Source organism: Lacihabitans sp. CCS-44 (assembly GCF_024343735.1).
In the GTDB taxonomy this organism is placed as follows: Bacteria; Bacteroidota; Bacteroidia; order Cytophagales; family Spirosomataceae; genus Leadbetterella.
Genome location: NZ_RJUE01000055.1, coordinates 1 through 57,671, shown reverse-complemented (window position 1 = coordinate 57,671; position 57,671 = coordinate 1). Strand labels below are relative to the sequence as shown.

At 38.9% G+C, this 57,671-nt stretch carries 57 protein-coding genes (1 of these 57 running past the window's edge); 34 read left to right on the top strand and 23 right to left on the bottom strand.

The window, feature by feature from the left end:
• A protein-coding gene (locus EGI26_RS10445; RefSeq protein WP_255078139.1) for an amidophosphoribosyltransferase crosses the window boundary here: on the bottom strand, positions 1-285 show its 5' portion. Its footprint begins 1,608 nt before the window's first position; the window shows 285 of its 1,893 coding nt (coding positions 1-285); the start codon lies at positions 283-285; the stop codon falls past the left edge of the window.
• Positions 286-461: 176 nt separating this feature from the next.
• Here EGI26_RS10445 and EGI26_RS10440 point away from each other — a divergent pair, with 176 nt between their 5' ends.
• From EGI26_RS10440 to EGI26_RS10430, 3 genes are all read left to right on the top strand, one after another.
• Positions 462-878 (top strand): hypothetical protein, encoded by a 417-nt coding sequence (locus tag EGI26_RS10440; RefSeq protein ID WP_255078137.1) that lies wholly within the window; start codon positions 462-464, stop codon positions 876-878.
• An 18-nt stretch (positions 879-896) separates the two neighbouring features.
• On the top strand, positions 897-1,373 hold the full coding sequence (locus tag EGI26_RS10435) for a group 1 truncated hemoglobin (protein ID WP_255078135.1): 477 nt from the start codon (positions 897-899) through the stop codon (positions 1,371-1,373).
• Between the two features lie 295 nt (positions 1,374-1,668).
• A complete protein-coding gene (locus EGI26_RS10430; RefSeq protein WP_255078134.1) occupies positions 1,669-3,465 on the top strand; it encodes a hypothetical protein in 1,797 nt (598 codons plus the stop codon).
• A 182-nt stretch (positions 3,466-3,647) separates the two neighbouring features.
• Here the strand turns inward: EGI26_RS10430 and EGI26_RS10425 are convergent, their stop codons facing one another.
• The 18 genes from EGI26_RS10425 to ric form a co-directional block, all read right to left on the bottom strand.
• Positions 3,648-4,565: a sugar ABC transporter substrate-binding protein gene (locus tag EGI26_RS10425; protein ID WP_255078133.1), complete on the bottom strand. Its 918-nt coding sequence runs from the start codon at positions 4,563-4,565 to the stop codon at positions 3,648-3,650.
• 144 nt (positions 4,566-4,709) lie between these two features.
• On the bottom strand, positions 4,710-5,651 hold the full coding sequence (locus tag EGI26_RS10420) for an ABC transporter permease (RefSeq protein WP_255078131.1): 942 nt from the start codon (positions 5,649-5,651) through the stop codon (positions 4,710-4,712).
• On the bottom strand, positions 5,638-7,131 hold the full coding sequence (locus tag EGI26_RS10415) for a sugar ABC transporter ATP-binding protein (protein WP_255078130.1): 1,494 nt from the start codon (positions 7,129-7,131) through the stop codon (positions 5,638-5,640). Before EGI26_RS10415 ends, EGI26_RS10420 begins: the two co-directional genes overlap by 14 nt.
• Before the next feature lie 4 nt (positions 7,132-7,135).
• The gene (locus EGI26_RS10410) at positions 7,136-7,561 is read right to left on the bottom strand and encodes a PIN domain-containing protein (RefSeq protein WP_255078129.1); all 426 of its coding nucleotides are present in this window, start codon (positions 7,559-7,561) and stop codon (positions 7,136-7,138) included.
• Positions 7,551-7,787 (bottom strand): DUF6364 family protein, encoded by a 237-nt coding sequence (locus EGI26_RS10405; RefSeq protein WP_255078128.1) that lies wholly within the window; start codon positions 7,785-7,787, stop codon positions 7,551-7,553. The genes EGI26_RS10410 and EGI26_RS10405 overlap by 11 nt, the downstream gene beginning before the upstream one ends.
• A gap of 195 nt (positions 7,788-7,982) precedes the next feature.
• A complete protein-coding gene (locus EGI26_RS10400; protein WP_255078127.1) occupies positions 7,983-9,143 on the bottom strand; it encodes a Gfo/Idh/MocA family protein in 1,161 nt (386 codons plus the stop codon).
• 79 nt (positions 9,144-9,222) lie between these two features.
• Positions 9,223-10,251 carry a TIM barrel protein gene (locus tag EGI26_RS10395; RefSeq protein WP_303626737.1) on the bottom strand — a complete coding sequence of 343 codons (1,029 nt, stop codon included), beginning with the start codon at positions 10,249-10,251 and terminating at the stop codon, positions 9,223-9,225.
• A gap of 150 nt (positions 10,252-10,401) precedes the next feature.
• The gene (locus EGI26_RS10390; protein WP_255078124.1) at positions 10,402-11,595 is read right to left on the bottom strand and encodes a hypothetical protein; all 1,194 of its coding nucleotides are present in this window, start codon (positions 11,593-11,595) and stop codon (positions 10,402-10,404) included.
• Between the two features lie 312 nt (positions 11,596-11,907).
• Entirely contained in the window at positions 11,908-12,939 is a 1,032-nt protein-coding gene (locus EGI26_RS10385) for an aldose 1-epimerase family protein (protein WP_255078122.1), read from the bottom strand.
• A gap of 37 nt (positions 12,940-12,976) precedes the next feature.
• The gene (locus EGI26_RS10380) at positions 12,977-13,786 is read right to left on the bottom strand and encodes an alpha/beta fold hydrolase (protein WP_255078120.1); all 810 of its coding nucleotides are present in this window, start codon (positions 13,784-13,786) and stop codon (positions 12,977-12,979) included.
• A 1-nt stretch (position 13,787) separates the two neighbouring features.
• Entirely contained in the window at positions 13,788-14,615 is an 828-nt protein-coding gene (locus tag EGI26_RS10375) for a sugar phosphate isomerase/epimerase (protein ID WP_255078119.1), read from the bottom strand.
• 75 nt (positions 14,616-14,690) lie between these two features.
• Positions 14,691-15,542, bottom strand: a complete 852-nt coding sequence (locus EGI26_RS10370) for a sugar phosphate isomerase/epimerase (protein WP_255078118.1) — start codon at positions 15,540-15,542, stop codon at positions 14,691-14,693.
• A gap of 60 nt (positions 15,543-15,602) precedes the next feature.
• Positions 15,603-16,361, bottom strand: coding sequence for a DUF1080 domain-containing protein (locus tag EGI26_RS10365; protein ID WP_255078117.1), 759 nt, complete (start codon positions 16,359-16,361; stop codon positions 15,603-15,605).
• 56 nt (positions 16,362-16,417) lie between these two features.
• On the bottom strand, positions 16,418-19,108 hold the full coding sequence (locus EGI26_RS10360) for a c-type cytochrome (RefSeq protein WP_255078115.1): 2,691 nt from the start codon (positions 19,106-19,108) through the stop codon (positions 16,418-16,420).
• Positions 19,109-19,209: 101 nt separating this feature from the next.
• A complete protein-coding gene (locus tag EGI26_RS10355; protein WP_255078114.1) occupies positions 19,210-20,718 on the bottom strand; it encodes a RagB/SusD family nutrient uptake outer membrane protein in 1,509 nt (502 codons plus the stop codon).
• Positions 20,719-20,724: 6 nt separating this feature from the next.
• Positions 20,725-23,787 carry a TonB-dependent receptor gene (locus EGI26_RS10350; protein WP_255078297.1) on the bottom strand — a complete coding sequence of 1,021 codons (3,063 nt, stop codon included), beginning with the start codon at positions 23,785-23,787 and terminating at the stop codon, positions 20,725-20,727.
• Between the two features lie 332 nt (positions 23,788-24,119).
• Entirely contained in the window at positions 24,120-24,575 is a 456-nt protein-coding gene (locus EGI26_RS10345; RefSeq protein ID WP_255078113.1) for an Rrf2 family transcriptional regulator, read from the bottom strand.
• A gap of 2 nt (positions 24,576-24,577) precedes the next feature.
• Positions 24,578-25,315, bottom strand: a complete 738-nt coding sequence (gene ric, locus EGI26_RS10340; RefSeq protein ID WP_255078111.1) for an iron-sulfur cluster repair di-iron protein — start codon at positions 25,313-25,315, stop codon at positions 24,578-24,580.
• Positions 25,316-25,480: 165 nt separating this feature from the next.
• Between ric and EGI26_RS10335 the strand changes: the two genes are divergently transcribed.
• The 30 genes from EGI26_RS10335 (at position 25,481) to EGI26_RS10190 (ending at position 54,044) form a co-directional block, all read left to right on the top strand.
• A complete protein-coding gene (locus EGI26_RS10335; protein ID WP_255078110.1) occupies positions 25,481-25,936 on the top strand; it encodes a c-type cytochrome in 456 nt (151 codons plus the stop codon).
• A gap of 22 nt (positions 25,937-25,958) precedes the next feature.
• Complete coding sequence (nosZ, locus tag EGI26_RS10330) at positions 25,959-27,962, top strand: Sec-dependent nitrous-oxide reductase (RefSeq protein ID WP_255078109.1); 2,004 nt, start codon at positions 25,959-25,961, stop codon at positions 27,960-27,962.
• 57 nt (positions 27,963-28,019) lie between these two features.
• Complete coding sequence (locus tag EGI26_RS10325; RefSeq protein ID WP_255078107.1) at positions 28,020-28,592, top strand: hypothetical protein; 573 nt, start codon at positions 28,020-28,022, stop codon at positions 28,590-28,592.
• A gap of 7 nt (positions 28,593-28,599) precedes the next feature.
• A complete protein-coding gene (locus tag EGI26_RS10320) occupies positions 28,600-29,049 on the top strand; it encodes a nitrous oxide reductase accessory protein NosL (protein ID WP_255078106.1) in 450 nt (149 codons plus the stop codon).
• Positions 29,046-30,290 carry a nitrous oxide reductase family maturation protein NosD gene (nosD, locus tag EGI26_RS10315; RefSeq protein WP_255078105.1) on the top strand — a complete coding sequence of 415 codons (1,245 nt, stop codon included), beginning with the start codon at positions 29,046-29,048 and terminating at the stop codon, positions 30,288-30,290. Before EGI26_RS10320 ends, nosD begins: the two co-directional genes overlap by 4 nt.
• Entirely contained in the window at positions 30,291-31,025 is a 735-nt protein-coding gene (locus tag EGI26_RS10310) for an ABC transporter ATP-binding protein (protein WP_310587954.1), read from the top strand. It begins immediately after the preceding gene.
• On the top strand, positions 31,022-31,789 hold the full coding sequence (locus EGI26_RS10305) for an ABC transporter permease subunit (protein WP_255078104.1): 768 nt from the start codon (positions 31,022-31,024) through the stop codon (positions 31,787-31,789). The genes EGI26_RS10310 and EGI26_RS10305 overlap by 4 nt, the downstream gene beginning before the upstream one ends.
• Before the next feature lie 24 nt (positions 31,790-31,813).
• Positions 31,814-32,353: a fasciclin domain-containing protein gene (locus tag EGI26_RS10300; RefSeq protein ID WP_255078103.1), complete on the top strand. Its 540-nt coding sequence runs from the start codon at positions 31,814-31,816 to the stop codon at positions 32,351-32,353.
• 120 nt (positions 32,354-32,473) lie between these two features.
• Positions 32,474-32,866 (top strand): hypothetical protein, encoded by a 393-nt coding sequence (locus EGI26_RS10295; RefSeq protein WP_255078102.1) that lies wholly within the window; start codon positions 32,474-32,476, stop codon positions 32,864-32,866.
• 141 nt (positions 32,867-33,007) lie between these two features.
• Positions 33,008-33,793: an MbnP family protein gene (locus tag EGI26_RS10290; protein WP_255078101.1), complete on the top strand. Its 786-nt coding sequence runs from the start codon at positions 33,008-33,010 to the stop codon at positions 33,791-33,793.
• Positions 33,794-33,799: 6 nt separating this feature from the next.
• Positions 33,800-34,846, top strand: coding sequence for a cytochrome-c peroxidase (locus EGI26_RS10285; protein ID WP_255078100.1), 1,047 nt, complete (start codon positions 33,800-33,802; stop codon positions 34,844-34,846).
• Positions 34,847-34,867: 21 nt separating this feature from the next.
• Positions 34,868-35,110, top strand: a complete 243-nt coding sequence (locus tag EGI26_RS10280; RefSeq protein WP_255078098.1) for a YHS domain-containing protein — start codon at positions 34,868-34,870, stop codon at positions 35,108-35,110.
• On the top strand, positions 35,107-36,198 hold the full coding sequence (locus EGI26_RS10275; protein ID WP_255078096.1) for a PepSY domain-containing protein: 1,092 nt from the start codon (positions 35,107-35,109) through the stop codon (positions 36,196-36,198). Before EGI26_RS10280 ends, EGI26_RS10275 begins: the two co-directional genes overlap by 4 nt.
• The gene (locus EGI26_RS10270; RefSeq protein WP_255078094.1) at positions 36,195-37,097 is read left to right on the top strand and encodes a transporter; all 903 of its coding nucleotides are present in this window, start codon (positions 36,195-36,197) and stop codon (positions 37,095-37,097) included. Before EGI26_RS10275 ends, EGI26_RS10270 begins: the two co-directional genes overlap by 4 nt.
• Before the next feature lie 221 nt (positions 37,098-37,318).
• Positions 37,319-38,014, top strand: coding sequence for a response regulator transcription factor (locus EGI26_RS10265; protein WP_255078093.1), 696 nt, complete (start codon positions 37,319-37,321; stop codon positions 38,012-38,014).
• A 132-nt stretch (positions 38,015-38,146) separates the two neighbouring features.
• Complete coding sequence (locus EGI26_RS10260) at positions 38,147-39,508, top strand: ATP-binding protein (protein WP_255078092.1); 1,362 nt, start codon at positions 38,147-38,149, stop codon at positions 39,506-39,508.
• A gap of 243 nt (positions 39,509-39,751) precedes the next feature.
• Entirely contained in the window at positions 39,752-40,255 is a 504-nt protein-coding gene (locus EGI26_RS10255) for a hypothetical protein (protein WP_255078091.1), read from the top strand.
• Positions 40,256-40,311: 56 nt separating this feature from the next.
• Positions 40,312-40,767: a hypothetical protein gene (locus tag EGI26_RS10250; RefSeq protein ID WP_255078090.1), complete on the top strand. Its 456-nt coding sequence runs from the start codon at positions 40,312-40,314 to the stop codon at positions 40,765-40,767.
• A 52-nt stretch (positions 40,768-40,819) separates the two neighbouring features.
• On the top strand, positions 40,820-41,626 hold the full coding sequence (locus EGI26_RS10245; RefSeq protein WP_255078089.1) for a YoaK family protein: 807 nt from the start codon (positions 40,820-40,822) through the stop codon (positions 41,624-41,626).
• A 271-nt stretch (positions 41,627-41,897) separates the two neighbouring features.
• Positions 41,898-42,272 (top strand): DoxX family protein, encoded by a 375-nt coding sequence (locus EGI26_RS10240; RefSeq protein ID WP_255078088.1) that lies wholly within the window; start codon positions 41,898-41,900, stop codon positions 42,270-42,272.
• Between the two features lie 213 nt (positions 42,273-42,485).
• Positions 42,486-43,022, top strand: coding sequence for a hypothetical protein (locus tag EGI26_RS10235; RefSeq protein WP_255078087.1), 537 nt, complete (start codon positions 42,486-42,488; stop codon positions 43,020-43,022).
• 112 nt (positions 43,023-43,134) lie between these two features.
• Positions 43,135-44,496 (top strand): Gfo/Idh/MocA family protein, encoded by a 1,362-nt coding sequence (locus EGI26_RS10230; RefSeq protein WP_255078086.1) that lies wholly within the window; start codon positions 43,135-43,137, stop codon positions 44,494-44,496.
• 79 nt (positions 44,497-44,575) lie between these two features.
• On the top strand, positions 44,576-45,985 hold the full coding sequence (locus EGI26_RS10225) for a Gfo/Idh/MocA family protein (protein ID WP_255078084.1): 1,410 nt from the start codon (positions 44,576-44,578) through the stop codon (positions 45,983-45,985).
• Positions 45,986-46,433: 448 nt separating this feature from the next.
• Positions 46,434-47,654 (top strand): DEAD/DEAH box helicase, encoded by a 1,221-nt coding sequence (locus EGI26_RS10220; protein WP_255078081.1) that lies wholly within the window; start codon positions 46,434-46,436, stop codon positions 47,652-47,654.
• Between the two features lie 81 nt (positions 47,655-47,735).
• Positions 47,736-48,368, top strand: coding sequence for a DinB family protein (locus EGI26_RS10215; protein ID WP_255078080.1), 633 nt, complete (start codon positions 47,736-47,738; stop codon positions 48,366-48,368).
• Positions 48,369-48,376: 8 nt separating this feature from the next.
• The gene (locus tag EGI26_RS10210) at positions 48,377-49,546 is read left to right on the top strand and encodes an aminotransferase class V-fold PLP-dependent enzyme (RefSeq protein ID WP_255078078.1); all 1,170 of its coding nucleotides are present in this window, start codon (positions 48,377-48,379) and stop codon (positions 49,544-49,546) included.
• A gap of 45 nt (positions 49,547-49,591) precedes the next feature.
• A complete protein-coding gene (locus EGI26_RS10205) occupies positions 49,592-49,969 on the top strand; it encodes a hypothetical protein (protein WP_255078077.1) in 378 nt (125 codons plus the stop codon).
• A gap of 3 nt (positions 49,970-49,972) precedes the next feature.
• Positions 49,973-50,182, top strand: a complete 210-nt coding sequence (locus EGI26_RS10200; protein WP_255078076.1) for a PLDc N-terminal domain-containing protein — start codon at positions 49,973-49,975, stop codon at positions 50,180-50,182.
• 105 nt (positions 50,183-50,287) lie between these two features.
• On the top strand, positions 50,288-51,328 hold the full coding sequence (locus EGI26_RS10195; protein ID WP_255078075.1) for a PA0069 family radical SAM protein: 1,041 nt from the start codon (positions 50,288-50,290) through the stop codon (positions 51,326-51,328).
• Positions 51,329-51,494: 166 nt separating this feature from the next.
• Positions 51,495-54,044, top strand: coding sequence for a phosphoenolpyruvate carboxylase (locus tag EGI26_RS10190; protein WP_255078074.1), 2,550 nt, complete (start codon positions 51,495-51,497; stop codon positions 54,042-54,044).
• Positions 54,045-54,215: 171 nt separating this feature from the next.
• On the opposite strand, the gene EGI26_RS10185 is transcribed toward EGI26_RS10190, so the two are convergent.
• Both EGI26_RS10185 and EGI26_RS10180 read right to left on the bottom strand, forming a co-directional pair.
• Entirely contained in the window at positions 54,216-54,359 is a 144-nt protein-coding gene (locus EGI26_RS10185; RefSeq protein ID WP_255078073.1) for a hypothetical protein, read from the bottom strand.
• Between the two features lie 139 nt (positions 54,360-54,498).
• Positions 54,499-54,996, bottom strand: coding sequence for a dihydrofolate reductase (locus tag EGI26_RS10180; protein ID WP_255078072.1), 498 nt, complete (start codon positions 54,994-54,996; stop codon positions 54,499-54,501).
• Positions 54,997-55,143: 147 nt separating this feature from the next.
• Here EGI26_RS10180 and EGI26_RS10175 point away from each other — a divergent pair, with 147 nt between their 5' ends.
• Positions 55,144-55,848 carry an SDR family oxidoreductase gene (locus EGI26_RS10175; RefSeq protein WP_255078071.1) on the top strand — a complete coding sequence of 235 codons (705 nt, stop codon included), beginning with the start codon at positions 55,144-55,146 and terminating at the stop codon, positions 55,846-55,848.
• A gap of 124 nt (positions 55,849-55,972) precedes the next feature.
• On the opposite strand, the gene EGI26_RS10170 is transcribed toward EGI26_RS10175, so the two are convergent.
• Together EGI26_RS10170 and EGI26_RS10165 are read right to left on the bottom strand one after the other, a co-directional pair.
• A complete protein-coding gene (locus tag EGI26_RS10170) occupies positions 55,973-56,971 on the bottom strand; it encodes a hypothetical protein (protein ID WP_255078070.1) in 999 nt (332 codons plus the stop codon).
• A gap of 123 nt (positions 56,972-57,094) precedes the next feature.
• Positions 57,095-57,671, bottom strand: a 577-nt coding sequence (locus EGI26_RS10165) for a transposase (protein ID WP_255078069.1), incomplete at its 5' end; no start/stop codon positions are given.

Genomic DNA, 57,671 nt, shown 5'->3' with positions numbered 1-57,671 from the left:
CTTCTGTACTTCAAGATATTTTTCGTTGATTTTCTTGAAAATATCCACTACTGGACGGTTCTCAACGGAGCGGTAGCGGCTGATGTAGCGGCTACCTGGGGGAACTTCGATTTTAACATTGGCCACACCAGCACCGTCTTGTCCACGGTTGGTCTGTTTTTCCATCAAAACATACAGCCTATTGACTGCATAAAGAGGTGTGCCATATTTCTCGATGTAATATTCGAGGGGTTTTCGGAGCCGAATGAGGGCAATGCCGCATTCATGTTTGATAGCGTCGCTCATAATATTTTTGGAGGTGTGCAAACCTAAAATTTTGCACATTTTTTTTAGACTGCAAAGGTCAAAATATTTACTATCAGGTGCAAGATAAAACTCAAAATATTTAATTCTAAAAATTTCAAAAAAAACAATCCAAAAGTTCTACTAATCCGTAACTAACCTAAATTCTTAGCAAAAAAATGAAAAAAGGAATCAAAATTACTATTTATGGACTTGCAAGCTTATTTGTTGCATTTGTAGTTTATGCCAACTCCCAACCGAAGCCACTGCATGCATACGCCAAAGACTCTCAACTGAGTGTCTATCAGCTTAAAAAGCCGGCCACTGAACAAGATTTGCAGAAAATCAATGACGAATTGGAGCAAGTACAAGGGATTTCGGCTGTGGCTGGCAATACCGAAAGTCAAATGTTAAGTGTTGTTTTTCATCCTAATGAAATAACCGAAACTGATGTAAAAAAGTGGCTATCAGAAAAAAGCATTTCATTCGAAAAAGCAGATTTTACTACTGTTGGACCTCCTGCAGCAGAATGTCCGGTACCGCATGAGTACATCATGGGATTTCAAAAAATTAAATACGCATTAAATTTTCGTTAAACATAAAACAAAACAATTATGAAATTGGTAAAAATTTCGGTAATAGCCTTGGTGCTAGGTATGATGATGTCCTCTTGCAAAGAGGAAGAGGAGATGGTGGCTACCCCAACACTTTACGAGCGTCTGGGCGGTGTGAATGCCATTTCAGCAGTAGTAGATGAATTTATTGGTCGTGTAGCTGCGAATCCAGACATGGTTCGCACATTTCAGCCATTGTTGACAGAAGTTGGACAAAAAGGAGCTGCTTCTCCAAAGTTAATTGCTTTGAGACAAAACCTGATAGACCAAATAGGTGAGGCCTCGGGTGGCCCTCAAAAATACATGGGCAAAGACATGGTGACGGCACACAAAGGCATGAACATTACCGACGTAGAGTTTAATTCTCTGGCAGGAAACTTATCAGGAGCCTTAGACAAATTCAGTGTACCAGCAACCGAAAAAAACGAACTTCTAACTGTAATTGGAAGCCTAAAGCCGACTATAGTAGGAAAGTAATTTAGATGGGAAATAGTTGATTGAACACCTTTGAGCTTTGCTTGAAGGTGTTTTTTTATACTTTAGCATCTCCACACCAAAGAAGTTTCTTATAATAATCCATAACCTATCATAAGTCATTTTTTAGGAGAAAGACGCTCTTTAATTTTGCTAACATATTCTCAAAGGATAGTTTTAATAAAAACCACCTGCGAAAAATTGTTGATTGTTAACCAAAAAAAAGAATTCCTTTTCAGTTGATATGTCATGGATTCGCAAGTCTTTGCGTCTGGGCATATTCTTAAAAACTACAATTATGACAGCACATTCATTTCATGTACCTGTTATGGGTTTAGGCTATACTGTCGAAACCCCTGCCAAAATAGCTCATTATGGCATTTCTTCTGTTATTTCTATTGTTGAAGACAACCTCATTGAAAAAATGAGAAAGATGTATTATGAAAGAGAGCAAATCCCGTATCAAGAAATCACGATTAAAGACGACGACTATAGAGCCAAAAGAATTACTTCCTATTTACACGTAATCAAACGAGTGGTTGATGCCAATTTTGAGCGTTTAAAAAGTCAAGATTTTGAGGACGGAACTGAGCTAAAGCAATACTTTGAGTTATTACCTGACAATGCCGACTTGAAAAAGTTATATTCTGAGATGCTGGATGCTAGCGACTCTGAAAAACCAAGACTTGAGTCCGAATTAAAAGCCAAAATGGTTAAAGGTTCCATAGATGTTAATATCATGACTAAGCTCGACAAGTTTAATTATGATAAAAATGGAGAGCAGCTGGCACCAGAATTTTGCGACGCCATGGCTGCATTGCGAGGTTTTGCACTTTCTGATTTAAATTCAGGAATAGTGTTTTCGGCAGGAATGAACCCTCGCTTGTTTAGCTATTGTACTTCATTTCCAGATTTTTTCCCGGACGAAAATAGCCATTTCAAGAAACAAATTATCTTGAAAGTGAGTGACTACCGCTCAGCTTTGATCCAAGGTAAATTTTTAGCAAAAAAAGGCCTTTGGGTTTCAGAATTTAGGATAGAATCTGGCTTGAATTGTGGTGGACACGCTTTTGCCTCTGTTGGAACATTATTGGGCCCAATCATGGAAGAATTTAAAGACAAAAAACAAGAACTGATAGCCGAACTAAAGCAAATTTGCGAAAAAACTTGGACAGAAATGGGATTGAAAAATATCAACCCTACCCTAAAAATTACGGTTCAAGGTGGTGTAGGAACTGCTAACGAGCATAATTTCCTTTTGGAACATTACGAAGTTGATAGTGTGGGCTGGGGTAGTCCTTTTCTGATGGTTCCTGATGTAGTGAGTATTGATAATGAATCCCTTAGTCTATTGATAAATGCTAAAAAAGACGATTATTATTTGAGCGACGCTTCGCCTTTAGGCGTACCATTTAACAATGTAAAAAATACATCTTCGGAATTGTTGATACAAACACGAATGGACAAAAATCGTCCTGGGTCTCCATGTTACAAGAAGTTTTTGCAGTTTGATACCGAGTTTACGAAAATTCCGATTTGTACCGCTTCTAGGGAATATCAAAACTTGAAAGAGTTGCAAATGAAGCAACCAGAAACGCCCGAATCAGTCATAAAAAAAGGGAAAGAAACACTGAAAGTAAAAGAATGCCTGTGTGAAGGTTTGGCGGCATCGGCTTTGATGGCCAACGGTATTCAGCCTGACCGCAAGCTTACGGCTGTTTCGATATGTCCAGGGCCAAATTTGGCTTATTTCTCAGGCATATTTTCGATGAAAAGCATGATTGGGCATATTTATGGAAGAGAAAATCTTTTGAATAGTTTAGAACGCCCTCACATGTTTGTAAATGAGCTAGAATTGAATGTAAAATACCTTAAAAATCAAATAAAGAAGTTTACTACCGAAACCATAGAGCAACAAAATAAGTATATAGAGACTTTTAAAAACAATCTTTTTGAAGGCATAAATTATTATAAAGAATTGGCTGAAAACATGAAGACCGAAACGGTGACTTTCATAGCAAAAATGCAAGAGGACTTGGCTGAAATTGAAAATGAGTTACTAAGAATTAGTGTCGGTGAGCCTGTTTTAGCCTAAAATATTCTAATTCCCATATACCTCGAAGCCTCTTTTCTTTATTGGAAAGAGGTTTTCTTACACACACGGATTAACACAGATTGGACACGGGTATTTTTTTATACTCCTTTTCACGGATTAGCCACCAAAACCAATACGATCCGTGTCAAATCAAAAAATCCGTGTTCCGTAACACAAAAACATCACTTCAAATACTTCCCAACATTTTCCCTTGTCACCAGTTCGAAAGGAATCAAAACTTCTTTTTCGAAAGGTTGTTTCTTAGCAATTTTAACGGCGGTTTCTATTGCTCCAGCTCCTTGTTGGTTTGCATTTTGAAAAACTGTGGCATTTAATTCACCTTTTTGAACAGAAGCCAAGGCATCCTTGATGGCATCTACACTAATTACCAACACTTTATCTTTCAATCCCACAGCTTGCAAGGCTTTCACCGCTCCTAAGCCCATCTCGTCGTTGTGAGCGAAAACTGCGTTTATTTTGTCGCCATAAGACTGAATCCAGTTTTGCATCAAATCCATACTTTTGGCTCTGTCCCACTCCCCAGTTTGTTGTGCAAGCAGCTTGATATCTGGAAATTGCTTCAACACTTCCTTGGCTCCTTCTTCTCTTTGAAGTTGTGCCGCTTGGCCCATCAAACCGTGAATCATCACCATATTTCCTTTTCCACCTAATTTTTCGGCAATATATTTCATCGCTATTCTCGCAGATTCCACATCGTTTGAACCCACAAAAGCAGTTGGAGTGGCACTTGTGGCCGAATTTACATTGATAATTGGAATTTTGGCGGCCAAAGCCTTGGTCACTGCGGGCGAACTTGCTTCAAACTCTATGGGATTCATGATGATCACGTCTACTTTTTGGGCAATAAAACTCTCTACTTGCTCAATTTGCTTCAATGGAGAGCGTTCGGCATCTACAATTATCAATTCCGCTCCCAATTCATCAGCTTTCTTTTGCATCTCATCTGCAATGTTCACGATGAATTCATTTTGCATACTGAGCATTGTTGCCCCTATTTTAATCTTTTTTTCGTCTGAATTTTTTGAGGAATTGCAGGAGAATACCAAAATAGCAATTAGGAGAACGAGTATTTTTTTCATGAAATATTAAGGTTGAAATTGATTCAAATATAGTGGTTTTTGGAACACAAATAGTATGGATGAGACACAGATATCTGTCTTTTGGTGTTTCGTTCAAAATTATCCATCGGTGTCTAATCCACATAATCCGTGTTCCATCCAACGCTAAGAGGCCATTTTCTTCTGATTCCAGCTATCCAAAAGCACGGCACCAATAATAATTGCTCCCATTATAACTTGCTGATAATAAGAACTTACATTCAGCAAATCGAGACCATTGTTTATCACACCAATTAACAATGCACCTATCAAAGTTCCAGCGATCGTGCCAGTACCACCAGAGGTACTAGTACCACCAATAATGGCCGCAGCAATGGCATCCAACTCAAAGCCTGCACCAGCATTGGGTTGACCTGTAGTTATTCTAGAAGTCAGTAATATTCCTGCCAAACCAGCCAAAGTGCCGCAAAGTGCATAAACGGCCATTTTGATTTTATTGACATTAATGCCTGATGCCCAAGCTGCTTGCTCGTTCCCGCCGATGGCATAAACGTACCTGCCAAAAACTGTATTTTTTAATAATAAATAGCTAATTATAAACACTATAAACAAGACTATTATTGGAAACGGAATGCCAAAAACATCTCCACCACCGATAAAATTAAAAGCGTCAGAGAGATTAGAAATGGGGCGACCTTTGCTTAAAATTAAAGCTAACCCTCGGCCAATGGTCATTATGCCTAAAGTGACAATGAAAGGAGCAATTTTACTTTTTGTGACAATGAACCCGTTAAGAAGTCCAAAAGCTAGGCCAGCCAAAAGCCCTCCCAAAATGGGAACAATCAAAGGTAAATCAGGCTGAGAAGCCAATAAAGCAGCTACTACACCAGCTACCGCCACGATGGAACCTACTGACAAATCAATACCGCCGGTGATGATTACAAACGTAACGCCAAAGGCCAAAAGAGCGTTGATCGATACCTGAGTAATGATGATGGTCCAATTGGAAATCGTCAAAAACTGCGAACTCGCATAACTCAAAAAGCCACAAATAATCAAGAATGCTAAGAAAATCCCGTATTGACGGATGGTATTAATGAACTGCATATTGCATAATTTTTTCTTGTGAAGCCTCTGATTTAGGCAAAATGGCCATTTGTTTTCCTTTGGAAAGGACCAAGATTCGATCACTCAAACCTAATATTTCGGGCATTTCTGATGAAATCAAAATAATGGCTAAACCTTTGGTTTTTAGGGTATTAATTAATTTATATATTTCAAATTTAGCTCCAACATCTATTCCTCGCGTAGGTTCATCTAAAATGATAACTTTGGGATTCGACATCAAAACCTTTCCAATTACCACTTTTTGTTGATTTCCACCACTCAAGCTATTCACTTTTTGCCCTAAACCAATAGCCTTAACTTTCAAATCTTCGAAAATAGCCTGTGTACTTTTAGTTTCAGAAGCTATATCTACAAAACCCATTTTCGAAAATCCTAAAAGAGAAGAAAGAGAAAAATTCTCCCGAATATTCATTTGGGGAATAAATCCTAGGGCTTTTCTGTCTTCACTCACGAAGCCTATTCCGAGTTTGATTGCATCTGAAGGGGAATTTATTTGGATTTCAGAACCATCTAATTCGATGGTTCCTGAATCAAATTTATCCAGCCCAGCAATTGCTCTTGCAACCTCTGACCTCCCCGCACCTACCAATCCAGCCAAACCTAAAACTTCACCAGCTTTTACCTCAAAATTAATTTCCGAAAATACACCCTTTTTTGAAAGATTTTTAACAGAAATCAGCGTCTTTCCTACTTCAGTTTTTGCCTCAGGAAAAATCTCTGAAATTTCACGACCTACCATAAGCGATATCAAGGTATTGTTGTCCAAGTCAGAGGCCTTATTAGTGGCAATTAATTTACCATCCCTTAAAACAGTAATGGTGTCTGAAATTTTAAATATTTCATCCATTTTGTGTGAAATATAAATTATCGCAACACCCTGGCTTTTAAGATTTTCTATAATTTCGAAAAGCGTTTTTACTTCTGTATCTGATAATGCAGACGTAGGTTCGTCCATTATAATCACCTTGGCATTGTTGCTGATGGCCTTGGCGATTTCCACCATTTGTCGGTCAGCAATACTGAGGTTTTTAATCTTAATTTTTGGTGAAATATCAACTTTTAAACTGGCAAGAATTTCCTTTGACTTCGCATTAATTTCTGATTCATTTAGCCACGAAAACCGCCGACTTTCTTTTCCTAAAAAAATATTTTGAGCTACACTTAAACCTGGCACCATCAATATTTCCTGATGAATCATCGCAATTCCTTTTTCCAAAATATCATGTACTGAAAGTCCAGAAATATTCTCGTTTTCTAGTAAAACCTCACCTTCATCAGCCTGCAACAAACCCACCAAAATCTTCATCAAAGTAGATTTCCCAGCACCATTTTCGCCCATAAGGGTGTGTACTTTCCCTTTTTCAATTTCCAAAGTGACCCCATCAAGCACTTTTGTGCCCGAGAAGGATTTGGAGATGTTATTTAGGGTCAGAATTCTATTTTGGAACACAGATGACACGGATTTACTTTGATTTAATATTCAAAAATTGTTCTGCCCGAACCAATTGAATTCCTTTTAACGTACTATTCAACAGTTTTTTATCATTTGTAATGAAAAAATCTACCTTATTTTCTAATGCTAATTGAAATAATAAAGCATCTTCAAAGTCTTCAAATTCAAGACTTAATGCTCTATCCAGTATCATATTGCTACATGGTAAAATTTGAATTTTTCTAGATATTTCTCTAAAAAACTCAGTTCTAAAATCTTTTGAAAGTAATTTTTGTAAAATATAATCCGTCGTGGCAACAACACTTTCAGAAAAAAAAGCCATTACTTCTCCATTATCGATTAGATTGAAAAGCAAAACGGCTTCTTTGTGACATTCTCTTTGATTATCAAGAAGATCCAAAATAATATTGGTATCTAGAAATATCCTAGTAGCCATATTTGCTCTTCAAATAATCTTCTTTCATTTTTTCCTCGTCCAATATTTTACCCGAAAGAATACCAGCGAATTTTTTACTTATATTTGATTCGGTTGAACCAGTCTCAATTTCTTCTCTTAACAAGTTTTCGACCAATTTTGACACCGAAGTTTGCTTTTTTGCCGCATAAACCTTGATTTTAGAAACTAAAGTTTCGTCAATTGTCAAATTTAATTTTACTGTCATTTCAAAATATTTTTTCAAATATACGTATATTTTTAAAAAATACGTATGAAATTAGTTTTCGTTCCATAACTGGCTCTTAATAACCACATAGTTCACATAGACCTTGACAATCTTAAAAAACACATAGGTACATAGAAAAGCAAACTATGTACCTATGTGGCAATTCCCTATGTTCTCTATGGGTTTCAAAAAAACCTACCACACATACTTCCCATCCACATGCGTGTCTTTCCAGCTTTTGGTTTTGGCAGAATCTATCACCGCCGAACAAACTTTCTGTGTTTGAAGAGCCTCTTCAAAGGTTGGAGAGCATTTTGAGTCGTCTTCCAAGCTTTTCAAGAAATCGGCCACTTGGTGCACAAAACTATGCTCCCAGCCTATTCCGCAACCCGGAATCCACCAATTCTTGATATATGGGTGGTCGCCATCTGTAATATGTATCGAACGCCAGCCTCTAAGATTGCTCTCGTCGCGGTGGTCGAAATATTCCAGACGGTTCATATCGTGCAAATCCCATTTTATGGAAGCATCCGCACCATTTACCTCAAAAGTGTACAAAGCCTTGTGTCCACGGGCATAGCGTGTTGACTCAAAAAGTCCCAAGGAGCCGTTTTCAAAATGACAATGAAACAGACAAGCATCGTCAATTCCAACGGGCTCTACTTTACCGGTTAGCTGGTGCATCCTTTGTTTTACAAAGGTTTCGGTCATAGCCGAAACGTCTGTTATCGCTCCATTTAGCCACATGGCCGTATCTATACAGTGGGCCAAAAGATCGCCTGTAACACCAGAACCTGCGGCATCGGCATCCATTCGCCAAAGTCCTTCTCCGCCTTGCGGCAAGTCTTCGTTGATAGTCCAATCTTGCAAGAAATTGGCTCTATAATGGTAAATCTTACCCAATTTACCTGATTCTATGATGTTTTTGGCTAAAGTAACCGCCGGAATTCTACGATAATTATACCAAACCGTCGTCTTCACATTTGCTTTCTGAATGGCTTCCACCATTTGTAAGCCTTCTTCCAAAGTACGAGCCAAAGGTTTTTCGCACAAAATCATCTTACCTGCTGCTGCACAAGCCATTGCAATCTCAAAATGCGAATCGTTTGGTGTACAGATATCCACAGCATCAATGTCCTCGCGAGCCACAAGGGCTTTCCAGTCGGTTTCGTACGATTCAAAATTCCATTGAGCAGCAAATGCCTTCACTTTTTCTTCGTTTCTCGAACAAACTGCCGCCAATTTTGGCTCATATTGCAGTGCTGGAAAAAAATTATGTATTCTGTTATAACCATTGGCGTGGGTTCTTCCCATCAAACCTGTGCCTACTAAACCTATTCTTAGTTGTTTTTTCATTTTTGCTTATCTTTTTACCACAGAGTCGCACTGAGTTTCTCTCAGAGTTTCTCAGAGTTTTTATTACAAAATTTAAATTTTACTCTACCCAGCCGTGTTGTTTTCTAACTTGTATCATGGCCGCAAGTATGTCATTCCAAGTCTGCTGCTTCGTCATAACCTCATTGGCAAACATACAACCATCCCAACAGATGTGTTTGAAAGCTTTGGTCAAAGCTCCCGATTCGTCTCTTAACCATAAACCTGCATCATGAGCAATATCTAGTTTTCCATTCGGGTCGGTAGCCAAACAGTGGCGACCGGTTTTATCATGTGAGCCAGTTCCGTGAACTGTTCCATCGTTTTGGGCCACATGGAAATCTATTGTCCAAGGGCGAAGAGCTGCTGTTAATTTCTTAAGACCTTCCAAGAAAGTCTCTCTATCGCCCCACTGAAAATCAGCAGGTAAAACTCTGTCTTCTGGGGCATTGTAGCCCAATAAATACAGCGTAGTATGAGACATATCTGCCTGAAAACCAAGTAGCCCTGGCCTATCCACCATTTCCATGGTTTCAATCACTTTTTTCCAAGAGTGCATTCCTCCCCAACAGATTTCGCCTTCGGCAGCCAAACGCTCGCCATAATCAGCGGCTACGTCGCAAGCTTCTCGCCAGGTTTGGGCAATCAATTTTGTGTTTCCAGCAGGGTCTTTCGCCCAAGCTTCTGGACTTGAGGCTGAGTCAATCCTAACGATACCATTTGGTCTGATGCCCATATTTCTGAGTTTCTGACCTATTTCGCAAGATTTTTTCACCATTTCTACGAAAGTCTTGCGTTCGTCGGCAGTTCCCATAGCTGGCCCACCCCAAATCGGAGCCACTAAACTTCCGATTTCCAAACCATATTTTGAAACCTTGTCAGCCAATCTTTTTACGCCGTCATCTGAAGTATCAAGGTCATAATGCGGGTCAAAAAGACCTAAATCAACCCCATCGAATTTCACACCATCCACTTCGGCAGCGGCAGTCATTTCGAGCATGGTATCTAGGGCTATCGCAGGCTCCGAGTCTGGGCCTTTTCCAACTATGCCCGGCCAAGTGGCATTGTGGAGTTTAGGATAATTATTCATAGTAATTGTAGCCCCCTAGCCCCCAAAGGGGGAATACTATTGAGCGTTTTATTTATGGTTGTTAAAATTATTTATACTTCAAATTCGAACATATATTACGAGTCTAAAGGCTGAGTTTTAAGTCATCCATATCATTCCCCCCATCGGGGGTTAGGGGGCCAAGTCAGGGTTTTTCGGCCCAAAATGCTTCAGAATCACAATCGGGTCAGTATTCGAAGGATTAGAAATCACAACACCTTCTTTAGCAGCTTTTTCCGTGATAAAAAACTCATCGTTGGTCAACTGTCCATAGCGAATCAAAGCCGGAGTTTCGATGTCCCAAACACCCATTTTGCCATGCCCTTGCATAACGATACAACCATAAGCCGCCGAATCTTTAATGGTTACGGTTTGTCCTGGCAATACAGTTAATTCTTTAGCACTAAAATCTTCGGATTTATAGCAAATCCAATTTTCTCTATATCCTTCGGCTTCCATTTCACTTACTGCTTTTACAGGTTTCGGAAGCATGAAAAACTTTTCAATAATATTCGGATCTGTATTTAAATCCCAATCAATTACGCTTACTAATTCATCATAGTCACCTTTTCTATCTTCTGGTGTACCTTTCCAAAGCAATTCTTCTGGCACAATGACCTCGTTTACAAGACTTTGGTACATGGCAAAAATATCGGAGGCTTTTTGAGGCTCATACGTACACAAGCTGCCTGGTGCATGTAAAACTCCCGGCGGCACAAACCAACCCGTACCCGGCTCAAGACGTTGAGCTGCGGAATAATTGGTGATTTTGTTATCGCCTTTGGTAAAATTCATCAAACATTCCTTTATCTGCTCTTTGGTCGTTCCAGGAGTTATTCCAAAAAACGTGTATGGGAAATCACCACCGTGGTTGTTCAATTGTGGTGGGAAATAATAGGCTTCTGGTTTACCATTTTGACCTACCAATGCGGCTTTTTCGTCATTATGGTGAATGTGGTGCGGCAATGGCCCCATATTGTCAAAAAACTTGGAGTACATCGGCCAAGCTTTGTATTCGTTCCAAAGTCTTTCTCCGATGATTTCGGCACCTACTTCGTCAATAGCATCTTTCAGTGATATTTTTTCGTCATTGTGCACAATCATGCTCAGGCCTTCATTCTCACCCGTAAGAGGACCGTTTTCGGCAGGAGTGGTGGAAGAAAGCCAGCGTTCATCTATACCTCCTCTAACCCCTCCAAGCACATAATAATCGTCGGGATGGAGTTTGATTCTTCGGCCAGGTACACAGAATGAACGCGGTACCCAAGTCGGGGCTAATCTCAATATTCCTTGGCCTTGTTCTAGAGCTTCTTTTATACTACTCATGGTTGAATTTTTTTGTTTAAATATATAATTTTTTAAGATTGAATGTTTTCTTTTTAAGAATTTTTTCTTGGTTTTGGATTTAATTACAGTTCGTGCCCTCGCCGGGCAGGCAATACTTTTTGCGAGTCGTCGCACCGTTCGAAAAAAGTATTCAAAAAAACACTCACAAAATAATGATCCTCTTTAAAAATTTGAATTAGAATTCTACCTATAATTTAACCTTTGTACATTCAAATTTTTAAAACGGCTCGGTCCGACGTCTCGGTATTGTGATTTAGAGGAAGCATTTGATTTATTTACATTTAATAGATATCATTTATTTCCTTGATTTATCATTTTCAAAGACACTTCGAATTTCCGTGATTCTTTTGGTTTCAGGAAAATGAGTTCTTGGTTTTCTCTGGCTTGTTTTTGGCCTATGGGCCAATTAGTGCCTGGTTCTAAACCCGTTACATATTCACCTTCACCGAAATGCTGCCAGTTACTAAGCGTTGGCAATTGAGCTTTGTCAAATTCCATTTCGATTCCAAAGTTTAGCTCTGGATTGAATAAACCACATTTACATTTACCATTTTCATCCGCTTTAGGCGTTATCAAGGCCACTTCCTCACCACCTCCCTTATGACTTTCCAGTGGTACCGGACAAGTTTTGAAGTCGTTTCCTTCTTTGAATATTTTAGGGTAATCCCCACCAAATCTTGGTTTCCATTCTCCTTTCCAAAGGATTTTTGTACCTTCTTGCACCAATGGATATCCAAAATTGAAATGATACAAAAGCATCAAAGGCGTTTCGGTATTCCCACGATTGATAACTTCGTCTTCAATTTTAATTTTAGCAGAACCCAAATGGCATGAAATTTTTCTCCTTAATTCTAGATTGGGACCGAATATTTTGGATTCTTTGACGATTCCCGTGATACTCATTTCCATTTGTCCTCTAGCCAAATCAGGCTGAATGATAGATTCGATTTCTGCAGGTAAATTGCTTATATTTCCATGAATTCCTCTTTCACCAAACTCATCAGATTCTGGTCCGCCCACATGTTGAAGGCCGCAAGTCGTCAATAAACCGCCACCGAAAGTTCGTAACCAATTCAGTCCAATATCAGACAAAGTTTGTGGTGCTGGAATACCTCCATGACTCAGCCAGGTGAGGCAATGTTGGTTGTAGAAAGCTTCCCCAATATCCATCCCACGATCAAAATTAACTTTGAATCGCAAGCCTGAACCCGTGTTTATCCAAGCGATACGATTTCCTTTTCCTATTCCATTGTCGAGAATGGAAGTTTCTATACCGCCAATTTGGTGGTGATTGTTGATATATTTGTCGCTATTTTGGAACACAGATGACGCTGATTAAACTGATTTACACAGATATTTTTTAATTATTTAATAACCAATCACTTACCCTTATATTAAAATCTTCTAAGTTTTCGAAATGGAAAATATGGCCTGCTTTTTCATATAAAAAAAGTTCGGCATTTGGAATGGCATTGGTAACTTCATCGGCCATCCAAACTGGTGTGAAAATGTCTTCTTTACCGCCAATTACCAATGTCTTTTGAGTAATTTTATGCAAATCAGCCAGAGCATTGTGGTTAATACACGCATGAGCTTGTCCGACCAAGCCATGTAAAGGCTGCGGATTGGGGTCAAGGTGTGCATTTTTTCTTCCCTCTGCCAAATCTGCCGCTACTTTTTCATCATCCCAAGATGCTTTTGAATAGATCAATAGCTGAATATATCTTGTAAATTCTTCAGGATTTAGATGTGCTTTGCAGGCCATGATATGCTGAAAAATCCCTTTGGCAGCATTATCACACCTCGCCCATGGGCACATCAGGACTATTGAATCCACTTTTTCAGGATGGCGAATGGCTAATTTTTGGGCTATCGTGCTGCCCATGGAACAACCTATCACTTTGGCTTTTTTTATACTTAATTTATCCAAAAGGCCGGCATAGTCATCGGCCATTTCGTCTGTACTGTATGCTCCAGCGGGTTTATCGGATTGTCCAACTCCCCTATTGTCACCCACAATACACCTGAAATGTTTCTCAAACTCGGCCAAATGTGGCTCCCAAACAGATCCTGATGCCGTAATACCCATAATCAAGAGCAGCGGTTCGGAGGTCAAATTGCCCCGCTCCTCATAAAACATCCTTATTCCGTTGGTTTCTACTACTGGCATCTTATTTCAAAGCTGGAATTAAGTCATTTTTTATCCAATTACCGTCATGTAGTGTCACGCAATCGGGGTCTTCTAATGCCTCAGGGCCTTCGTCTTCGCAAATAATCCAACCGCTATAATTGATATCCTTCAGCCATTGGGTGATTCCAACCAAATCCACTTTACCATTTCCCATGATGGTCCATTCAGGCATTCCGTTCCAATCCTTGTAATGCACGTGGTTGATCAAGTGCTGATATTCTTTCATTTTTGCTAAAGGATCCATGTCGCCATTGATGATATGACCAACATCTGGCGTCCAGCCTGTTACTTTTTCGTTGAGGCCTTCTAAAACGATTTTGTAATCCTCGGCAGTACGAATAATGGAACTGTGAGGCGAGTTTGGATGATAACTACATGCAATTCCCTTATTATAAGCTCTTTGCGAAACAGAATTCACAATATTTACCAATGATTTTTGCCTTGCTTCCAAATCATTTCTTCCAGTTGGTATTTGTACGGTATTAAGAATGGCATTTGGAAATCTTTCTAAAAGAGCGATGGCATTATCAGATATTTTTCTTTCCTCGGCGGTTTCTTCTTTGCCATTCCACTCTTGTGCCAATGCCAAAGCTGCCAATTCAATTCCATTTTCCTGTAGTTTTGCGGCCAAAAGGCTTGGGTCTACCAAATCCCCCATCCAGGTAAATATTGGTTGAATACCTGTAAAACCAGCCTTGGCGATGATTTCTATCATGTGCCCCAGACGACCTTTGTGGGTTTCGCCATTGCCAGACATATACCAAGTGTAAACTTCGGAGCCGAAACGGAAGGGAATATTATTTTTCATTTTAGGTTGATGTTCAATTGGAACACGGATTGAACTGATTTACACGGATATTAAAAGAAACTAAAAAAAAGTAGGCTACAGATGGTGCTTCTCGCACATCATTTTTATGAATTTAAAGCCATTTTCTGCTATGTCCCAGGGGGCGTTGTATTCTCTCCATACTCCTATGGCGTTGGCAAAGTCAGGGTCGTTTCTTGAAAATGCTTCTATGGTCAAATAGCCCGAGTAATCGATTTTTTTCAATGTTGAGAAAGAATCATCAAACTGAATATGTCCCTCACCGGGCGTACCACGGTCGTTTTCGCTGATATGCACATGGTGCAAATATGGAGCGATGGTTTCGATGGCTGAAGCAAATTTCTTTTCCTCCATGTTGGCATGGTGGGTGTCAAACATTGCACGCACGTTTGGGTGGTTGGTTTCTTTTAGAAGTCTGGCTAACTGCTCCATGGTGTTGCAGAGGTAACATTCGAAACGATTTAAGGCTTCTGGCCCTAAAATGATACCAGCTTGTTTTGCATAATCACCAGCCTCATAAAGCACCTCGGCGGCACGCTTATATTCTTCATCAAGAGCTGGATGAGCCTCGAAATGATTGTGTGCCGAATGAATAGGTCCACAAAGTAAATTTCCGCCCAAATCATAGGTTCTATCGATGGCAGTTTTGATGGCATCGAGACCAGCAGATCTGATGGTTGCAGAAGCATTAATGGGATTGGTATCTTTCCCGACAACTGTAACTGTAGTAACATCTAATCCAAGTTCTTTTGCATGTTGACCTACTTTCTTACAGTTTTCAGATTCTGCACCACCTACAAAAAACTCGACACCATCGTAGCCGATTTTCTTAAGCCTATCCAGTGTGGGAAACAATTCCTCTGTGACATTGGCCGTCCAAGCCAATACATTAAACCCAATTTTAACCATTATTTAGCTCCCAGCTCATGGCTACTGGCTTTTAGCCAATAACCAAAGCTCTTTTATGTTCTACAAATTTTTAATTCTTATGTTTCGATACTGCACTTTCATAGGTGGCCCGACATGCACTTGCACGCCCAAATGGCCTTTGGCTTTACCGTTAACGGTATCGTTATCAGTTACATCACTCATCAATACGCCATTTACATAATGTTGTAGTCTGTTTCCTTTTACCACCAATCTTATTTCATTCCAGTCTTCGGCCTTTATTTTTTCTTTTAGTGCCAAATTTTCACCTAGGCTGCCAGAAACCTTCAATTCGGTCCATGCATTTTTCGAAACTTTGGCACGTACTTGTTCTGGTGTCATGCTACCGCTTTGAGGATTTATTTCGGTAATCTGACCACGATAGGCCAAGGTGGTTCTGCCGCGTTCCTCATAATTCTGACCAGTGTAGCGATTTGCACCGTCAATATCGGCTTGGTAGCCTTTCAAAGCATTGGGCACATCTGGAAAAACCACACTACGATAGTTTATGCCCGAGTTACCCTTCTCTGTAATATTAAATTCGGCTTTTAGTTCAAAGTCGGCTGGTTGTCCACCTTCCCATGTTAAGAATGAATTGGTTTTCAAAAGTGTCTCTGGAGTAATTTCGCCAACTATGTTACCATTTTCAACTCTCCAATATTTAGTATCGCCCGACCAACCTTTCAAGGTTTTTCCATCAAAAATTGACTTGAAACCTTTTTCGGAATTTTGAGCCACATTACTAGTTTTACAACTAATTATGACAGCCAAAACAGAAATTAAAGTTATATATTTTTTCATTTTAATTAAGGTTAAAATAGAATCTGTGATAAAAAACCACAGATTCCATATTCTTTTTATTTCTGAACTTGAGCCTTAAACATCGGATTCTTTGCATTTCCTCCGGAAATTAAATAGGCCATCAAATCCTTGTATTCTTCTTCATTTAAGGCATTAATTAAACCTTGGAACATCATTGACACATTCGAAGTTTTGGTTGAACTTACGTTCTTTTTCAATACTTTCTCCAAGGCATCTGGGGAATATGGGTTTTGAGAAACGTAATAAGCCAACTTGTCTTCGTTTACCAAACGACCAACTATAGAGGTCCCATTTTTTAAAGAAAACTGAGTGGCTGCATATTGATCTGAAATTGTTTTATCAGGATCTACTATTGCCTCTAAAATGTCTTTTGGTGAGAAACGAGTACCAATCTGAGTCAAATCTGGCCCTGCAGATCCACCTTCTCCTAAAATACTGTGACATCCTTTGCAAGTTGAGGCTGCAAACATGGCTTTACCTTGCTCAAAATCTCTGTCAGTTAAACCTTTGTCTAAAACTGTAGTTCCCGACTGAAGTGTCCATCTTCTTCCAGGACCTTTTGGATATGCAGAAGACACCAAATTATTTCCATTTGAACTTAACAATTCCGCTCCTGACAATTTATCAAAGTAAGCCTTCCTATCTTCTGGTACATTTTTAAGTGCCAATTTTCGAGATCTATCAATAAATCCAACGTAGCTATTTCCTCCCTTAAATTTAAAGGCGTTATTAAACCACTTGAAATATGTTTCTCTTTCTGCATTTGTCCAACCTTTTTTGGCCATTGTTAATACGTTTGCATAATAAGTCTGCTGCATTGGGGGCAAATTGGCTAAAGTATTGGCTATATCTCCACCATATTGAGTACTTCTGCCAATCAAATCATTAGAGTTTGTTGCTGTTTTGAGCATGTTGTCCGTAGAACCTGGCTCATCCTTGAGTTTCATCAAAGCCATCGTTTTTTGAATAGCTCCGGGGGCATCAAGATACAATAGGTTTTTACTCAACATTCGGTTAAGCTCTGCTGTATTTGCTGGATAATTGGGATTCATGTAGGCGATAATTTTTGTTTTATTGACCTCGGTAGGCATTCCCATTCTCAAAAACGACAATTCAAAAGCCCTCAAGACATCAATCTTTTGAGACTCTGTTAAAGCTTTGAAATTGATTTTTAACAAAGCATTAATTATCTCATTTTGCTTGTCGCCTTTACCCATTCTTATTAGGGAAATCAAAGCCTGAGTAGAAGCCACTGGATCTTTCTCTGCCAAAGCTAGATTTTGCCATTGATCAAATGGTTGATGTTCTAGAGCCAATCTGGCAGCATAGCGTATAAATCTATCTGTACTCTTAAGATGTGGCCAGGCAGTTTTAATAGCATCAGGATTGGCACCACCGGTATGGAATTTCTCCAAATTACGACGCAAAGCATTGGCTTCGTTTATTGGTGTAACGGCAATAGGTGCCGTAGATTCGCTTCCGACATAGGTTACTCTATATAAATCAGACTCTAGTCTACGACCGCCTGTCATAAAATAAATAGAACCGTCAGGGCCAACCACGCCGTCAGTCAATGGAAGTGGTAAACCTGAAAGAAACTCTGTACGTTCGGAGGTATAAGTAGAACCAGAAGGCTTTAGATGAATAGCGTGCATGATGCCAAAACTCCAGTCAAAAGCTAAGAGTGTCCGCTGATATTTTGCCGGTACTTTAGCATTTTTTAAGTGAATTAAATTCGTAGGTGAGCCTTGTCCAATATTTATAACAGGCGGAAGATTATCAGGGTAAGTTTGGGACCATTTACTATTACCCGTTCTCCAGCCAAATTCAGCAGCTGAGGTAGAGTGCGTTACTCTTGTAGGTCTATACCAAGGTGTGCCAAAATCCCACTCCATGTCAGCATCATAAACGAACAAATCGCCCACTTCGTTAAAATCAAAATCAAAGGCGTTGCGATATCCAGCGTTTAATAATTCCCAATGTTTGCCATCTGGGTCAAGCTGAGCAACCCATCCTCCTGGTGCATATCTATCGTTGGCATGGCCACGTGGATCCTTAATTAATGGAAACAACTGGTCTTCTTGCCAATTTTTGGGCAATCTATAATGATCCATTGGAGGTACATCGGTATGATTTCCTGAAATCACAACCAAAGATTTTCCGTCAGGAGAAAGCTTGATACTATGTGGGCCATGCTCTCCATCACCGTCCATTGGTTTCATGAATGTCACTTTCTCAAATTGATCGTCACCGTCTAAATCTTGCAAGCGATACAAACCACTTTGTCTAGTAAATGTCTTATTATTTTTGCTGTTATTTACCATCACATAAAGACTATTAAAGGCATAAAGTAGTCCCTGCGAATAGCCCATACCCATGGTGTCTGCTCCTACTCCAGTACCAATCTTTAATTTCTCAACGTCGGGAGTGAGAGATGATGACCCAATTGCTGGGATTTTCAATCTGTACAGTTTACCATATTGGTCAGAGGTTATCAGACGCCCTTTGTCGTCAAAAGCCATGGCTACCCACGAGCCTTGATTGTTGGCCGAAGGACTGTAGAGATGTTCTGCTGCAAATCCATCAGATAATCTCAATTTCTTGATTTTGGGATTATCTTCAATGGCGTGTTTTGAGAAAGGATTTTTGGTAATTGTAAATGAAGCAGCTCCAATTATGGCAAACAATGCCACAATGAATTTTAAATTTTTAAGGTTGAATAACATAATGTTTGTTTATTTGAGCTATTAAATTAGGCATTAAAAAACATGCTACACAAGAAACTCCAAATTATTTCTTGTGTAGCACGAAAAATTAATAAAACTTTTTAAAAATGGGGCGAAAGTGCTGCCTCATCTGCTGGAAGGCCATAATAAGGCGTTATGTTTGAAAAGGCGTCGCTCGGAACAAAACCCTCAGTTGGGAAATAATACCTAAACTTATCTGCCTTAACTCTATCACCATAAGCTTTAATCACAGAATCAAAACGCCCTGTTCTAACCAAATCATACAATCTTTTTGATTCAAAAGCCAACTCTACTCTACGCTCTTGATAAACTGCATTGCGAAGGTCCGATTGAGAAGTAGCTGTAGTGGCGGCCAATCCTGCACGGCTACGAATTAGGTTAATGTACGTGGTCGCATCTCCCAGTTTATTTTGCTCCACCAAAGCCTCTGCTAGAAACAGTAATGCCTCAGAATATCTGTAAACTGGCCAATTCATACCATGATTGTCATGCAAAGAATGAGGTCTTGCAAATTTTTTCATGTAAGGAAACGATTTATTCGTATGTACTGCACTAGAAATAGTAATGAAACCTATTGATGCATCTTTTCTTTTATCTCCAGCTTCATAAGCCTCTACTAAATCTGGTGTAGGAACGTTGTTGCCGTCACCAGTAAGTCCTTGGGCATTAGACGTTCCAGTCAATGTTGTCAATTCAGCAGCTGTAATAGGCCTAGGAGTCATATTGTAAAAGAAATTGCCTTGCAATCCAGCAGCTCCTTCTAAATATTGAATTTCAAATATTGATTCTTTGCCATTTTTCAGACCATTGGTCGTACTAAATGCGTCTGCATAATTGGCCATTAGACTATACTGCCCACCCGAAACTATTTTTCTTAGTTCCGCCTCGGCCTCGGCCCATTTCTTTTGAATTAAATATACATTGGCGAGTACCATCTGAGCTGCACCAGAGGTAGCTCTGCCAGCCGTTTGTGTATTTTTGTCTGGCAACAACGTAGCCGCTTCGGCAGCGTCTTTTATGACTTGGCTGTATATTTGGTCGGCAGTACCCAGCGGTGCAGCGGCATCCTCACGACCAGTAACTGGCTTCAGTTGTAACGGAGCCCTATTAAACAAACGAGCCAGATCTAAGTATGTAATTGCCCTCAAAAACAAAGCCTGGCCTTTCACATTCTTTTTAACAGCATCGGTAATTGTAGCCTCATCTATCAATGACAATATTTGGTTGGCACGAGAAATGACCAAGTAACTCTGTCTGTAAAAGCCCAAAACGTTGGTATTCGTGGTTAAACCATTAGCAGTAGGCACGTTGAAGTCCGCCAAGTTAGACTGGTTTTCGGTAGCACCGAACAATACGTTACGTACATATCTGGCATTATCAGAGTGTTGCTCTGTTAAATATACCGACGTAATGTTGTGAATTGCCCGTTGAGGTGCGTAAGCCGCATTCACTGCCTGTATAAAATCCGTATCGGTTTTGAAAAATGTATTTGTACTAAGGTTAACCTCAGGTGTAATACTTAGAAGATCATCAGAACAGCTTATATTGACAAAGCTGAATAAAAGCGAAAATATTATTACTTTTTTCATGTTTTTTTAGAAGTTAAAGTTTACACCAAATGTAGTAGTACGAGGTACAGGATAGTTAAATTGATCGACACCCGGGCTTAAGTTTCCACCATCTCCGTTTCCATCGTTTTGAGAACTCACCTCTGGATTTTGACCTCCCCAATACTTAGTAAATACGAAAGCCTGCTGCATAGAAGCATAAACTCTAGCAGATTTGAAAAGCTTGTTGGATTTATTTATAGTGTAACCTAATGTAATGTTTTTAATAGTGAAAAACGAAGCGTCTGTTATAAAGCGACTGTTCCACCAGTCACGCTCAATACCCGTCACAGTACCTCCACCTACAGTTGTACCATAAAATCCTTTTCCAGGGTTAGCTTCTGAACGCCAGCGATATTTTACTTCTTTGTGAAAGTTAAAAACCCCGTCCAAATTTGCCGTACTGTACAAATGCCTAACCATCAAATCGTTGCCCTGTGAACCTGACCCTACTATATTTAAATCAAAATTACCGTAAGCAAGATTGGTAGTTGCACCATATATAAAGTCAGGAAAAGGATTTCCCATTATGGCTCTGTCGTCGTTGTCTCCACCATTTGTAAGTACACCGTCGCCATTGACATCAACCAATTTAATGGTACCTACAAAAGAGCGACCTGGCACCTTAGGTGAATTCTTTAAGTCCTCGGCATTTTGATAAACGCCATTGGCTATGTGGCCGTAGAATTGTCCGAATGGCTGTCCAACTTTCGTTATATGGTGCAGTCCATAAACCCTGTCTATACCTGGAGCTAAAGCCAATACTTTGTTGCGGTTAAATGAAATGTTGGTATTCAAAGTCCATTTCAACTTACCTTTTGTAAGTATTCTTGAAACCAAGGCTACTTCATGACCCCAAAATTTGATTTCACCGATATTATCGTTAAAATTGGCGAAACCAGCCTCCTGAGGTATTTGTACCGCAAACAATAGGTTACTTGTTTTTTTGGTATAATAATCATAAATAAGGGTGAAACGATCGTTCATCAGTCCCACATCTAGTCCAACATCAACTTGGCGTGTGGTCTCCCATCCCAAATTAGGATTGGCAAGAGAAGTAATGGCGGCTCCTGGTGCAATAGTACTACCAAAAACAGCATTTACTGTATTGTTGACCAAAGCATATTGGGTATAGTTACCAATGTTATTATTACCAGTAACACCCCAACTGGTTCTCAATTTCAAGAAAGATATTTGGTCAATATTTCTAATAAAGTCTTCATCTGACAATACCCATCCGGCAGACACAGACGGGAAAGTACCCCAGCGGTTGTTAGAACCAAAGCGAGAGGATCCATCACGACGAATAGAGGCGGTAAAGAGATATTTGCTCTTATAATTATATGACAAGCGGCTTAATACTGATGTCAATGCCCACTCTTGAACATTGGTACCCGTACCTCCAAAAGTACCTGTTGCTCCAAAACCTGCTCGGCTAATGTTAATACCCCCTTGAATAGTTGGTAGGCGGTCATCAGAATAAGTATCAGACGTGATACGGTTTATATCGCTTCTGAAAGATTGATTGGTATATCCCCCCAAAATTTCAAAATTATGTTCGTTAATACTTTTGGTATAAGTAGCCAAGTTTTCATTTAACCAACCAACGTTGTTGGTATATTCACGTGTAGAAACAGCAGTAACAGGAATGGCGGTATTGATGTTACTTGTCGCAGTAGAAGGATTAAAAAAGAAAAAATTAGACCCTAAAAGCTCGGCATTGAAAGTTGACTTCAGTGTCAAACCCTTTATAGGGCTGTACGAAATGTAGGCATTACTTAAGAGGTTGGTTTGCTTAGTTTCGTTTTTTATCTCATAGGCCGACCTCACATAATTGGGATATGCAAAAATATTCCCTGTACTTGCTGGAAAGCGATTAAAAAGCGTAAGTGTTTCACCATCAGCCTCATAAATAGGCATAACCGGCCATGTATGCATGGCATTGAACAATATACCCGTTCCTCTTGTACCGTCAGTACGAGGAGTGTTGTCAGTAACGTAGCTAGGAGCTAGATTCATACCAATAGTCACTTTCTTCGAAACCGCATATTCACTATTTACTCTTAGAGAGTATCTATTGTATTTGGTATTTAACACCACACCTTCTTGATTGAAAACACCAGCCACAACAGAGGTTTTAAGTTTGTCTTTGTTGGAAGTCAAAGTTAGATTATAACTTTGAACTGGAGCTCTTTGCAACAATGCATCAAACCAGTCGTTGTTTTTTCCAGCATACTGCGAAGGGTTCTGAAACTCTACAGGCACTGGCAGTTTTGAGTCTTCGTAGTGTTCTTTTTTTGTTTGGGCAAATTCCTCTGCGGTCATCATTTGAAAGCGTCCTTTCATTGGCACAACCTGCGTACCTACAAAAGTATTAAAGCTGACGTTTGTTTGACCTGACTTTCCACGCTTGGTGTTAATGATTACTACGCCATTCGCTGCTCTCGAACCATAAAGTGAAGTAGAAGCAGCATCTTTCAATACCGAAATATCTTCAATTTCATCTGGGTTGAGCTGCCCTATATTTCCAGTGATGGGGAAACCATCAATTACATATAGCGGATCACTACCAGCCGACACCGACAATTGACCTCTGATACGAACGTTCATTCCCTGACCGGGTTTACCAGTAGTTTGGTTGATTTGCACACCCGCCAACTGACCTTGTAGTTTTTGGCTTACTTGAGAAACTGGTATGTCTTTGAACTCTTTAGCTCCAATGGTTTGAACAGCTCCTGTTACCGATTTTTTCAGCTGAGAACCATAACCTACGACTACGATTTCACTCAAAAGTTTATCATCCAAGGCAAGAGATATGTTGATATCTTTTTGGGCAGAAACCAAGGCCTCCTTAGTTTCATAACCTACAAAACTAAAGACGAGAACCGTATTATTTGCGGCTTCAATACTGTAGCTACCGCTAACATCTGTTTGTGTACCTTTGGTGGTACCTTTTATAGCCACACTTACTCCTACAAGAGCGTCACCGTTGGGGTCGGTCACCTTACCTTTAATTTGGGAATAAGCAAATGAAGTACAGAGGAACATCATACAAGTAATCAAACTTAGTACATGAAAACCTCCACTTCGAAAAGTAGATTTTTGGTTCATAAAAAAGTAATTTAAGGTTGAGAATAATAGAATTGTAAAAAATTAACTATTGTTATTTTTTTATAAATTTTTAAATTATTCTAGGAAATAGTATCCTGCTCTGTACTGCTTTTGTAATAAAGTAATATAAAATATAAAAAATAGGAGAATGTTTTGCTGGAAGGGTTTTAAAGGATATTTATTAAAAACTTATACCGTCTGTAGTAAACAGAGCAAAAAAATCCCAGAATCATGAATGGATTCCGGGATTCAGGTTCAAAAGGTGGATATTTCTAAATTTCTGTTGCAAACTCTTTGTTCAAACTCAAATAGCTGTCGCCATTATCAATTTTTGTTACCAAGTCCGCTATTTTTAGATTTTCAAAAGTCTTGAAAATGGCACTTCGGCAACCGTCAAATTCATCGTGCAATGGGCATGGGTTTGTTGAGGAACACTCTTCTCTGCCCAAAAAGCATTTTTTGAAAATTCCAAGTCCGTCAATGGCCTCCACAACTTCTATTAATGGCGTGTCTATGGTTTTGGCATTCACAAAAAAACCACCATGTGGTCCTTTTATAGAATTAATGATTCCTCTCCGAACCAAGTCTTGCAATATTTTACCCAAAAAATGTTGTGGTATTTGTAAGTCCTCGGCTATTTCCAGAATCCCGTGCTTTCTATGTTTGTTTTGTTCCAATGCTAAAAAAACTATTCCCCTAATTGCATAGCCGCATGTCTTCGAAATCATAATTATTGTGCTAAGTATTTTTCCTCTAAATTAATCACTTTCGGGAAAAGTATGTTGTTTTCGAGATGAATATGTTGAATTAAATCTCTGTCCAAGTCTTTCAGCTTATCGAGCATCACTAAGTGGGAATTACAAGCCTCCTCAGGAGCAGTGTAATTGTTAGTTATTTCTCGTAATCGGTGTAAAATCGTTCCAGCTTCGTCATGTTCATTGTGCATAATGTGTATAGGGTTATTCACTGTTCCGAAAAAAGGCGAACGAGCAGCCGTATTGGTTTTTATGTCTTGAACCATTTGTTTTACAAAAGGAAACAAAATGTTTTCCTCTTTGGGTAAATGACCCACCAAATCAGTTTCTAAGGCATTATAAAGTTCATACAATTCGGGCAAATAATCGAAACGTTCTCCATGTTTGTTGAAAACTTTGTCTACGAAAAATCTCACTTCAGGTAGATTCTTGTATAGATATTGATGATGAACATTGACGATATAGTCTGCCAGAAAATCCAGATCAAAATTATCAAAATCTAAGTCCGCAGTGCTACCTGACAATGACTTAGCTTGAATATCTCCCCACACCTTTTCAGCATTTAGGCCTTTTTTATCACAAACTTGAGTGAAAGCCACGTTACCGCCGCAACAAAAATCAACGCCCAATGCAGTAAAAACTTCTGCAGCTTTGGGATTTTTACGCACAATTTCGCCCACTTTCAATCCTTCGTATTCTTCAATAATTTCCATTTGTATTGTTTTTAAATTTTAAATAAAGATAAAAGACTCTTTTTTTATCTTTTATGATATTTATCATCCAAAAGCCTGCGGTTTAATCATTAAATTATAACAAGCCCCCAAATACATTTGTAGCAGATAAAAACCTCTTTTATTATTTAAATCAATATTTCAGGTATGAAAAAAATTATTCTAATGTTGTCGCTACTTCCTTTCTTCTTGTGGAGCTGCGGCGGGGCTGAACAAAGAGCCGAGACACCCAAAACCGACGACTCGGTTTTAGAAAAACAAGAAGAAGTACATGGCGAGGAAGTTAAAGAGCTGGCTCTCAGCACGCCCTTAGACCAAGCTATGGTAAAACAAGGCTTAGCGATTTACGACCTAAAATGTTCTGCATGTCACAAACTAACCGACGAAAAACTGGTAGGCCCTGGTTGGACTGGCGTAACAAAGCGTAGAAAACCCACTTGGATTGTAAACATGATTACCAACGTAGACATGATGCTGGCCGAAGATGCTGAAGCCCAAAAAATGTTGGAAGAGTGTTTGGTGAGAATGCCCAACCAGAACATTACCGCTCCAGAAGCACGAAGCTTGATAGAATTTATGAGGCAAAATGATGGTGAAAAATAATTATTAAAAATTTATAAAGTTTATGAAAATGAAATATTTGAATATTGCGGCCTCGGCATTGGCTATAATAGGTATGAATGCCTGCAAGCCATCAGCAGATAAGACCTCCAGCAGTTCTTTCTTGGCGGGAGACGCCGCCGAAAAAGTATATGTAAAACCTGGCACTCACGATGAGTTTTACAACATTGTTTCGGGCGGATTTAATGGACAGCTTTCTGTTGTTGGCTTACCGTCAGGCAGAACGCTCAGGATTATTCCTGTGTTTTCGCAGTTTGCCGAAAGTGGCTGGGGATACAGTGAAGAAACCAAACCGATGCTAAACACTTCGCATGGTTTTGTGCCTTGGGACGACTCCCACCACGTGGCTCTTTCCACCACCAAAAGCGAGCATGATGGTCGCTGGGCATTTATTAATGGTAACAATACGCCGAGAATTGCCCGTGTAAGTCTTTCGACTTTCAGAACAGAGGAAATCATTGAAATTCCGAACTCTGGGGGTAATCACTCTTCGCCATTTATTACTGCCAATACAGAGTATGCAGTGGCTGGAACGCGTTTCTCGGTTCCACCAGACAACAATGCCGATGTGCCTATCAGCTCTTTTAAACAAAACTTTAAAGGCTATATCAGTTTTGTAAGTATCGATAAAACCACTGGCAGAATGGGCATAAAGTTTCAACTAAAAACTCCCGGTGTAAGTTTTGACTTGGCCCGTGCCGGAAAAGGCAAATCAGCCGACTGGTTTTTCTTCTCTACCTACAACACCGAGCAAGCCAACACTTTGTTGGAGGTCAATGCTTCGCAAAAAGACAAAGACTTTATTCTGGCCGTAAATTGGAAAAAAGCCGAAGAATATTTGGCAAAAGGCAAAGGCAAAAAAGAAGCTGCCAAATATGCACATAATGTTTACAGCGACGAAACTCACTCGGCAACATCGACTATTCTCAACGAAGTGATGACTTTGGATCCAAAAGAATGTCCTGATATGTTATACTTTATGCCTTGTCCAAAATCGCCACACGGCTGCGATGTAGACCCAACTGGACAATACATAGTTGGTTCAGGAAAATTGGCAGCGGTGATTCCCGTATTTTCATTTGACAAAATGATAAAAGCAATTGCTAATAAAAACTATGATGGCAATTTTGATGGTATTCCTGTTTTGAAATATGATGCTGTGTTGCACGGTGAAGTTAAAAAACCAGGCTTGGGACCATTGCACACAGAATTTGACGGACAAGGCAACGCCATCACTTCATTCTTTGTGTCTTCGGAGTTGGTAAAATGGAACATTGCAAAACTAGAAGTTATAGACAGAGTACCTACTTTCTATTCTGTTGGTCACTTGAGTATTCCTGGCGGCCCAACCGCCAAACCATACGGCAAATACGTGGTAGCTTACAACAAAATCACCAAAGACAGATACTTGCCTACTGGGCCAGAGTTGGCACAATCGGCTCAGTTGTATGATATTTCTGGAGAAAAAATGAAACTACTCCTTGATTTTCCTACTGTGGGCGAGCCACATTATGCAGAGTCTATTCCAGCAAATATGATAGAAAAAAACACGAAGAAGATTTTCAAACTTGAAGAAAACAAACATCCGTATGTAGCCAAAGGTGAGAAAGAAACCAAAGTGGTAAGAAAAGGCAACGAAGTGCATGTGTATATGACCGCCATAAGGTCGCACTTTAGCCCGGATAACATTGAAGGTATAAAATTAGGAGATGTGGTTTATTTCCACCTTACTAACCTTGAACAAGACTGGGACGTACCACATGGATTTGCTATCAGAGGAGCCTTAAATGCCGAAATATTGGTAATGCCCGGCGAAACAAGTACCCTCAAATGGACACCAACCAAAGTGGGCGTAACACCGATGTACTGTACAGACTTCTGTTCTGCCCTTCACCAAGAAATGCAAGGATACATCAGAGTTTCACCAGCCGGAAGCAAGGTGCCACTTTCGTGGGGAACTGGCAAAAATCCTGTGGCAGAGGCAGAGAAAAAAGTTGCAAAACGATAGCTAAAAATACAAATGGGGCAGGCGACTTGTTCTGCCTCATTTTTGAAAAAACACAAAATGAAACCATTAAAGAAAATATCGCAAATAGCACTCATTGCCAGTTCATTGCTGCTCATCATCGCTTTTTTTGTTCCTATTTGGAGAATAGACCTCTGGGCTCCGCAATATCCCGAGGGGCTTTCGATGAGTATATGGCTAAGCAAACTCAGCGGGCAAGTGGACATAATCAACGGCCTAAACCACTACATTGGCATGTCTCACATAAAGGAAGAAATGTTTCCAGAATTCAAAATTTTGCCTTATGCCGTGGCTGTTATTATCGCCTTGGGTGTTTTGACTGGTTTGTCAAAAAACAGAAAAATGCTTATTGGTTTCTTAACCATTCTGATCCTATCTGGCGTAGTGGCCATGTATGATTTTTGGAGCTGGGGATACGAATATGGACACAATCTCGACGATTCGGCTGCGATAAAAGTACCCGGCATGGCGTATCAACCACCGCTAATCGGTTACAAAGAACTACTCAACTTTGGGGCATATTCAATTCCAGACATAGGCGGCTGGTTATTTGTTTTGCTAGGCATAGTGGCTATTTCGACACTGATATTTGAGATAAAAACCAACAAATGAGCCTTTTATGAAAACTTACATAATAAATAAAATTTTGCTACTGGCCGTCATCTTGTCATTTTCAGCTTGCTCTATCGAAACCGAACCCATCAATTATGGCAAAGAAAACTGTGCTTTTTGCAAAATGACCATCATGGACAAGCAATTTGGAACAGAACTCGTAACGCTAAAGGGCAAAGTTTTTAAGTTTGACGACCTCAGCTGCATGTCAAAATACATGAAAACTGCCGAATTACACGAAGCTGATTGCAAACATGTGGTGGTAAGCAACTATGAGAAACCAGGAGAATTCATAGATTTCAACAAAGCATTTTATATTCAATCAGAAAATCTGCAAAGTCCAATGCTAGGAAATATAGCTGCATTTGATAGCGAAACCTCCATTCAAGAATTAGTTACAACGGACAGCACAGCCAAAAACATTACTTGGACAGAAATAAAAGACCTTTTTAAATGAAAACATTGTTCATTTTTTTCCTCTTGATTTTAAGCCAAAGTGCCTTCTGTAAAAACTGGTCTGTAAAAACAGTCCCAGAATTGCAAAAGGCCCTGCTTGAATCGAAAGCCAATGATACCATTTTGGTGGCTAAAGGAAATTACAAAGTCTTGAATCTGGAAATCACCAAACCTTTGGTGATGATCGGACAAAATCAACCGGTTTTGGATGCTCAATATAAAGGCGAAATTTTCATAGTAAAATCAGGTGATGTCTCCATTTCTGGGTTCAAATTTATAAACGTTGGCGAAACCAGTATGATAGACTGGGCTGGCGTAAAAATACTGGAATCAGAAAATGTGAAAATTTTCAAAAATGAATTTATAAACTGCTATTTCGGCGTTTACCTGTCGGCATCTAACAAATGTCTGATAGAAAACAACCGAATAATTGGTACACCCAAAGAAGAGCAAACCACGGGAAACGGCATACACGCTTGGAAATGCGACAGTATAAACATTTTCAACAATTATGTGGAAGGCCACCGCGATGGCATTTATTTCGAATTCGTTACCAATTCACTGATTACAAACAACTTATCAACAAAAAATATACGCTACGGATTACATTTTATGTTTTCTCATTATGATACTTATACACACAATATTTTCAAGAAAAATGGTGCTGGGGTGGCCGTAATGTACACCAAACACGTCACCATGAAAGACAATTTTTTTGATAGCAACTGGGGTGGATCTGCTTATGGGATATTACTCAAAGACATTTCTGACAGTGATATTGAGCATAACTTGTTCAATTCCAATACGGTGGGTGTTTACATGGAAGGCTGTAGTAGATTAAAAATGCAAGACAATGTTTTCCAAAAAAACGGTGTGGGTCTCAGAATCCAAGCCAACTGCGACGAAAACAACATTCACCACAACAATTTTATGGCTAACACTTTTGATATCGCCACCAACGGCTCGGTGACATTTAACTATCTCAACGACAACTACTGGGACAAATACGAAGGCTATGACCTCGACCACGACGGCAAAGGCGATATTTTGTATAGGCCTGTAAGTTTGTTTTCAACCCTAATAGAGCGTATGCCACAGGCTATGATTTTGTTGAGGAGTTTTACAGCGACCCTACTGGATAAAATAGAAAAAATAATACCCAGTCTAACTCCCGAAAACCTCAAAGACGATAGCCCAAGTATGAAACCAAATGCCATAAAAGCGTTCAATTTTAAAGTGTAAATGATGATAAAATTCGAAAACATAAACAAGTCTTTCGGCAAATCGGAAGTACTCCAAAACATCTCTCTGAACTTAGAGATGGGTCAATCTGTGGCCATTTTAGGACCCAACGGATCTGGAAAGACCACGCTGATAAAATCGCTTTTGGGTATGGTTATTCCTGATTCTGGACAGATACTTTTTGATGGAAAAAACATAAAAAATGAGTTTGCTTACAGAAGCGAAATTGGATATATGCCTCAGATTGGCAACTACCCGCCCAATCTGAAAATAGCCCAACTGATAGACATGATGAAAGACATCAGAAAAGGCAAAAAAGAAGGAATCATCATAGACGAAGAAATAATAGAACTCTTCAAACTCAAGAAAATGTACCAAAAACCGCTCGGAACACTATCGGGCGGCACAAAACAAAAGGTAAGTGCAGCCTTGGCGTTTTTGTTTGACCCAAAAGTTTTGATTTTGGACGAACCCACAGCGGGACTCGACCCTCTGGCAAGTGAGCTGCTGAAAAGTAAAATTTTGGAAGAAAAAAGAAAAGGCAAATTGATCATTATCACCTCACATATCATGGCAGACTTGGAGGAACTTTCTACCCATGTAGTGTATATGCAAGAAGGTAAGCTAAAGATATTCAAAGAGTTAGAAGATTTGAGACTCGAATATGGAGAAGAACGATTGGGGAAAATAATAGCCCTGTTAATGAAGAACAATTTTAGTAAAATAATAGCATGAAAAAGACCATTAAATACGTAGTATATGACATCATTCGCAACAGGTTTGTGATAGGCTACACCCTCTTGCTTTTATTGCTGAGCGTGAGTTTTTTTTGGTTTGAAGCAGACCCCAACAAAGGACTTTTGAGCCTTTTGAACATTATATTGATGGTCATTCCATTGGTCAGTGTCATATTTTCAACCATCCATTTTTATAATTCTTACGAATTTATTGAGCTCCTTTCAGCTCAACCCATGAGCCGCCGCACCATTTATTTTAGTCAATTTCTAGGGCTTTGTTTTTCGCTCGGAATGGCCTTTTTGATAGGCGTTGGCCTGCCCACCCTAATTTTTGATGGCTCCATGAGGGGCTTAACTTTGGTTTTGGGCGGACTATTGATTACGCTCACCTTAGTCGCTATTGCATTCTTGGCATCGGTCATCACCAAAGACAAAGCAAAAGCCATTGGCGTGGCATTGGCTGTTTGGTTTTATCTCTGCATCCTCTACGACGGCATGGTGCTGATGGTGTTGGTCAACATGGCGGACTATCCCATGGAAAAAGCTTCACTCGTGTTTTCGGCACTCAATCCCATGGATTTGGCAAGGATTTTAGTACTCATGCAGTTGGACGTATCGGCCCTTATGGGTATAACAGGAGCAGTCTTTCAGAATTTTTTCAGCTCCACTTGGGGCGTATTTATATCTTTTGTTTTATTGTTATTATGGGTAATTACCCCTGTATTTTTTGGATATCGAATCTTTAGCAAAAAAGACTTATAATCAAACCTTTAAAATTTATTTATCATGAAATCAGTACTTTATGTTTTGTTCTTTGTTGTCTTAATGGCATCTTGTACATCTGGTGAAACCGCCACTACAGCATCAACTGATGAGGTGGCTTTAAGTGGTCAAGAAGGTGTCAAAGACGATGAATCCCAAAAAGACGTGGTAAAAGTGGCCATTGCCTCGCCAGATCATACTACTTTGGTAACGGCCGTAACAGCTGCTGACTTGGTGACCTCGCTCTCCAATGCTGGGCCATTTACGGTTTTTGCTCCTACCAATGCGGCCTTTGAAAAACTTCCGAAAGGCACAGTTGAAGATCTCTTGAAACCCGAAAACAAAAGTAAATTGGAGACAATTCTTCAACACCACGTGATGACCTCGGCCTTAGCAGCTGACTTTTTCCAAGATGGGCAATCGATGGGTATGGTGGACGGTAGCAACGTGACTTTCACCATAAAAGATGGAGCAACTTATGTAGATGGTAACAAGATTCTTGGCTCAGTAAAAGCCTCAAATGGCTGGGTACATGTGATAGACACCGTTATTCTTCCAAAATAAAACATTTTAAGCCAAAGGTGAGTTTTTCGCCTTTGGCTGATTTGCAAAACTCAACGAATACCGCTTTTATGATATTCGTCAATACAATTTCTAAAAACTCGGATTACATTTGTGTCAAATATGGACTTGATAAAAAAAATAACAGGGGCCGTTTTGCTTATTACCGTAACATTTAAGATGTTAATGGCTCCGCTTATTTTTGCCGATTATGAACTCCGCAAAGACTTCATTATCAAGAATTATTGTGTTAACAAAAGCCTACCAGAATTGCACTGCGACGGTAAATGTTATTTGGCCAAACAACTTGAAAAGGCCGAGCAAGAAGACAAAAAACAAGCTACAGGAAACTTCATCACTAAACTGCTTTCGTTCGAATCCGAGATAAAAGCCAATCTTTTCACAGATTTTTTTCTTCAAAAACCCTTCTTGGTAAAGGAAAATCCAAATTTCATTTACTCAGAATTCTTCTCTTCAAAAAACGCTTTTTCATTTTTTCACCCTCCACAGGTATAATTTTTTCAGTTCAGGTTTTATTCTAATTATTCATCGGTTATTATAAATTATATAATTCGGTGATGTTTCATGCCTTTGGATTTTTTTCAATCCAGGACATGAGAATATTCTTATTTCTTTTAAAAATTATATTTCAAAAAAATGAAAAAAATAGCACTTGCTTTAGCTTTAGGCATTTCTGTGTTCTTTGCGGCCTGTGAAACTTCGGATATTAATCCAAATGATAAAAATAGTGTTAGTCTCCACTTTGAACACTTGGTGGGTACTGAAGCCTTTATGCTCAACACCAAGACTTTTACCAACGCCTCGGGGGAAGATTTCACCATTTCTACTTTCAACTATTTCGTGAGTAATATCATTCTGAAAAAATCAGATGGAACAGAGTTAAAATTTGCTGATAAATATTTCTTGGTAAAAGAATCTTTAGCTGAGAGCAAAGTCATCACTTTGACAGATGTACCTGCGGGTGATTATACCTCCGTGTCTTTCATGGTAGGTGTGGATAGTGCAAAATCGGTTTCGGATGTTGCCCAAAGAACGGGTGTTCTAGACCCAGCATCTTATGGAACCGACAACATGTATTGGTCGTGGAATTCAGGCTACATTTTCTTCAAAATGGAAGGAAAATCTACGAAATCCACGAATGCCGCAAAAGATTACAAGTTTCATATTGGGGGCTTTGGCGGTATGTCGGCAAAAACAGTCAATAATCTTCGCACAGTAACACTCAGTATGGCTGACCTTGCCAAAGTAAGAAAAAACATAGCTCCAGAGGTTCATTTGACTGTAGATGCTCGGAAGGTTTTTAAAACTTCATTAAAAATTGCGGAAAGCAATACCATCATGAGTCCGACTTTAGGGGTGGCTGTGGCCAACAATTACAAAGATATGTTTGCAGTAGAACACGTTCATAACGACGAAATGTAAGCCGAAATGAAGAAGAAATTAGGAATTTTACTTGTCTTAACTTTAATTCTTTGGGGTTGCTCGAAAGAAAAAACTACTGAACCAGATGCTCCTATGGTATTGTTTGAAGTGCCAAGTACTTTTCCTAATACTTCTTACAAAATGGAGTCCAACCCCATCACAGAGGATGGTTTTCTTTTGGGTAAAAAAATATTTTTCGACGGTAAACTCTCGCGAGATGGGACCATTTCTTGTGCCGAATGTCATAATCAAGCTTATGCATTCACACACCACGGCCATGCTCAAAGCCACGGTATTGATGGACAAGTGGGGCCACGAAATGGCCCTGCTTTACAAAATTTAGCTTGGCAGAAAACTTTTTTTTGGGATGGTGGGGTTTTTGACTTAGACTTATTTTCTATTGCACCTATTGAAAATCCAGTGGAAATGGATGAGAAAATTGGGAACGTTTTGGAAAAACTCAGGAATGACCAAAGTTATCCACCGATATTCAAAAAAGCCTTCGGGACGGAAGAGGTAACAACGGAAAGATTTCTGAAATCACTCTCCCAGTTTATGCTCACTTTGGTATCGGCTAACTCAAAATATGACCAATACAAAACAGGCAAGGCCAATTTTAGCAATGATGAAAAAGTTGGTCTAACACTTTTTAACGAAAAAGGTTGTGGCAGCTGCCACCCAGAACCATTGTTTACGGATGAATCTTTCAAGTCAAATGGTCTTCCGACAGATTTTTTCAGAAATTTTGTAGATTTCGGAAGATTTAGAATCACTGAACTCAGCGATGATAAGTACAAATTCAAAGTACCGAGTCTGAGAAACATTGAGTACACTTTCCCCTACATGCACGATGGCAGGTTCAGCAGTCTTGAAGATGTGCTAGATCATTATGCCGATGGCGGCATGGCGGATTTAGAAAATTTGGATCCTATTTTTAAGAAAAATACCAAGAGAGGAATTGCACTTACCTCAAAAGAGAAAAGTCAGATCATTGCCTTTCTAAAAACACTCACCGATGAAGAATTTTTAAAAAATAAGCGATTTGCACCGTAACAAATTTAAAATCAAACAAATATGAAAAGATTAATTTTAGCAATCAGTATTCTGGCAAGTATTCAGGCCCTAGCATTTCAACAAGATCCAAAAAAAGAGAAGTCTGAAACTTTAGCGAAAAATGATACCGACCCAGTTTGCAAAATGACCGTAAAAAAAGGCACAAAACTGGTTTCGACACATAAAGAAAAACAATACGGGTTTTGTAGTAAAATGTGCAAAGACTCATTTGACAAACATCCCGAGAAATTCGTAAAAAATTGAGAAAGAATCAGATATTAAGATTTATATACAGCCTCCACAAGTGGTTTGGCCTTGTCACCGGATTTTTCTTGTTGATATATGGCCTCAGTGGGTCTATTTTGGTTTACAAAGACCAATTAGAAGAGTTTTTTTATCAAAAACCTATTGTTTCGGATAAGAAACCCTTGCCACTGGACAGTATTTACAAAATCATAACGGATAAATATACCCATCTGGATGGGCTCGCTTGGATAAACCCAAATGCCGACAAAAACCTACCCTATCATTTTAGACTTTATCTAAATGATTCAAGGTTGGTCTCATACGACTTAGGAGCCTTAACCATCAACCAGTTCACTGGGGAAATCCTGCGACATGGAAGAGGCGACGACCTGGAAGTGGGCTGGATAGAGTGGATTTTTCAATTGCATTTTTCATTGCATTTGGGAATGCCTGGAGCTGCACTTTCGGCCATTTTTGGGCTGACTATGCTTATTTCTGTTATTACTGGATTTATAATTTACCGCAAATACATCTGGAAAGTCCTGACATTCAGAGTAAAACTCAAAGACAAAAACTGGAGAATGTTTACTTCCGATTTGCATAGAATTGTGGGCGTATGGTCACTTTTTTTCAATACCATCATATTTTTTACGGGTTTCTGGATGAATATTTTTGCTTTTGAAAAAGAAACTTGGGACAAAGAAACCATGCCGACACCCAAAAATACTTTGGCCAAAACGTCCTTTGATAAAATGTTTGCACAAGCTCGTCAGATTCATCCTGATTTGGACCCCGGTTATGTATATTTTCCAACCCAAGCAGAAAAGAAATTCAGCATCAGAGGCAACATAAAAGGCCAAAACGAAATGTTTGCAGGTGGAAACTCGGTCGTTTTTGATGCCCAAAATGGCGAATTGCTTAAGATTGGGACTTTCGACCAACTTGCTTTTACTGAAAAACTCGAGGCTTTTGCTTTTCCCTTGCACGTGGGAAATTTCGGCGGACATTTAATAAAAGTATTTTACATCACCATCGGACTAACGCCTGGTTTATTGGCCATTACTGGCTTTTTGCTTTGGTATAGACGAAAAAGAAAAATATCATGAAAAATTTAATATTTTTAATCGTATTATTAACTACACTAAATACCTCAGCATGTGACGTTTGTGGCTGCGGAAACGGTTCGTCATTCTTTGGGATTTTGCCCCAATCTCATTTTAAATTTGGCGGACTGCGGTATCAAACCAAAACCTTTGATTCGCATTTTACGAGCAATTTACTGAGAACTGAGGAAAACTTCCAAGCCATGGAACCATGGCTGAGATTGTATCCGATCAAGAAAACGCAGTTGATTTTAATGGGCTCTTTACAATCTAACACCCAAACCATGGTGGCCTCTGGAGATCAAAAAAAACTATCCGGAATTGGCGATGTGTCTGCTCTTGCCCATTACAATATCGTCAATACATTCTTTGATAGCACTGCCCATACGCTCGACCACATTTGGCTTTTGGGCGGCGGCATAAAACTACCCACCGGAAAATACGACTATGCAATGACAGAGGACGAAGTAGCCAATCCAAACTTCCAATTGGGTACAGGTTCTGTGGATTATATCATCAACAGCATTTATACCGTGCGAAAAAACCAAATTGGCCTAAACCTAGACCTCAGCTATAAAATAAACGGCACCAACAAAAACCATTACAAATTTGCCAACAAAAGCAGAGCCATAGTGAACGGATTTATGCAATTAACTGCTGGGGATTTTACTTTTTTGCCAAACCTGGGCGTTTTAGGAGAACATGCCAAAAACGACAAACAAAATGGTATAGACAATCGGTTTTCGGGCGGATATATGACTACTGCCATGATTGGAAGCGAAATCTACTATAAAAGAATAACGGCCGGATTTTTATTTCAAAAACCCATGATTCAAGCCCTTTCAGGCTCCGAATTGAAGCTCAGAAACAGCTTTATGTGCCATTTGACTTTGTTGTTTTGAAGTAAAAAACGACAGAATTAAGCAAGCTTTTTGCTTGTCATCTTGAAAATTAATATTGGTCGATTCCTCCTTTTAAACAAAATGCAGCTATCGAGGAGTTTCTAACTGTATCATTTATTTCTCCATTTTGTTTCACCGTAAGTCTCAAAAGCCTATTTTTGATTTTTACAACAAAACACCCATTTCTCAACAGAGACTTAAATAAAAAACAATATTCTTTCATGAAAAAAATACTGTTGGTAGAAGACGAAGCTCATGTAGTTTCTTTCATTAAAAAGGGTCTCTACGAAGAAGGTTTTGAAGTTACGGTAGCTTTTGACGGCAAATCTGGCCTTACTTTGGCCTTAGAAAACGATTTCGACCTTATCGTACTGGACATTATGCTTCCTGAACTCAACGGCTATGAAGTTTGTAAAGAAATTCGAAAAAAAGACCTGTCAGTACCCATTATATTTCTCTCGGCCTTGGGCACCTCAGAAAACATCGTAATGGGCCTTGAATACAGGGCAGATGACTATATCGTAAAGCCTTTTAAGTTTATAGAATTATTGGCTCGTATTAGAAATCTATTGCGTAGAACCGAAAACACTTCCTTGCCAAAACCCGACGCTCAGGAGGAATTTATTTACAGAATAGACGATTTGGTGGTAAATGACTACACCAAAACGGTGACACGCAATGGTCAAGAAATCTCGCTGACTACTACCGAATATAGGCTTCTGTTGTTTTTTATACAAAATAAAGAGCGAGTCCTTTCGAGGCTTGATATTCTAGAAGAAGTGTGGGGTGTAAACTACGACCTCGGCACCAATGTTGTGGATGTATATGTAAACTACCTTCGAAAAAAAGTAGACGTCCTCAGCGACACCAAGCTCATTCAGACCATAATAGGCATGGGTTACGTACTTAAATGTTAGCAAAACATTCTCATCATATTCTAATCTGAAAAACATAACATGTTTGGTTTTTTGAAGTTTATTTGAAAAATAAAAACAGACGTAATATTCCCAGACCAGAGCCAGGTTTTGGGAGATTCAAAAAAAATGCATATGAAAATTCAATTAAAGGCAAATCTCCTATTACTAACTTCATTTTTTTTGATAATTCTGGTATTTGGTGGATTTGTGTATTTTTTTGAAAACACCTACTCAAAAGACGACTTTTACAAACTTCTGGATGCTCACATCGACACCGTCTTAAAAGCAAAACTAAAGTCCAAACCTGAGCTAAAAGACGGTTATATTCAAGGTGTAGAGGCAGAATTTCCTAATGAAAAAAATTATGTGTTCGAATATATTGGCATTATGGGCTTCAAACAAGAAATACTTATAACCAACTTACCATTAAAATTTTACACAGAAATAGCAACCAATAAACAAGCCGAACACTTCGACAAAAAAGCATATTCGAAAGGCAAAATGCTTCTGATAAATGACAAAAACTACATAGTAGTAAGCTCAGCAGAAAATTATTTACTTCTGCATCAAAAGAAATATCTTAACAAAACGCTTTGGGTTTCTTTGATTGTGGCCTCACTGTTGGCAGTTATCATTTCTTACTTTCTGATGCGTTTTGTTTTCAGGCCAATCACCCAGATTACCGAAAAAGTAAAACAAATAAACCTTGAAAACCTGCATTTAAGACTGGAACAAAAAGGCGAAGGCGACGAGCTAGATGAACTCGCCAAGACCTTTAACAATATGCTTAACCGAATGGAAACGTCGTTCAACACCCAAAACAACTTCATCAGCAATGCATCGCATGAACTTCGCACACCACTCACGGCCATTATTGGTGAAGCAGACGTAACCCTCACTAAAATCAGAAGTATTGAAGAGTACATAGAAACCATAAAAGTGATTCTGGAAGAAGCCGAAAACCTGGACAAAAAAACGCAAGCTCTGCTTTTTCTTGCCCAAACTGGTTTTAATGGAAAAACTATAAAGTTTGACAAAGTAAGAATGGACCAGCTACTGTGGGACGTAAAATTGACCACAGAAAAGATAAATCCCAAAAATAAAGTAATGATAGACATGAGTTTATTGCCCGAAAACCCAATGAAACTCAAAGTAAATGGCAATAATCAACTACTACACCTTGCTGTCAGCAATGTCATCATCAATGCTTGTAAATACTCGAAGTTCGATGTCGTAAATGTTTCGCTTGGTTCCTCAGACACACATATACTTGTGGTGGTCAAAGACTCGGGCATCGGAATTCCCGAAAACGAAATGGACTACATATATGACCCGTTTTTTAGGGCATCAAACACTCAGAATTTCGAAGGATATGGCATAGGCCTACCATTAACACGTAACATCATACGCATGCATGGCGGCGAGTTGTTGGTAAGTTCAATCCAAAACATTGGCACCACTGTGCAAATAAAACTTCCCATAGGCCAGTTCTGATTTCTTTGGTTCACATTCATTTTCCGGAAATGTGTTTACTCCAAAAAATAAAATTTCTGGAAGCATATACGCTTTATAGCCGCATGTTTTTTTGCAAAAAACACCCTTCAGATCTTCCAAAAATTTATATTCTAATACCACTCTAATCTCTTCTTGATATTTTAATGTCATACTAATATGGCTCTTAAATGAGTCTAATAAGTGGGTATTAGGTTTGTGTCATCAAATAAAACAAAGACAGACATGAACAAAAATATTCTTGTAACAACCGATTTTTCTATTTCATCGTTGAATCTTCTGAAATATGTGTTGGAGAACAAATTGGGTAACCAAAGGCACAACATTGTGCTGGTTTATGGCTATTCTACAAGCGATTCCATAACAGATATGCTCTTTTTCTCAAAATCAAAAGTTATAGATTCTCTATACAACGAAGCATTTGAAGAAGGACTGAGTGTACTCAAAAACAAATTCAACTCCAAAATTCATATCATCCGAAAAGACATTTTTACGGGTTACAATCGGGGAGCGTTTGAGACTTTTCTGCAAAGCAACAAGATAGATTTTGCATTTATAAGTGGCAGTTTTGTATCCAATAAAAATCAAAAAAACAGCTTCGACTTAAGGCCCTTCATAAAAAACAGCAGCATAGACTACGAGGAAATATCACTATACAGCGAAGCCTTCGTTCCAGAAAAAGGTGAATTGGCCGAGTTGTTCCAAAGCAGCTTTGCAACTAGCAACTGATATCTCAAAACCTGTACAAATAAATCTTTGACCGTATACAAACTAATAATTTTATCATGAAAAAAACCTCCTTTTTTATTTTTATTTGTGGTTTACTGTCATTTGGGCTTACTGCCTTTTTGAAGACTGGCAAAAATCCAGAAAAAACCATTTTAGGTGCATGGAAAGAAATGGATTGGGAGTACGAAAAGACAGATAAGTTTTTGGCGAATTCAACAATAGGAAAGACTATATCAGACCTTGAAAAAACCGAAATTGCCAAGGATCTGGTCATTCATGAAGCCGAAACATGGACTTTCGAACCAAGCGGAAACTTGAAACTAAAGAACGGCAAAACTTCGAAATCTGTAAAGTGGGTTTTGAAAGGCCGTGGGCATATTTTACAATTAAAACACGCCAAAGGAGACACCGAAAACTACCAACTTACACACCTCGACGACCACCGCATGGTGCTGAATATCGAGCTTGACAACCAAGCACGAGGAATAGCCAAGTTAGTTTTTAGCAAATAAGGCATCTTTTACAAAAACAATAGGCTTTCAAAACACAAATATTCGAAATACCATGTTAAGAAAATATAGCAATAGCAGAAGAATATCGGACAACATAAAACTGGGCTCTCTTACGGCATTTACTAGTGGAATGGTAAATATCGCTTCCTTATTGATATTTTTTTCGTTTTCGTCAAATATCACCGGCCACTATGCCATACTTGCTGCAGAAATAGTTAAAGGAAACACCTACCAGATTGTGGTAGTTTTAGGGTGGATATTGATGTTTTTTATGGGAAGTTTTGTGTCCAACCAAATGGTCATCAATTTCAACAAAAAAAGTACCTATTTGGCCCATAGCTTGCCTATTCTTTTAGAAATAATCTGTCTACTTGTGGTGGGGTATTATGGACAATTCTTTTACAGAGAAACCCTTTTCGAAACCGAATTTTTGTTGATGATCATGCTCTTTGCTATGGGCCTACAGAATGGCCTAACCGCCAGTATATCTAACTTTACCGTAAAAACCACCCACCTCACAGGCCTTACCACAGACCTGGCTATTTTGGCATCTATGTTCACCAAAAAAGAATTCAGAGACAACTCCGAACTCGTCAACAAAAGCAAATTATTGCTGAGCATAGTAGTTTCTTACATTGTAGGAGCCTTAGCTTCAGGATACACTTATCAGCTGCTCGAATTTAAGGTTTTTTATGTAGTGTGTTTATTTCTACTAGTAGTTTTGGCTTATGATTTTTACAAAATAAAAGTCGGTCAAATTCTCATTTCTAGAAGATCAAAATCGAAAAAAATCACCTATGATTACGATCAACTCTTGGCCAAATCCGAAGATATAAAAATAGAGGAAAGTGTATTTTAATAGTTTTGAAGGAATGGTAAAAGCCCCGCGATGGGGCTTTTTTTATTTCTATGACATCCTAAAACAAACACATTTAAGACTCCCAGTTTAAAGAAAAACTTCGCTTTACCTAAAAAACTTGTCCGGCCAAAAAGCAAATTGTCACAACACCGAAACCTGCAGATATTAGAATGAGATTAAAAAAAAAAATCTTTTGCTATTGTTATATATCAATAAAAAATATTAATTTTCGGAGAATTTCTATTTAACCCTAACCTAAACCTATGATACTATGGAGCAAATTATCGGTCCATTGACCAAACTCGGCCGCTTTTTACTGGCGGTACCGATGGCCATTTTTGGCATTTTACATTTCATGGCGGCTGACGGTATGTCAGGTATGGTGCCTTTACCAGGTGGAGTTATTTGGGTGTATATCACTGGATTATCCCTTATAGCAGCCGCTTCTAGCATAATTATCCAGAAAAAAGCTAGGCTTGCATCTACCCTATTGGCCATCCTCTTACTCATTTTTGTTTTTGCCATTCACTTGCCTGGTGCACTGAAAGGTGGCGATGGTGGACAAATGTCTATGATGAGTTTACTAAAAGATCTGGCAATAGCGGGCGGTGCACTCATTTTTGCAAGTACACAACCCATTGAGTAATACCAACAGATTTCTCATGGATTTGAGGAATTTTTCAACTTGTTTTTTACCCCTAAACCTATATAAATATAATACGCCTTGAGTTTTTGAGGTGTATTTTTTTTTATATCACCCTAGCCGATTTCAAAAGTCAATATCCTTAAAACACATTGCTTTACTAAAAACCCAAAGGTTTGGTATGGATATTGTTGAAAAAATTTTAAACAGAATTCCATGCTAAAAAAAACCTTCCTATACCTATTTGGTATATTTGTTATACAATCTTGTAATATCACTGATATTATTGATCCGGCCAATACCACCTATGAGTTGATCCGATTTAGAATTGACGGAAAAAAATGGCTTCCAACTGCACCAGCTGGATATACACCAAATGTTTCCTTGGTCAGCGGTCATGTCACCAAGAATAGCGTTATCATATTTGCCTCAAGAGGCGAAGCCGCGTTTTTAAACCCAAATAAAATAACAGACGAAGAATTTAGATTAGGTTTTGAGAATCTCACTGAAACCGGAAAATATAACATTGAAACTATCGAAAAGAAGATTTTTGCAAAATTTTTAGTTGGCGATGGCAAAACCTGGACTGAAGAATATAATATTAATCCCAAACTCGGTGGTTACCTCAAAATCGAAAAATTTCAGCCAGAAAACGAATTTTGCCAAGGAGAATTTGAGCTCGTACTACAAGAGGTGAAAACTGGCAAAATAAAAAAAATAAAAAATGGGCATTTTGCAATTTCAACTAACTAATAAATAACCAAGTTTGAATATTTAAAAATCTTTTTCGTCTTTTTGATACATATTTGGTGGGAGTTTTTTTTTAATTTTGACAAAGAAGCAAAATTATTCAACCATCAAAACTATGCAAAGAAGAAAATTTATTAAAAATATAGGCGGTTTGGCCGTGCTCTCAGGTGTAAGTACGGTAGCAAAACCCTTCAGCATAATCAAAAGTCTTTCAGTTAGCCCGAATGACAAAATAAGATTGGCTACCATAGGCATGGGAATTCAGGGGCATTATGACACAAAAGCAGCCTTGAAAACCGCCGGAGTGGAACTTGTGGCTGCGGCCGACTTGTACACAGGTAGGCTCGAAAGGGTAAAACAAACCTTTGGCAATGACATGTTTGTCACCCGCGATTATAGAGAAATTCTTCGTCGAAAAGACATTGACGCTGTAATTATTGCCACTCCAGACCATTGGCACGACAAAATCACGATAGACGCCCTCAATGCAGGCAAAAATGTGTACTGCGAAAAACCCATGGTACAAGCCATCAACGAAGGTAAACCAGTGATAGACGCTTGGAAAAAATCTGGCAAAACCATGCAAGTCGGGAGCCAGAGAATAAGTGGAAGTGTTTTTCAAGAAGCCAAAAGAATTATTGCAGCAGGAGACATCGGAGCTATAAACTATGTGGAATCTAACTCAGACCGCTTCAGTGCCATCGGAGCTTGGAATTATTCCATACCCACAGATGCATCTCCGGCCACTGTAGATTGGGACACTTTCTTAAAAGACACCGCTAAAATGCCCTTTGATGCCAACCGCTTTTTCCGTTGGAGAAATTACAAAAACTACGGTACTGGTGTGGCTGGTGACTTATTTGTACATTTAATAACAGGCGTACATTATGTGGTAGACTCCAAAGGACCAAACCGAATATTTGCTTCAGGTGGACTAAGATATTGGAAAGAAGGACGTGACGTGCCAGATGTGATGGTGGCTATTTTGGATTACCCAAAAGCAGCTACACATGAAGAATTTCAGATGGTATTGAGAGTGAATTTTGCCAATGCGGGAACGATTAACAACAACACCAGAATAATCGGAACCGAAGGGCAAATAGATTTTTCGGGTAACGGACTGACATTGAGCAAGAAAAAACTCCCAAAAGCACCCGGATTCGGAAATTACGACAGTTACTTTACCTTCTCAGATGCCCAACAAAAAGAATTCGAGAAAGAATACAACGCCAAATTCACGGAAGCAGACCGTAAGGCAGAACCAGTAAAAGAGGTAAAATTCACTCCTGAACCAGGTACAGACGAGCACGCCAACCATTTTGGCAATTTCTTCGAAAATATCAGAAAAGGAAGTCAAGCTACCATAGAAGACCCTATTTTTGGTTTCAGAGCAGCAGCCCCAGTTTTGGCTTGTAATGAAAGCTATTTTCAGAAAAAAGCTATTAATTGGGATCCAGTGAATATGCGAAAATTGTAAGGATTTATTAATCTTGAAACTCTGAATTCTATATTAAGAATTCAGAGTTTATAAAATATTCAACCGACCCAAACAAAAAATGAAATCTAACAGAAGGAAATTCCTCCAAAACATAGGTGCAAGTGCTGCTGCTATTAGCTTGCCAAGCATCTCTAATGCGGCCATAACGTCAGAAAATGGCGATTTTGCTAAGCCCAAAGCCAATCAAACCTTTAACATGAGCGGTTTTGCGGCTCCCAAACTTGAAAAAGTCAGGATTGGATTCATTGGTTTGGGCAATCGCGGCCCTGGGGCTGTGAAACGTATGAGCCAAATAGCGGCCGTAGAAATAGTCGCCCTTTGCGATAAAGATTCATTAAGGGTAGAAAAGCAACAGGCCGTTTTGTCCAAAGCCAATCTACCAAAAGCACGAGAATACAGCGGTGTTGACGGATGGAAAGGCCTCTGTGAGAGCAACGATATTGACTTGGTGTATATCTGCACGCCATGGAGTTTGCATACCCCAATGGCTGTTTATGCCATGAAAAATGGTAAACATGCCGCTATAGAAGTGCCTGCGGCTAAAACCATAGATGAATGTTGGGAGTTGGTAGAAACCTCCGAAAAAACAAAAAAGCACTGCATGATGTTGGAAAACACATGTTACGATTTTTTCGAACAAATGACCCTCAATATGGCTAGAAATGGTCTTTTCGGAGAACTTATTCATGCTGAAGGGGCCTACATTCATAATTTACTAATCGCCAATTTTGGAAAAACTTCCTACTCCGACATGTGGCGACTCAACGAAAACGCCAACCGAAACGGTAACCTCTATCCTACGCATGGCTTGGGACCCATTTCGCAATGTCTGAATATCAACCGTGGTGATAGATTTGACCACTTAGTGGCTATTTCGTCCAACGATTTTCAGATGGGCGAAATGGCTAAATCTCTTGCTGCCAACGACCCTTTTTATGAGGATTATGTAGGAAAACCGTTCAGGGGCAACATGAATACGACCATCATAAAAACCGAAAGAGGCAAAACCATTATGCTCCAACATGATGTAACCTCCACAAGGCCGTATTCGAGAATTCATTTGTTGAGCGGAACAAAAGGCGTAGCACAAAAATGGCCTGAGCCAGGTAAAATAGCACTTGGAGAAGACTGGATGAGCGAAAAAGAGCTGAAAGAAATTGAAGAAAAATATACTACGCCGCTCGTAAAGCATATTGGCGAAATAGCCAAAAAAGTAGGCGGCCATGGCGGAATGGATTTTATAATGGACTGGAGGTTAATAGATTGCCTAAGAAATGGCCTTCCCCTCGACCAAGACGTTTATGATGCCGCAGCATGGAGTTCCATTGCTCATGCAAGTGAACTTTCAGTCATGAAAAAAGGAAAAACTGTGGATATACCTGACTTCACAAGGGGGGCATGGAAAAACAATCAGCCAGTGAGTTTAACCTTAAATGGTAGGGGAAATACTGAGGTTAGGAAAGTTTGAGTAAGAAAAGCTTCAATATTATCGGAATCTGCGAAAAATAAGTACTATTGGTTCCTTATATCAGCCAGCACTGTTTGAACACAATCAAAATTCTCATGCATAAATCTTTATATTATTAACTAGGGATTTAGAGAATTTTGAGTGTGTGAGTTTGTGGACGGTCGGCCGCTGCCGTGCAGTTTTTTTTGCTTCGTTTTTTTTCGAAAAAAAATGAAGGCCCAGCCGGCAGGCGACACAAACTAAATTAAGGCTGTTTTTTCGAGGTTTAAAAAGTACCTAAAACTCAACTTTAATAAGTTTTTTCTTTTCGCAGGTTTAGTCTGATCGTAATATCTCAATATCAATCGCATTTTCGTTCGTCTACAAATCGCCAATATATTGACCTTTGCCGTCTTAGCACTATATTTGTACTATTCTAGCTTTGGCTAATAAAATAAATAGTAAATAATTGCAATTCAACGAACTCAACATACACGAAGACGTATTGGCAGGCATAGATGCCATGAACTACATTCAGGCCTCGCCCATTCAGGAAGCAGCCATACCTATAATTCTTGACGGCAAAGACCTCATTGCATCGGCTCAAACCGGTACGGGCAAAACTGCGGCTTACCTTATTCCGCTTTTGGACTTAATCATAAGAAGCAGAAATGAGCACATTACTGCTCTGATTTTGGTACCTACTCGCGAACTGGCCAAACAAATAGACGAACAAATAGAAGGTTTTAGTTATTTCATAAGAGCCACGTCTTTAGCCATTTATGGCGGAGGAAAAGGCGAAAACTGGGACCAACAACGCAAAGCCTTGGTGGATGGGGCTGACATCATCATCGCTACACCAGGCAGACTTTTGGCTCACATGAAATCAGGCGATGTAAAGTTTGACGACCTCAAATGTCTGGTACTAGACGAAGCCGACAAAATGCTAGACATGGGATTCTCTGATGACATACTTTATGTGATCAAACACCTTCCTGTCAAGCGTCAGAACTTGATGTTTTCGGCCACCATGCCTCAGAAAATTCGCGATTTCGCAAATAAAATCTTAAAAAATCCGGAGGAAATAAAACTGGCTGTTTCGAAACCTGCGGTGGGTATAGACCAACACTTCTATTTGGCTGCAGATCACCAAAAACTACCTCTTTTGATTCATTTATTGAAAGATAAAAAAGACCTCACCATCATCATTTTTTCTTCGCAAAAATCAATGATAAATCAGATTATCAGGGCTTTAGGAAAAGTAAAAATAATGGCCAGAGGCATATCTTCAGACAATAGCCAAGAAGAACGTGAGGAATACCTGAGAGGATTTAAAAACAAGAATTTCAATATTTTAGTAGCTACAGACGTGCTTTCGAGAGGTATTGACATCAACAATCTCAACTTGGTGATCAACTACGATGTACCTCGCGACGCCGAAGATTACATACACAGAATAGGTAGAACGGCCCGAGCCGAAACCACCGGTACGTCGTTCACTTTCATAAACGAAAAAGATCAACGTAAAATAGCCAGCATAGAAAAACTTCTAGAAAGAGAAGTAGAAAAACAAAACATCACTGAAAGCTTAGGTTTGGGCCCTGCTCCAGCATATTCTGTCGAAAAACGAAGCTTCAATAAACCATTCAAAAAGAAGTTTTTTGGCAAGAAAAAACCTCCAACTGCTTAAGCTTCTAAAGTTTTTTGACAATCCTGATTGAATTTAAAACTCAAATTTTCATACATTTATATAAACTTAAACGCCTATACTATGAAAAACGACAAATTCAATCGGAGAAACTTCTTAGAAACTTCATTGGGAATAACCGCCATGGGAGCGGGAGCATTGGTGCTTCCACGCCATGGATTTGCAAATACACTCCCAGAAGACCGAAACATCAATCTCATTGGGCCATTAGAAGGCTACACACCCCAAATCGGCACACTTGTGTCAATGCTTGATTGGCTGAGCAATTCGGTGATCAGTTATAACAAAAAACTTACAGTGGAGCAGCTAGACTATATCCACGACAAAGACTCTAACTCCATAGGCTCTTTGATGATGCATTTGGTAGCCACTGAGGTGATTTACCAAGACATCACTTTTCATAATCTTGAGGATTTTTCGAAGGAAAATAAGACCAAATGGAACACCGCCATGGATCTGGGCGAAGCCGCACAAAAAGAGATAAAGGGCAATCCGCTAAGTTATTATAAAGAAGCCATGGACGAAATCCGTGCAAAAAGCAAAGCAGAATTTAAGAAAAGAGACGATAAGTGGTTTCTATCCGGCGAAACCAAAGACTGGAATTGGAACAACTATTGCAAGTGGTTTCATGTAGCTGAGCACATAGCCAACCACCGTGGCCAAATGACTTGGTATGCCAAGAGACTTCCAAAATAAGTGTTTGAATGCTGAAAAAAGAATTTTTCTCATTACCTGAAAATATACATTATCTCAACTGTGCCACCATGTCGCCACTACCAAAAGTGGTAGAGGAAGCTGGCATTAAGGGTTTATTGAGAAAGTCGCAGCCTTATGAGATAACTCAAGAGCATTTCTTTGATACCGCTATCAATGTCAAGAAAAAGTTTGCGAAACTCATCAACTGTATTGATTATGAACAGATTGCAATAATGCCATCTGTTTCTTACGGCATGGCCACAGTGGTCAAAAACATTCTTAAGAGAGGTTTTTCAAACCATAAGACCAAAATAGTGCTGGTTGGGGAGGAATTCCCAAGTGACGTGTACGGATGGAGAGAACTTGTCGCTGAAAAACCACAACTAAGCATAGAAACCATACACGCTCCTGAGGAACTGGACAACAGAGGACAAAACTGGAACAGTAAACTTCTAGAAGCCTTGGATCAAGAGGCACTTTTGGTTTGTATTTCGCCTACTCATTGGGCTGAAGGCACACTCTTTCATCTCGAAGAAATCAAACAGAAATGTGCCGAAAATGATATCTTATTTATCATAGATGCCACTCAACATTTGGGAGCTTATGCCTTTGACATTCAGAAAATTCAGCCCGATTTTCTAGTCGCTGCCACTTACAAATGGCTTTTGGGGCCTTATGGAACCACTTTGGCCTATTTTGGCAAATACTTCGACAACGGTTTTCCTCTCGAACAAACCTGGATTGGACGAAAAAACAGTCAGGATTTCAAAAATCTCATCAATTATCAGTCTGAATATCAAGGAGGTGCATTCCGGTACAACATGGGGGAATTCAGTAATTTCATCAACCTTCCCATGGTAGAAAAAGCCCTTGATTTATTGATAGATTGGCAACCAGAAGAGATTCACAAGTACGCCAAAAAGCTAGGTAAACCATATATAGAAAGGCTAAAAAAAGCAGGCTATTGGATTGAAAATAAAGACTTTCGAGCCGCACATTTATTTGGAATAAGATTACCAGAAAACCTCAAAATAGAGACTATCCAGAAAGCCCTTGCTGACCAAAAAGTATTCGTTTCCTACCGTGGAAATGCCATCAGACTATCCATAAATGTGTGGAACGATGAAGTCGATATGGAGATTTTCACCGAAACATTAGTAAACTTAAGTAAAGAATAATGTTCTTTGCACAAAAACTTAACCATTATAAACTAAAAATAGACCATGGACAAAATGTATTTTATTCTGCTCGGAATCGTAATTCTTGCATTCATTTCAAACATACTTATCATAACCAAAAGCAGCTATCCGGGCAGCGAAGTTGGTGTAGGACCAATCATACAACTGATTGTCGCCATTCCTCTTTTCTTAATCTCAGCCTTGGTGTATTATTTCACCAAAAACATGCAGATCAACTTCTGGATATTACTACTACCTTTATTTCTTGAACTAGCCTACTTTGCTTATACCAAAGACCTATTCAATATTTTCGGTAAAGACAACGGTGCATTTCTTATTCGGAGCTATATTTATGCAATAGCATTAAGTACTGCAGTGGGTGTTTTGGCAGCTTGGATGCTAGGCGTTTTAACAAAAAAATAAAACATGAATTACTTATCTCCTTCTTTCGGTTTGATTTTTTGGCAAATCACAGTGTTCTCATTTTGGCTCTTTATGATTTTCGCCATCATAGACATCGTTAGGTCCAAATTTGAAGGCAATCATAAACTCATTTGGGTACTGGTGACCATATTTGTACCTTTTGGTGGCCTGATATATTTTATTTTTGGAAGAAAAAATAAGGTGATAGAATAGATTTATGCTGTTCATTCGTGAATTAGTGGCAACAAAAATAGCAGAACAAATCCAAGGAATTTAGCATTTTTTTATAATTCAAATTCAGCTCCCTACTTTTAGAAAATGAAAGGACAAGGAGCTGTAAACAACGTAAAGAATCGCTTCGACAAAACGGAAACTGTACCGTTTTGGGAGAACGACTACGATTACGAAGAAATAAAAACCAAGACAGAATTCATAAAAGTACATGCCAAAACCATTGTAAATCAGGTCAAAAGCATAGACTTGCCCTTTATTCAATCGCTCAACCCTTACCAGGGCTGCGAGCATGGCTGTTCGTACTGCTATGCCCGACCCACACACGAATATTGGTCACTGAATGCGGGTGTGGATTTTGAACGAAAAATCCTTTATAAACCCGACGCTCCTGCTCTTCTTGAAAAATATTTTCAGAAAAAAAACTATATTCCAAATCCCATATCGTTCTCCGGAAATACCGATTGCTATCAGCCTGCCGAAAGGAAATTTATGCTCACGCGGCAGCTTTTAGAAGTCTGCCTGAAATATAAACATCCGCTGACCATCATCACCAAAAACGCTCTTTTGTTGCGGGATTTAGACATTCTTAAAAAACTTCGAGAAGACAATTTGGTGGCCGTGGCCTTATCCATCACTACTTTAGACGAAGAAACTCGTAGGGTTTTAGAACCCCGAACATCCTCCGCAGCCAATAAACTAAGAGCCATGAAAGTCCTTTCCGAAAACGATATACCTGTTTTTGGCATGATAGCACCCATAATTCCGGCCATTAATAGTCACGAAATTTTTGCTTTAGCCGAACAGTTCCATTTGAATGGAGCCTTCGGGTTTGCCTCCACCATGGTTCGGCTGAACGATGTTGTAGAACCGATATTTATAGAGTGGGCAAAAACACATTATCCCGACCGAGCAGACAAAATTTTGAACCAAATCCGTTGTCTTCACGAAGGAAATCTGGGCAGCAAAATACCTAAGGAGCGAATGAAAGGCAGCGGAATATTGGCAGATTCTTTCCATCAATCCATAAAAATAGCCAAGGACAAATTCTTCCCAAACTTTGTCTTTCCTGAGCTCAATAAAAATTCGTTTAGTATTTCAAAAAGCCAACAGTTGACTTTGTTCTGAACACCCAATCAAAGGATATATTCTAAAAAATATCAATTTACCAATATTTAATTTGGAATAAATAACATTTTACTTGCTTTTGCATAACAAATAGCATCATTTCCCCTCTTTTTTTTGTGTTTTATTATCTTTGTTTTGAATTCTTTTAATTTGGAAAAACAAAACCATGTCGAAACAAAATCTTGAGACCTTATTTACCCAAGAGGTTCATAACAAATATTTGGTATTCAACACCCTCTTTTCGAGGTTGCCATACGATAAAATGACCAATATTGGCACGCTCATGCCGTTTTTGCATGATAAAGCCAAACAAGGTTTTGAAGACGGCCAAACTCCTAAAGAAATTATCAATTCGTTCTTTGAGCGATATACCAACATCAAGACGGACAAGGAGAAAATAGACCTTCTTTTTAGATTTATCACCTATATCGAACGTCAAGTGGTACTTTTTGACTCTGTTGAAGATGCGGCTTTCGAGAAACTTAATGCCACCAATACCAAGGGCACTTTGGCGTCTATCATTGCCTTGGCTTCGCAGCATGGCAAAATTGAAGAAGTAAAAGAAAAACTTAGAAACTTCAAGGTAAGAGTGGTTTTCACGGCTCACCCAACGCAATTTTATCCAAACTCGGTACTCAGAATCATCCAAGACTTGGAAGCCTGTATTGCCACGAATGATATAAATGCCATAGATGCCCTACTGCAACAGTTGGGCAAAACGCCGTTTATCAATGACGAGCAACCCACACCTGTTCAAGAAGCTCAAAGTATCATTTTTTACTTGAGACATGTATATTATGAAGCTATCGGGCAGTTGCACGACCTCATTTATAGCGATATTTTAGACGAAAACGAAGCATTCAAATCCATCATTGACCTAGGTTTTTGGCCAGGTGGTGATAGAGACGGTAACCCATTCGTAACGGCCGAAATTAGCAAAAAAGTTGCTCAAGAACTCAGAACCAACATTTTGAAGTGTTATTACAATCATTTCAAAGATATCAGACGTAGGTTCACGTTCAAAGGTGTTATTCCGCTTTTGGATAAAATCAACAACAGAATATACACCAACATGTTTGGTCTTAACAATGACCTTACAGCAGCCGAACTTCTTGCAGCCCTGGCCGAGGTTAGAGACAAAATGGTAAAAGACCATAATTCGATGTTCTTGGGAGAATTGGATAGGTTTATAAGAAGAGTGAAGTTGTTTGGAATGCACTTCGCTAGTCTCGACATCAGACAGGATAGCAGCATACACGAAGCTGTTTTTCAAGCAGTTGTAAGCAAATACAATGTTTCAACAACGCCCTATTCTGAGTGGTCTCACGAAGAAAAAGTGGCATTTTTGACCAACAACGATATCACCATTAACGAAGATGACTTTGAGGATCCTTTGGTAAAAGATACATTCAAAACTATCAAAGCCATCAAAGAAATCCAGACCAAAAATGGCGAAAAGGCTTGTCATAGATATATCATTTCAAACTCAACTTCCTCGTGTTCGGTACTTGAAGTGCTGGCCATGTTTAAATTCTGTGGCATAGAAGAAATAAATGTCGACATCGTTCCGCTTTTCGAAACCATCGAAGGCCTAGATACAGCCAGACAATCAATGGGCGAACTCTATAACCTCGAATATTACAAAAAACAGCTCAAATACCGCTCTGATTTCCAGACCATTATGCTTGGATTCTCCGACGGTACAAAAGACGGCGGTTACATAAAAGCCAACTGGGAGATCTACAAAGCCAAGGAGAATCTTACAGCGGTCTCTATGGAAAATGGTATAAATGTCGTCTTTTTTGATGGCCGAGGTGGCCCTCCGGCTCGTGGTGGTGGCAAAACACATCAGTTTTATGCCTCACAGGGTCCAAGCATTGCCAATAATGAGATTCAGATTACCATACAAGGTCAAACGATTTCGTCGATGTACGGATCAAAACCACAGGCCATTTTTAACTTCGAGCAGTTGCTTTCGGCAGGTGTAATCAATGATATCTTTACGGATGATAAATCGCTGATTAGCAAACAAGAACGTGACCTGATTGAAGAATTGGCTGAAGTGGGTGGCAAAAAGTATTTAGAATTAAAAAATCATCCGCTTTTTGTATCTTATCTCGAACACAAAAGCCCACTGAAATACTACGGAAAAACCAAGATTGGAAGTCGGCCGAGCAAAAGAAGCACTTCTAGTCAGCTTAAATTGAGTGACTTACGTGCCATACCATTTGTGGGCTCATGGAGCCAATTAAAACAAAACGTTCCTGGGTTCTTTGGATTTGGTACTGCTCTTCAGTCCAAAATAGACGAAGGAAAATTAGAGGATTTGAAAGACCTTTTTGAAAACTCATTGTACTTCAAAACCTTGATGCAGAACAGCATGATGGCACTTTCGAAGACGTACTTCCCACTGACTTCTTATATGAAAAACGACCCCGTGTATGGCGAATTTTGGAATATTTTGTATGAAGAACAACAGATGAGTATCAACAATATGCTATTGGTTTCTGGACAAAAACTTTTAATGGAAACTGACCCCATCAGCATGATGTCCGTAGAATACAGAGAAAATATTGTGTTACCGCTTTTGGCTATTCAGCAATATGCTTTACAAGAAGTGGAGGAAACCGCAAATGAAAATGCAAAAACGGTTTTTGAGAAAATGGTAACCAGATCGCTTTTTGGGAACATTAATGCGAGTAGAAATTCGGCATAATTTAATTACTTATTTTTTAACTTTGAAGAGGTAATCACCTTTAAAATTTCATCAAACTCGAAAATAAAGAATATAAAAATATTTTTTTTATAAAAACTTTCTTTTTATCTTTGACACATAAAAAAGGGGTGATGCAAAACACCATCCCCTAGAAAGTAACATTTTTTCTAGTTACTTCATCATGTAGTGGGCTATTACCTCAAAAACATGATTTGATTTTGCGAATTCCCAGATAGTGATTGCTCCTACAATCATATCTAAGACGGAAGTGAGAATATTAAATATTTTCACTTCCCTTTTTGGCTTGTATGCCATATTAAAAATTATTGTAAAGTTATATTCCATCACAACAATCGCAAAATTATCTTGTAAAATCCTTCGTCAAAGAAAAATATATATTTCGTAAAAAACTTCACATTAAAATCATATAAAAACACAGAATTGTCCAGCTTTGCTAAAAAACTCTAATCATTTCCAATACCTCAAAATCGTATTCATTCTTCTCATCTTTTTTGTAAGAATGCGATGAAACCGTCGTCCAGTTTTCGTAAGGTTTTAGGTTGAAAAAAGCATCTCCTTCTAGGGTAGCATATACTTTGGTAAGATAGAGCTTGGTGCCTAGATTTTCCGCCAAATTATATATCTTCTCCCCTCCAATTATAAAAACCTCGTCTTTGTCTGACTCGTTTTTGGCTATTTCAATGGCATCTTGCAACGAATTTGCCACAGTACAACCTTCAATTTTTAAATCTTTACTTCTAGAAATCACAATATTTACTCTATTTGGAAGTGGTTTGCCGATAGAATCGTAAGTTTTGCGACCCATGATGATGGCATGGCCAGTCGTACGTTTTTTAAATAACTTAAGGTCTTCTGAAAGCCTCCACAAAAGCTGATTATCCCTTCCGATTACACCGTTTTTGGCCACCGCCACTATGATAGAAATATCCATGAATTATTGAAATATTCGACAAATATCCGACTAAATTTGTGAATATTCTTCAAAAAACGAAAACATAAATTCCAGAAGAACGGTATGATACAAAAGGTAGAAATCCTCGGCGTCATTGCGTCTTTGGCGGTTTAAAATACAAACAACATGAAAAACAAAGTAGGCTTTATAACAGGTGGATCGAAGGGAATTGGTTTAGGAATAGCCGAAGCCATGGTAAAAGAAAATATAAAAGTGGCCATAACGGGTAGAAATGCCGAGGCATTAAACTCAGCCCTGGAGCTTTTGAACAAAATAAAACCAGATTCGGCCATAGGATTTGTGTCTGATGTCAGAAAACCCGCTGATTTGGAGCAAAATGTGCAAGAAATAATCGCCAAATGGGGAAGTTTGGACTATGTTTTGGCCAATGCTGGAGTGGGCCATTTCGGTAATATCGAAACACTAACTGCCGAACAATGGAACGAAACAATTGATATTAACCTGACAGGAGTTTTTAACACGGTGAAGGCTTGTCTCAACCAAGTTATTGAAAGTAAGGGCTATATCATTACTATTGCGAGTTTGGCTGGAACAAATTTCTTCGTAAACGGCACGGCATATAACGCCAGCAAATTTGGTTTAGTGGGTTTCACACAAGCACTCATGCTCGACGTAAGGAGCAAAGGAGTAAAAGTAACGACCATTATGCCGGGATCAGTGACTTCCTATTTCAACGGACATGTTCCTTCAGATGCAGACGCTTGGAAAATTCAACCCGAAGATATTGGCCAAATGGTCATAGACCTCATAAAAATGCCTGCCCGTACACTTCCGAGCAAGATTGAAGTTAGACCTACAATGCCGGGTTGATTGGGTTATTGGTTATTGGTTATTGGTTATTGGTTATTGGTTATTGGTTATTGAAAACTCGCACCAAGTACTAGAAGTTTCATTATTAACTCATTAACTCATTATCAAATTAACACATTGGAGGTCACTTACAATACTTATCCTGCAAGACTTTGGCTTTTTTCTGTTCCAGAAAAACCAATTGTTGGTAGTCTTTACAGGCATCGTCTTTGCGACGAAGTAATATTAAACAAGCTGCGTGTTGGTAGTACGAATTGATATTTAGCGGGTTGTAGTTGATGGACTTCTGATAATAAGACTCGGCTTGTTTATACGCCGCTCGCTCAAAGAAATCGTTACCATAGTCATAGTACATTTTAGAATATTGGGCTGAATCCACCACAGAGCTGGTCTCTCTTTCGTTGTAACTCAAGTTATAGTCATACTCCACCTCCACATTTACTTTTTCACCCATATATTCTGCGGGCTGCCATTTACCTTTCGTTTTGTTTACAGCGGCAATGAGTTTTTCATTGTATTTGTCATTTGTTGAAGCCACCACAGCCACACCCTTTAAAGCCCCAGTTTTAGTAACTACAAACCGAACTACAAAACCACCTTTTCGATATTCAGGGAAGCCGAATTTTTCAAAAATATAGTCCATAACGGCCATATTTTTATCCATAAAATAAGGCTCCAATTTTCCGTTTACTTGCTGATAAACACGCTCACCGCTTTTTGAAACATAAGAAACAGGCGTGTAAGTGAGATCATACAATTTTTTGGGCATAAATCTTAGACTCAAGGCTTGCATTTCGTCTGCAAAATCGGCCTGATCAAGTATTAATTCTGTTTCGGTCAGAGACTTTATTTTAAATACTATCTTATTGAAAACCAACATACTGTCTTTCAAAGAATAACTATGATTGTATCTTCGTCCATTCGTGAATAAGCTCAAGGAATCTTTGGAAAACACCTTAATATCAAAAGTAGAGTTTAAGTACGTTTGGTCGTAGAGTTTACTGCCATCTTTAGATCTGATTTCTGTTTTTTTCCAATCTTTCAGTAAATCTTTCGAAAAATCTCTCTGCCCGAAAGACTGTAAAACGTTTATAAGAAGAAGGAATATTATGTATGGCCTCATAGTGAAAGGTTAAATTTTTATGCTAATTAAATACGTTTTTTTGCAAAAAATAAAACCAAACATAAAAAATAAAAAAAAACCTCCAAAATAGGTAGTCATGGTCGGAAGAAATTCCGGCCATTTTTATGTTTTAAAGTGTATATTAGGATTTCCACCAGATAAGATTACGATTTCTCTTATCAGCAAGTTTCTGACCTCCATTTTAAACCTTCTTTTTGCGGTTTTATAACTAAGGTTGTTGGCATGCTTATATACAAGTATCAGCATTGCTGCTATTAAAGTCATGTAAAGCATTACTTTTATTCCATTTTCATTTAGTGAAACCAGATGACTTACATTAAGCTCTTGTTTTATAAAGCGAAAAAACACTTCTATGTCCCAACGTTTTTTATAAATATCGGTAATTTCCTTTGCCGTCAAGTCGAAGTTATTGGTGATAAATGCCATTTTATACTCTCGATTGTTTTTACTTTCGGTCATAATTAACCGTAAAGGAGTCTGTACAATTTCCTCTCTATAATGAAGATTTCCTTTTTTATTTTGTATAGGTTTTCCTGTATAAAGGTAGACCTTACTATCTTTTAATAAGGTTAATGACCCTAAGTCACAATCGGTATTCGAGTTTATTAATGACGAAAGCTCTTCGTATTTGCGATTTTCTTTGGCTCTGGCTACGAACTCAATTTTCTTAGAAGAAAAC

Excerpts from the sequence above, each read along its gene's own strand:
- EGI26_RS10355 (WP_255078114.1), bottom strand. The coding sequence starts at position 20,718 with ATGAAAAAAGTAATAATATTTTCGCTTTTATTCAGCTTTGTCAATATA.
- EGI26_RS10400 (WP_255078127.1), bottom strand. The coding sequence starts at position 9,143 with ATGAAAAAACAACTAAGAATAGGTTTAGTAGGCACAGGTTTGATGGGA.
- EGI26_RS10280 (WP_255078098.1), top strand. The coding sequence starts at position 34,868 with ATGAAAAGATTAATTTTAGCAATCAGTATTCTGGCAAGTATTCAGGCC.
- EGI26_RS10185 (WP_255078073.1), bottom strand. The coding sequence starts at position 54,359 with ATGGCATACAAGCCAAAAAGGGAAGTGAAAATATTTAATATTCTCACT.
- nosZ (WP_255078109.1), top strand. The coding sequence starts at position 25,959 with ATGAAAATGAAATATTTGAATATTGCGGCCTCGGCATTGGCTATAATA.
- EGI26_RS10295 (WP_255078102.1), top strand. The coding sequence starts at position 32,474 with ATGGACTTGATAAAAAAAATAACAGGGGCCGTTTTGCTTATTACCGTA.
- EGI26_RS10285 (WP_255078100.1), top strand. The coding sequence starts at position 33,800 with ATGAAGAAGAAATTAGGAATTTTACTTGTCTTAACTTTAATTCTTTGG.
- EGI26_RS10175 (WP_255078071.1), top strand. The coding sequence starts at position 55,144 with ATGAAAAACAAAGTAGGCTTTATAACAGGTGGATCGAAGGGAATTGGT.
- EGI26_RS10200 (WP_255078076.1), top strand. The coding sequence starts at position 49,973 with ATGAATTACTTATCTCCTTCTTTCGGTTTGATTTTTTGGCAAATCACA.
- EGI26_RS10230 (WP_255078086.1), top strand. The coding sequence starts at position 43,135 with ATGCAAAGAAGAAAATTTATTAAAAATATAGGCGGTTTGGCCGTGCTC.
- EGI26_RS10430 (WP_255078134.1), top strand. The coding sequence starts at position 1,669 with ATGACAGCACATTCATTTCATGTACCTGTTATGGGTTTAGGCTATACT.
- EGI26_RS10260 (WP_255078092.1), top strand. The coding sequence starts at position 38,147 with ATGAAAATTCAATTAAAGGCAAATCTCCTATTACTAACTTCATTTTTT.
- EGI26_RS10255 (WP_255078091.1), top strand. The coding sequence starts at position 39,752 with ATGAACAAAAATATTCTTGTAACAACCGATTTTTCTATTTCATCGTTG.
- EGI26_RS10320 (WP_255078106.1), top strand. The coding sequence starts at position 28,600 with ATGAAAACTTACATAATAAATAAAATTTTGCTACTGGCCGTCATCTTG.
- EGI26_RS10235 (WP_255078087.1), top strand. The coding sequence starts at position 42,486 with ATGCTAAAAAAAACCTTCCTATACCTATTTGGTATATTTGTTATACAA.
- EGI26_RS10210 (WP_255078078.1), top strand. The coding sequence starts at position 48,377 with ATGCTGAAAAAAGAATTTTTCTCATTACCTGAAAATATACATTATCTC.
- EGI26_RS10170 (WP_255078070.1), bottom strand. The coding sequence starts at position 56,971 with ATGAGGCCATACATAATATTCCTTCTTCTTATAAACGTTTTACAGTCT.
- EGI26_RS10395 (WP_303626737.1), bottom strand. The coding sequence starts at position 10,251 with ATGAATAATTATCCTAAACTCCACAATGCCACTTGGCCGGGCATAGTT.
- nosD (WP_255078105.1), top strand. The coding sequence starts at position 29,046 with ATGAAAACATTGTTCATTTTTTTCCTCTTGATTTTAAGCCAAAGTGCC.
- EGI26_RS10250 (WP_255078090.1), top strand. The coding sequence starts at position 40,312 with ATGAAAAAAACCTCCTTTTTTATTTTTATTTGTGGTTTACTGTCATTT.
- EGI26_RS10325 (WP_255078107.1), top strand. The coding sequence starts at position 28,020 with ATGAAACCATTAAAGAAAATATCGCAAATAGCACTCATTGCCAGTTCA.
- EGI26_RS10370 (WP_255078118.1), bottom strand. The coding sequence starts at position 15,542 with ATGGTTAAAATTGGGTTTAATGTATTGGCTTGGACGGCCAATGTCACA.
- EGI26_RS10420 (WP_255078131.1), bottom strand. The coding sequence starts at position 5,651 with ATGCAGTTCATTAATACCATCCGTCAATACGGGATTTTCTTAGCATTC.
- EGI26_RS10360 (WP_255078115.1), bottom strand. The coding sequence starts at position 19,108 with ATGTTATTCAACCTTAAAAATTTAAAATTCATTGTGGCATTGTTTGCC.
- EGI26_RS10435 (WP_255078135.1), top strand. The coding sequence starts at position 897 with ATGAAATTGGTAAAAATTTCGGTAATAGCCTTGGTGCTAGGTATGATG.
- EGI26_RS10215 (WP_255078080.1), top strand. The coding sequence starts at position 47,736 with ATGAAAAACGACAAATTCAATCGGAGAAACTTCTTAGAAACTTCATTG.
- EGI26_RS10410 (WP_255078129.1), bottom strand. The coding sequence starts at position 7,561 with ATGGCTACTAGGATATTTCTAGATACCAATATTATTTTGGATCTTCTT.
- ric (WP_255078111.1), bottom strand. The coding sequence starts at position 25,315 with ATGGAAATTATTGAAGAATACGAAGGATTGAAAGTGGGCGAAATTGTG.
- EGI26_RS10305 (WP_255078104.1), top strand. The coding sequence starts at position 31,022 with ATGAAAAAGACCATTAAATACGTAGTATATGACATCATTCGCAACAGG.
- EGI26_RS10345 (WP_255078113.1), bottom strand. The coding sequence starts at position 24,575 with ATGATTTCGAAGACATGCGGCTATGCAATTAGGGGAATAGTTTTTTTA.
- EGI26_RS10265 (WP_255078093.1), top strand. The coding sequence starts at position 37,319 with ATGAAAAAAATACTGTTGGTAGAAGACGAAGCTCATGTAGTTTCTTTC.
- EGI26_RS10425 (WP_255078133.1), bottom strand. The coding sequence starts at position 4,565 with ATGAAAAAAATACTCGTTCTCCTAATTGCTATTTTGGTATTCTCCTGC.
- EGI26_RS10365 (WP_255078117.1), bottom strand. The coding sequence starts at position 16,361 with ATGAAAAAATATATAACTTTAATTTCTGTTTTGGCTGTCATAATTAGT.
- EGI26_RS10190 (WP_255078074.1), top strand. The coding sequence starts at position 51,495 with ATGTCGAAACAAAATCTTGAGACCTTATTTACCCAAGAGGTTCATAAC.
- EGI26_RS10270 (WP_255078094.1), top strand. The coding sequence starts at position 36,195 with ATGAAAAATTTAATATTTTTAATCGTATTATTAACTACACTAAATACC.
- EGI26_RS10440 (WP_255078137.1), top strand. The coding sequence starts at position 462 with ATGAAAAAAGGAATCAAAATTACTATTTATGGACTTGCAAGCTTATTT.
- EGI26_RS10350 (WP_255078297.1), bottom strand. The coding sequence starts at position 23,787 with ATGATGTTCCTCTGTACTTCATTTGCTTATTCCCAAATTAAAGGTAAG.
- EGI26_RS10195 (WP_255078075.1), top strand. The coding sequence starts at position 50,288 with ATGAAAGGACAAGGAGCTGTAAACAACGTAAAGAATCGCTTCGACAAA.
- EGI26_RS10225 (WP_255078084.1), top strand. The coding sequence starts at position 44,576 with ATGAAATCTAACAGAAGGAAATTCCTCCAAAACATAGGTGCAAGTGCT.
- EGI26_RS10300 (WP_255078103.1), top strand. The coding sequence starts at position 31,814 with ATGAAATCAGTACTTTATGTTTTGTTCTTTGTTGTCTTAATGGCATCT.
- EGI26_RS10205 (WP_255078077.1), top strand. The coding sequence starts at position 49,592 with ATGGACAAAATGTATTTTATTCTGCTCGGAATCGTAATTCTTGCATTC.
- EGI26_RS10240 (WP_255078088.1), top strand. The coding sequence starts at position 41,898 with ATGGAGCAAATTATCGGTCCATTGACCAAACTCGGCCGCTTTTTACTG.
- EGI26_RS10290 (WP_255078101.1), top strand. The coding sequence starts at position 33,008 with ATGAAAAAAATAGCACTTGCTTTAGCTTTAGGCATTTCTGTGTTCTTT.
- EGI26_RS10335 (WP_255078110.1), top strand. The coding sequence starts at position 25,481 with ATGAAAAAAATTATTCTAATGTTGTCGCTACTTCCTTTCTTCTTGTGG.
- EGI26_RS10375 (WP_255078119.1), bottom strand. The coding sequence starts at position 14,615 with ATGAAAAATAATATTCCCTTCCGTTTCGGCTCCGAAGTTTACACTTGG.
- EGI26_RS10390 (WP_255078124.1), bottom strand. The coding sequence starts at position 11,595 with ATGAGTAGTATAAAAGAAGCTCTAGAACAAGGCCAAGGAATATTGAGA.
- EGI26_RS10405 (WP_255078128.1), bottom strand. The coding sequence starts at position 7,787 with ATGACAGTAAAATTAAATTTGACAATTGACGAAACTTTAGTTTCTAAA.
- EGI26_RS10310 (WP_310587954.1), top strand. The coding sequence starts at position 30,291 with ATGATGATAAAATTCGAAAACATAAACAAGTCTTTCGGCAAATCGGAA.
- EGI26_RS10180 (WP_255078072.1), bottom strand. The coding sequence starts at position 54,996 with ATGGATATTTCTATCATAGTGGCGGTGGCCAAAAACGGTGTAATCGGA.
- EGI26_RS10380 (WP_255078120.1), bottom strand. The coding sequence starts at position 13,786 with ATGCCAGTAGTAGAAACCAACGGAATAAGGATGTTTTATGAGGAGCGG.
- EGI26_RS10245 (WP_255078089.1), top strand. The coding sequence starts at position 40,820 with ATGTTAAGAAAATATAGCAATAGCAGAAGAATATCGGACAACATAAAA.